This window comes from Flavobacterium sp. NPDC079362 (genome assembly GCF_050267765.1).
GTDB lineage: Bacteria > Bacteroidota > Bacteroidia > Flavobacteriales > Flavobacteriaceae > Flavobacterium > Flavobacterium azizsancarii.
Map to the genome: position 1 here is coordinate 57,672 of NZ_JBNNFM010000012.1, position 57,671 is coordinate 115,342.

Annotated in this window: 39 protein-coding genes (2 of these 39 cut by a window edge); 15 read left to right on the forward strand and 24 right to left on the reverse strand. The window is 35.2% G+C overall.

Annotated elements, in window-relative coordinates; translation table 11 throughout:
• The 7 genes from ACQKCJ_RS12435 to ACQKCJ_RS12465 all read right to left on the reverse strand — a co-directional run.
• Nucleotides 1-222: the beginning of a histidine kinase gene (locus tag ACQKCJ_RS12435; protein ID WP_271335353.1), read on the reverse strand. It extends 2,523 nt beyond the left edge of the window; only the first 222 of its 2,745 coding nucleotides appear in the window; the start codon lies at nt 220-222; the stop codon falls past the left edge of the window.
• A 100-nt stretch (nt 223-322) separates the two neighbouring features.
• The gene (locus ACQKCJ_RS12440) at nt 323-745 is read right to left on the reverse strand and encodes a DUF3995 domain-containing protein (protein ID WP_271335352.1); all 423 of its coding nucleotides are present in this window, start codon (nt 743-745) and stop codon (nt 323-325) included.
• A 28-nt stretch (nt 746-773) separates the two neighbouring features.
• Nucleotides 774-1,958, reverse strand: a complete 1,185-nt coding sequence (locus tag ACQKCJ_RS12445) for an acetate/propionate family kinase (RefSeq protein ID WP_271335351.1) — start codon at nt 1,956-1,958, stop codon at nt 774-776.
• Between the two features lie 172 nt (nt 1,959-2,130).
• Nucleotides 2,131-4,224: a phosphate acetyltransferase gene (gene pta, locus ACQKCJ_RS12450; protein WP_271335350.1), complete on the reverse strand. Its 2,094-nt coding sequence runs from the start codon at nt 4,222-4,224 to the stop codon at nt 2,131-2,133.
• Nucleotides 4,225-4,271: 47 nt separating this feature from the next.
• Entirely contained in the window at nt 4,272-5,342 is a 1,071-nt protein-coding gene (gene corA, locus ACQKCJ_RS12455; RefSeq protein ID WP_271335349.1) for a magnesium/cobalt transporter CorA, read from the reverse strand.
• A gap of 147 nt (nt 5,343-5,489) precedes the next feature.
• Nucleotides 5,490-5,705 carry a DUF6252 family protein gene (locus ACQKCJ_RS12460; protein WP_271335348.1) on the reverse strand — a complete coding sequence of 72 codons (216 nt, stop codon included), beginning with the start codon at nt 5,703-5,705 and terminating at the stop codon, nt 5,490-5,492.
• Complete coding sequence (locus tag ACQKCJ_RS12465) at nt 5,702-6,208, reverse strand: hypothetical protein (protein WP_271335347.1); 507 nt, start codon at nt 6,206-6,208, stop codon at nt 5,702-5,704. Before ACQKCJ_RS12465 ends, ACQKCJ_RS12460 begins: the two co-directional genes overlap by 4 nt.
• 8 nt (nt 6,209-6,216) lie before the next feature.
• Between ACQKCJ_RS12465 and ACQKCJ_RS12470 the strand changes: the two genes are divergently transcribed.
• The 3 genes from ACQKCJ_RS12470 to ACQKCJ_RS12480 all read left to right on the forward strand — a co-directional run bounded on the left by ACQKCJ_RS12470 (nt 6,217) and on the right by ACQKCJ_RS12480 (nt 8,719).
• Nucleotides 6,217-6,510, forward strand: coding sequence for a hypothetical protein (locus ACQKCJ_RS12470; RefSeq protein ID WP_271335346.1), 294 nt, complete (start codon nt 6,217-6,219; stop codon nt 6,508-6,510).
• A gap of 284 nt (nt 6,511-6,794) precedes the next feature.
• Complete coding sequence (locus tag ACQKCJ_RS12475; protein WP_271335345.1) at nt 6,795-8,312, forward strand: MauE/DoxX family redox-associated membrane protein; 1,518 nt, start codon at nt 6,795-6,797, stop codon at nt 8,310-8,312.
• 113 nt (nt 8,313-8,425) lie between these two features.
• Nucleotides 8,426-8,719, forward strand: a complete 294-nt coding sequence (locus ACQKCJ_RS12480) for a DUF6520 family protein (RefSeq protein ID WP_271335344.1) — start codon at nt 8,426-8,428, stop codon at nt 8,717-8,719.
• Nucleotides 8,720-8,786: 67 nt separating this feature from the next.
• Here ACQKCJ_RS12480 and ACQKCJ_RS12485 read toward each other — a convergent pair whose 3' ends face one another.
• Genes ACQKCJ_RS12485 through ACQKCJ_RS12495 form a run of 3 tightly spaced genes read right to left on the reverse strand, consistent with a single transcriptional unit; the run spans nt 8,787 to nt 15,882 of the window.
• Nucleotides 8,787-11,450, reverse strand: coding sequence for a S9 family peptidase (locus ACQKCJ_RS12485; protein ID WP_271335343.1), 2,664 nt, complete (start codon nt 11,448-11,450; stop codon nt 8,787-8,789).
• Nucleotides 11,451-11,465: 15 nt separating this feature from the next.
• Complete coding sequence (locus tag ACQKCJ_RS12490) at nt 11,466-12,848, reverse strand: RagB/SusD family nutrient uptake outer membrane protein (RefSeq protein ID WP_427402107.1); 1,383 nt, start codon at nt 12,846-12,848, stop codon at nt 11,466-11,468.
• 10 nt (nt 12,849-12,858) lie between these two features.
• Nucleotides 12,859-15,882, reverse strand: a complete 3,024-nt coding sequence (locus ACQKCJ_RS12495; RefSeq protein WP_427402108.1) for a SusC/RagA family TonB-linked outer membrane protein — start codon at nt 15,880-15,882, stop codon at nt 12,859-12,861.
• A 961-nt stretch (nt 15,883-16,843) separates the two neighbouring features.
• On the opposite strand from ACQKCJ_RS12495, the gene ACQKCJ_RS12500 reads away from it, so the two are divergent.
• Nucleotides 16,844-17,107: a helix-turn-helix domain-containing protein gene (locus ACQKCJ_RS12500; protein ID WP_271335340.1), complete on the forward strand. Its 264-nt coding sequence runs from the start codon at nt 16,844-16,846 to the stop codon at nt 17,105-17,107.
• Nucleotides 17,108-17,577: 470 nt separating this feature from the next.
• On the opposite strand, the gene ACQKCJ_RS12505 is transcribed toward ACQKCJ_RS12500, so the two are convergent.
• A complete protein-coding gene (locus ACQKCJ_RS12505; RefSeq protein ID WP_271335339.1) occupies nt 17,578-19,248 on the reverse strand; it encodes an AraC family transcriptional regulator in 1,671 nt (556 codons plus the stop codon).
• A gap of 346 nt (nt 19,249-19,594) precedes the next feature.
• On the opposite strand from ACQKCJ_RS12505, the gene ACQKCJ_RS12510 reads away from it, so the two are divergent.
• From ACQKCJ_RS12510 to ACQKCJ_RS12530, 5 genes are all read left to right on the forward strand, one after another.
• A complete protein-coding gene (locus tag ACQKCJ_RS12510) occupies nt 19,595-20,305 on the forward strand; it encodes a hypothetical protein (RefSeq protein ID WP_271335338.1) in 711 nt (236 codons plus the stop codon).
• Between the two features lie 284 nt (nt 20,306-20,589).
• Nucleotides 20,590-21,450: a helix-turn-helix domain-containing protein gene (locus ACQKCJ_RS12515; protein ID WP_271335337.1), complete on the forward strand. Its 861-nt coding sequence runs from the start codon at nt 20,590-20,592 to the stop codon at nt 21,448-21,450.
• A 540-nt stretch (nt 21,451-21,990) separates the two neighbouring features.
• The gene (locus ACQKCJ_RS12520) at nt 21,991-22,260 is read left to right on the forward strand and encodes a hypothetical protein (protein WP_271335336.1); all 270 of its coding nucleotides are present in this window, start codon (nt 21,991-21,993) and stop codon (nt 22,258-22,260) included.
• A 324-nt stretch (nt 22,261-22,584) separates the two neighbouring features.
• Nucleotides 22,585-22,749: a hypothetical protein gene (locus ACQKCJ_RS12525; RefSeq protein ID WP_271335335.1), complete on the forward strand. Its 165-nt coding sequence runs from the start codon at nt 22,585-22,587 to the stop codon at nt 22,747-22,749.
• A gap of 101 nt (nt 22,750-22,850) precedes the next feature.
• On the forward strand, nt 22,851-23,915 hold the full coding sequence (locus tag ACQKCJ_RS12530) for a PAS domain-containing protein (RefSeq protein WP_427402109.1): 1,065 nt from the start codon (nt 22,851-22,853) through the stop codon (nt 23,913-23,915).
• 106 nt (nt 23,916-24,021) lie between these two features.
• Here ACQKCJ_RS12530 and ACQKCJ_RS12535 read toward each other — a convergent pair whose 3' ends face one another.
• Together ACQKCJ_RS12535 and ACQKCJ_RS12540 are read right to left on the reverse strand one after the other, a co-directional pair.
• Nucleotides 24,022-24,345, reverse strand: a complete 324-nt coding sequence (locus tag ACQKCJ_RS12535; protein ID WP_427402116.1) for a response regulator — start codon at nt 24,343-24,345, stop codon at nt 24,022-24,024.
• 127 nt (nt 24,346-24,472) lie between these two features.
• Nucleotides 24,473-25,054 carry an RNA polymerase sigma factor gene (locus ACQKCJ_RS12540; RefSeq protein WP_271335333.1) on the reverse strand — a complete coding sequence of 194 codons (582 nt, stop codon included), beginning with the start codon at nt 25,052-25,054 and terminating at the stop codon, nt 24,473-24,475.
• A gap of 107 nt (nt 25,055-25,161) precedes the next feature.
• Between ACQKCJ_RS12540 and ACQKCJ_RS12545 the strand changes: the two genes are divergently transcribed.
• The 6 genes from ACQKCJ_RS12545 (at nt 25,162) to ACQKCJ_RS12570 (ending at nt 36,600) form a co-directional block, all read left to right on the forward strand.
• On the forward strand, nt 25,162-26,319 hold the full coding sequence (locus ACQKCJ_RS12545) for a FecR family protein (RefSeq protein WP_427402110.1): 1,158 nt from the start codon (nt 25,162-25,164) through the stop codon (nt 26,317-26,319).
• A 161-nt stretch (nt 26,320-26,480) separates the two neighbouring features.
• On the forward strand, nt 26,481-29,924 hold the full coding sequence (locus tag ACQKCJ_RS12550) for a TonB-dependent receptor (protein WP_427402111.1): 3,444 nt from the start codon (nt 26,481-26,483) through the stop codon (nt 29,922-29,924).
• Nucleotides 29,925-29,932: 8 nt separating this feature from the next.
• Nucleotides 29,933-31,354, forward strand: a complete 1,422-nt coding sequence (locus ACQKCJ_RS12555) for a RagB/SusD family nutrient uptake outer membrane protein (RefSeq protein WP_271335330.1) — start codon at nt 29,933-29,935, stop codon at nt 31,352-31,354.
• A gap of 111 nt (nt 31,355-31,465) precedes the next feature.
• Nucleotides 31,466-32,497 (forward strand): TlpA family protein disulfide reductase, encoded by a 1,032-nt coding sequence (locus tag ACQKCJ_RS12560; protein ID WP_271335329.1) that lies wholly within the window; start codon nt 31,466-31,468, stop codon nt 32,495-32,497.
• 215 nt (nt 32,498-32,712) lie between these two features.
• Nucleotides 32,713-35,520: a M16 family metallopeptidase gene (locus tag ACQKCJ_RS12565; protein ID WP_271335328.1), complete on the forward strand. Its 2,808-nt coding sequence runs from the start codon at nt 32,713-32,715 to the stop codon at nt 35,518-35,520.
• Between the two features lie 291 nt (nt 35,521-35,811).
• Complete coding sequence (locus tag ACQKCJ_RS12570; RefSeq protein ID WP_271335327.1) at nt 35,812-36,600, forward strand: transposase; 789 nt, start codon at nt 35,812-35,814, stop codon at nt 36,598-36,600.
• Nucleotides 36,601-36,904: 304 nt separating this feature from the next.
• On the opposite strand, the gene ACQKCJ_RS12575 is transcribed toward ACQKCJ_RS12570, so the two are convergent.
• The 11 genes from ACQKCJ_RS12575 to ACQKCJ_RS12625 form a co-directional block, all read right to left on the reverse strand.
• Nucleotides 36,905-37,480, reverse strand: a complete 576-nt coding sequence (locus ACQKCJ_RS12575) for an ATP-binding cassette domain-containing protein (protein WP_271335326.1) — start codon at nt 37,478-37,480, stop codon at nt 36,905-36,907.
• On the reverse strand, nt 37,468-38,259 hold the full coding sequence (locus ACQKCJ_RS12580) for an HlyD family secretion protein (protein WP_271335325.1): 792 nt from the start codon (nt 38,257-38,259) through the stop codon (nt 37,468-37,470). The genes ACQKCJ_RS12575 and ACQKCJ_RS12580 overlap by 13 nt, the downstream gene beginning before the upstream one ends.
• A gap of 211 nt (nt 38,260-38,470) precedes the next feature.
• Nucleotides 38,471-38,617, reverse strand: a complete 147-nt coding sequence (locus ACQKCJ_RS12585) for a hypothetical protein (protein WP_271335324.1) — start codon at nt 38,615-38,617, stop codon at nt 38,471-38,473.
• 1,254 nt (nt 38,618-39,871) lie between these two features.
• The gene (locus tag ACQKCJ_RS12590; protein ID WP_271335323.1) at nt 39,872-40,684 is read right to left on the reverse strand and encodes a hypothetical protein; all 813 of its coding nucleotides are present in this window, start codon (nt 40,682-40,684) and stop codon (nt 39,872-39,874) included.
• A 212-nt stretch (nt 40,685-40,896) separates the two neighbouring features.
• Nucleotides 40,897-41,541, reverse strand: coding sequence for a hypothetical protein (locus tag ACQKCJ_RS12595; RefSeq protein WP_271335322.1), 645 nt, complete (start codon nt 41,539-41,541; stop codon nt 40,897-40,899).
• 73 nt (nt 41,542-41,614) lie between these two features.
• Nucleotides 41,615-42,190, reverse strand: coding sequence for a hypothetical protein (locus tag ACQKCJ_RS12600; protein ID WP_271335321.1), 576 nt, complete (start codon nt 42,188-42,190; stop codon nt 41,615-41,617).
• 2 nt (nt 42,191-42,192) lie between these two features.
• On the reverse strand, nt 42,193-52,098 hold the full coding sequence (locus ACQKCJ_RS12605; RefSeq protein ID WP_271335320.1) for a SpvB/TcaC N-terminal domain-containing protein: 9,906 nt from the start codon (nt 52,096-52,098) through the stop codon (nt 42,193-42,195).
• Nucleotides 52,099-52,173: 75 nt separating this feature from the next.
• The gene (locus ACQKCJ_RS12610; protein ID WP_271335319.1) at nt 52,174-54,138 is read right to left on the reverse strand and encodes a T9SS type A sorting domain-containing protein; all 1,965 of its coding nucleotides are present in this window, start codon (nt 54,136-54,138) and stop codon (nt 52,174-52,176) included.
• Between the two features lie 31 nt (nt 54,139-54,169).
• Nucleotides 54,170-54,901 carry an outer membrane beta-barrel protein gene (locus tag ACQKCJ_RS12615; RefSeq protein WP_271335318.1) on the reverse strand — a complete coding sequence of 244 codons (732 nt, stop codon included), beginning with the start codon at nt 54,899-54,901 and terminating at the stop codon, nt 54,170-54,172.
• Between the two features lie 14 nt (nt 54,902-54,915).
• Nucleotides 54,916-55,617, reverse strand: coding sequence for an outer membrane beta-barrel protein (locus ACQKCJ_RS12620; RefSeq protein WP_427402112.1), 702 nt, complete (start codon nt 55,615-55,617; stop codon nt 54,916-54,918).
• A gap of 720 nt (nt 55,618-56,337) precedes the next feature.
• Nucleotides 56,338-57,671 carry the 3' portion of a phospholipase D-like domain-containing protein gene (locus ACQKCJ_RS12625; RefSeq protein WP_271335316.1) on the reverse strand. It continues 334 nt past the right edge of the window, so the window shows 1,334 of its 1,668 coding nt (coding positions 335-1,668); its start codon lies beyond the right edge, outside the window; it ends in the stop codon at nt 56,338-56,340.

Consider the following 57,671-nt stretch of genomic DNA (forward strand, 5'->3'; position numbering starts at 1 on the left):
AGGCAAAGTATATTTTTCCCACATTACGCCATCATATCGCAATAAATAATGGTTATTGGCAAAATACATGGCATTATCTTTTCCCTGAGCAACATTCCAGATTTGATTGTCGCCCTGGTAATCTGATTTATTATAGTTTTCTACAAAAGGAAGTAATTCTTGTGCCTGGATTTGTGAAGCAATTAAAAACAAGAAAAACAGTTTTAGAAGTGTCGATTTCAAAATATTCGGATTTATATTCAAAGATACTGACAAATATTTAAAAACATAAAAAAGCTCCTCGATTGAGGAGCTTTTTTATAGCTATAAACTACTTAAATATTTAATTAGAAAACACTAGTATTAATGTTAATACCCCAATTAGCAAACACAAAGGAGAATAATACTTGGTATCATTTAAGGCAAAATCTGAACTTTTATGTTTTTTGAAGAAGCCAACATAATTAAAATCTCCGATAGCTCTGAGGATAAATATAAAAGTGATGATCCAAAATCCATACCTATCGAGCCATATTGGCAAACTCACAGTTATACAACCATATTTTATCAAATAAAAAACACCAAAACCCAATAAACCAATAGCAACAATAAAAGTTGAAATTGTTCTGGGAATAAAAACTGGCGATCCATCGTCTTTAGTTGGTACGACCGAGTAACTCCCCCATTTACCTCCAAAACCCCAATAAAAATGAAGCATTGAAATCGCTGCAAAAACTAAAAACAGTATTATTGTAATGATAATCATTTGAAGTAATGTAAAGTCGTAAAATCAATTAATTCTGCAGCAATTGGTATACCTGATTTGCGATTTCATATTCTTCGTCTGTTGGTATTACTAAAACTTTTGTTTTTGAATTTGGCTTACTAATTTCTCTAATTTCCTTAGAACGAATCTGATTTTTCTCATCCTCTATTTCAATTCCAAAATAATCCATATCAGTACAAACCAATTTTCGCATATAGGATGAATTTTCGCCAATTCCAGCTGTAAAGATAATAGCATCCAGGCCATTTAAAGCAGCAGCATAAGAACCTATATATTTTCTGATACGGTAAGCGTTCATCAATAAAGCTAACTCACATTCCTTATTTCCTTTTGCCGCTTCTGATTCGATATCACGTAAATCGCTATATCCGGTAAGTCCTAACATTCCGCTTTGTTTCAGCAAAATCGAATTTACATCATCTGCAGAATACCCGAGATTCTTAACCATATAAAAAATAACTGACTGATCAATATCTCCTGTTCTGGTTCCCATTATTAAACCATTTGCCGGTGAAAATCCCATCGTATGATCAATGCTTTTTCCATCTTTTATTGCGGTCATACTACAACCGTTTCCTAAGTGAATGGTAATTATTTTAGAACTCTTCTCTAAATGCTCAATTGCCTTTTCTGAAACATATTTGTGGCTGGTTCCATGAAAACCATAAACCCTTACTTTATTCTCTGTTAAAAGATAATTAGGAATGGCATATTTGTACGCTTCAACTGGAATTGTCTGATGAAAAGCAGTGTCAAAAACTGCCACTTGTTTTGCGGCTGAAAAAATTTCTTCGGCAACATTTATTCCCACAAGATGTGCCGGATTATGCAATGGAGCCAGTTCTGAAAGTTCTTTTATTTTATCTTTAACTTCTTCAGTAATGATTGTGGTATCAGAGAAATAACTTCCTCCATGTACCACGCGATGACCAACTGCACCAATCTCTGATGTTGATTTTATAACTCCTTTTTCAGGATGTAAAAGCATATCAGCCACTTTTTGTAAACCTACTTTATGATTCGGAATTGGCAGCAATTCTTCTAGTGAGTCAGAAGAAGTTTTGAAGGTTACATTCGAAGTTTCTAAACCAATTCTGTCAATCATACCCGAACAAATTACTTCGTTTGTAGGCATAATCATTAATTGATATTTTATTGAAGAACTTCCTGAGTTTATTATTAATATTTTCATTGTTTATTATTTTTAGCCGCTAAGGCACTAAGTCGCTAATTTTTTGTATTTCCAAATTTTTGACGCTGATAAAACGGATTCGCTATCGCGAAGACACGGATCAAAACGGATTTTTTTAAGTATTATTTCAGAACGTAAAACTGATAATTTTTAATTCTTAATTTTTAATTGCTTACAATCCTTGCGCCTGAATCGCTGTAATTACTACTGTGTTTATAATATCATCAACCGTACAGCCACGGCTTAAATCGTTTACCGGCTTGTTTAAGCCTTGCAGCATTGGTCCGATAGCTAATGCTCCTGTTTCTCTTTGTACGGCTTTATACGTGTTATTTCCAGTATTTAAATCAGGAAAAATAAGTACACTCGCCTGCCCCGCTACTTCAGAATTCGGCATTTTGCTTTTTCCTACTTCACGATCCACTGCGGCATCGTACTGAATTGGGCCTTCAATTTTTAGATCCGGTCGTTTTTGTTTTACAATTTCAGTCGCCGTTCTCACTTTATCAACTTCATCTCCTTTTCCTGATGATCCTGATGAATAAGAAAGCATGGCTATTTTTGGTTCGATTCCGAAAGCTAAACTTGATTCAGCAGATGAAATAGCAATTTCGGCCAATTGTTCTGCTGTTGGATTTGGATTAATTGCACAATCACCAAAAACAGATACCCTGTCTTCTAAACACATAAAAAACACGGATGAAACTACGGATGAATTTGGTTTTGTTTTAATAAATTGCAGCGCCGGCAAAATGGTATGTTGTGTAGTATGTGCTGCTCCGGAAACCATTCCGTCAGCATGCCCTTTGTACACCATCATAGTTCCAAAATAAGACACATCTTCCATTAAATCCCTTGCCATGGTAATACTTACATTTTTAGCTTTTCGAAGCTCGTAATACGTATTTGCATAGTCCTCATAAAGCTCAGATTCTTTTGGATTGATAATATTGACTTTCGAAAAATCAAAGGTAATTCCAAGTTCTGCAACTTTATTTTCGATGTGTTTTTTATCACCAATTATAGAAATATCAACTACGTCCATATCTAATAATCTTGAAGCGGCAGTGATAATTCGGTCATCAGTTCCTTCAGGCAAAACAATATGTTTGCGATGTTGTTTGGCTCTTTTTACCATATTGTACTGGAACATCTTTGGTGTCATTCCTTCCGGCACAAAAGTGATCAATCGTTCAGATAAAGCGTCTACTGCTACATATTTTTCGAAAGTACTAATCGATGTTTCAATTTTATGGGTGTTGTTGGCGTAAATCTCTGATTTGATTGAACCAATTTTATTGGTAATACTGTACGTTCCGCCATCGACGGCAATAATAGGAACAATGGCAGAAAGCCCTTCGATTAGTTTTAAAATACTTTCTTCGGGAACTATATTTCCGGTTAGAATAATTCCTGAAATGGTTGGATAATTAGCCGATTCATTGGCTTGCAAAGCCCCTAAAATAATATCTGAACGGTCTCCGGGAGTAATTACCAAAGCATTATCATGCAAATGAACCAGGTAATTGTGCAATTGCATCGCACCAACGCTAAAATGCCCAATTTCGTTGTTTAAATAAGCACTGCCAAACAATACTTTTGCATCAAGCTGATTGACAATTTCCTGCATTGTTGGATTATTTAAACTAGAAATCAACGGAATTGTATTGATCAAGACGTTCCCTGGCAAACTTTTCTGTAACCCTTGTGTTACCAATTCTATATTCTCTAATTGAACTTTATTGGCGATAACGGATAAAACCTCAACATCTTTTATTTTAAAAGAATCGTAAATCAAATAAAGACTGTCTACCAATTCTTCTAATGTCTTTCCAACTCCAGAACCTATAATGATAGTTGGAATTCCAAGGTTTTTCGCAATCAAAACATTCAGATCTAATTCTATCGAAGTTCCTTCGCCTGTAAAGCTTGTTCCTTCTACCAAAACAAAGTCAAAACGTTCTTCAAGCTTTTTATACTTTTCGATAATCAGATCTAAAACCTCTCCTATTTTACCTTTGTTTTTCTTCTTGATCAATTTGCTTTTTGTAATTGCATACGCATCTTCAAATTTGATATCGAGATTAAAATAAGACAAAACTGTTTCGATATGATTATCCAGTTCTCCATCGACAAAATCCTCTACAATGGGTCTAAAATATCCTACTTTAGCCGTTTTACCAATCAAAATACTCATTAAACCGAGTGTAATAATCGATTTACCGCTATTATGATCGCTTGTGGCTATATATATTGCTTTACTCATAACTTATATATTGAAACTTAACAAATTTTGTAATTGTATAATAAACGCTAAAACCAGCGTCTTTTTTTGAAATAGATAATCAAAGCGACAACTAATAAAAGCATACCGCCCATGACAATAAAATAGCCATTTTTTGCACGTAATTCCGGCATATATTCAAAATTCATTCCATACACACCAACAATAAAAGTGAGCGGAATAAAAATAGCCGAAATTATCGTAAGGGTTTTCATGATCTCATTCATTTTTCGGCTTTGTTCCGAGAAATAAAAATTAGAAGCGCTTTCTAATGAGCTCATATCAGAATCGATTTGCTCTAAAAGCTCCAGACTTTTTTGATGCAATCTGATAAAGAAACTAAAAGTCTCTTTCTGAATTCCGTTATAAGTATCATCGTCTTTAATTGTTTTTAAATAATACAAAGAATCTCGAAGCGGAATTATAGAACGTTTTAAAAAATTAAAATTATCACGGTGATTCTCAATCTTTTCCAGAATAATAGGATCCGCGCCTTTTTTAGTCAAATTGATTAATTCCTCAATCTTATCTTCTTCGTCTTCAATTGTAATGTAAAAATTCTCCATTACGGCATCTAATAATAAATAAAGCAAATAATCTACTTTTTTAGTTCTCACAATTCCTGCATGAGTGCGAAGGCGTTCTCGAATGTGAGTAAAAAAATCGCTTCGTTTTTCCTGAAATGAAATTAAAATTCCGTCCTTCAAAATAAAACTTATCTGCTCAACACTAATATTATCCGAATATTCAGAAGGCAAAAGTGATTTTATATTAAAAAACAATATATCTTTTTGTTCTTCTAATTTGGTTCTTTTTGAAGTATTTAAAATATCTGCTAATAAAAAATCATCCAGTTTAAAATGTGCACCAACTGTTTTAAGCAAATTAATATCATTTAATCCATGAATATTGAGCCAGTTATTTTTAGTATAATCAATGCAGGTATTTAATGCTAAAACGGTAAATTTCTCATATTCAACGACATCTGCATCATCGTATACAAAAAGTTGCATTTCTGTTTCATGCTCTTTTTCAACACCTGTGTACTCTAAAGTGATATGCTGAAGCTTGCGTCCCTTCTTGTATTTAATCTTTCTCATTCAAAAATATTTACATAGTAATATTACGAAAAAGAATCTGAACGGGAAATGACAATTGTCATTTTGATAGGAAATACCTAAAATTTAAGACGTAAAAAAAACCGAGCCATTTCTGACCCGGTTTATTAATATTTAATTACTCAATACTTATGGCGTAGTCAATACTTTATAAGGCACGTTTGTAAATACTCCGTTTTTTACTTCAACAACATCAGGTGTAACTACTTTAGTTTGTAATACGCCCACTTTTTCAGCAGTAAAACTAAAAGTTCCGGACACTGTTTTTTTATCAGAATTCATTGAAGTAATGGTTATTGTTCCGGTTTTAGCAAAATGTTCTGTATAAGTATTCCCTTCAATCAAATAAGTATTGACAAATAAGGCGTCAATAATATCATTACAAAAAAGGGTTTTGTTAAAGCATGCATTGGTTCAGCTTCTCCCTTTTCAACTTTACGTTTCTTATTTTTATTTGGTCGAAAAAATGGCTCTAAACCACTCCGAGTATAGTTATCTGGACAATGAGGATCAACGGGAGTTGCATAGCAAAGAGTAGCTTTTATTTTCACCATTCCGACAATTGCTCCAGGTGGCAAAGGAATCGGTGCTCGTAGATATTTTGCAGCACTAATTTTCCCCTGATATACCACCCTCATTACATGGTCTTCACACACCACTATGCTTTCTAAATCTCTAGCAACTCGCCCCCATCCAACTTCAAATTTCGGAAGTTCAGAAGCTTCAGAACTATGAATAAGCAAGGTTCTAATTGCCAATGCATTTAAAGAACTGCCAAAATGAGCTTTAATTCCTGATGCAAGTCTTAATGTACTGGGAGCTGCAAAACTAGTCCCACCCGTCTGCAATAGATTTTATGATGACAACAAATGATGTAGCAAAGGTTTTCGATACTATATTTAGTATCCCAGGCATGAATGAAGTAGTGAAAATTGATTTGAAAATTTCACGCAAAAATGTGCTTTTATTAAACCATGTAATTGAGCGCGGGCTCACCGCAAAAGGTGATGATAAATCATCCCTCTTTTTGACCAGTATTCCTCAGGAAAATCTCCAGGAACTAAAACAATTTGGAGATGAATTTCTTCAAAAAGCGGGACTCATAGAATTCAGTGAAAAACTTAGTTCATTGAGTGATATCGGAAAGTAAATGAAATAAGAAAATTAATTGATGCCAATAAACATAAAATTGTTTATTGGCATCTTCTTTTTATGCAGCAAGGCAATCTTTATTTTTAACTAACATTTGAATGCTATTGAATAATCTGCGCCTGTTTTTGATAACAGACAGTATAATAGGTTTTTGTAGATTTGTTTTAGCTGTAATCAACAGAATACATTAACCTATTTGAATGCTGTTTTAAGATTTACAAAGAGAGTTTACTTAGAATATTAAGTCTTAAAATTGATCAAATAATCACTTTAAATGAAATCATGAATGTAAACAAAAATATAAAGACTGTCTCCCTAAAAATAATCTATCTTTTGTGTGTTACGCTTTTTATATATGCAGCTACCAGCAAAATATTAGACTTTGAAAATTTTCAGGTTCACCTTGGACAGTCGCCCTTACTAAGTATATATGCATCATGGATTTCCTGGCTGGTAATTGTAATTGAAGTACTGGTTGCTGCATTACTTGTTGTTCCAAAATCACGAACATTGGGTCTTTATCTGGCATTGAGTTTAATGACTATGTTTTCTGCCTATATCTTTATACTTCTTCATTTCGGTTCTTTTGTTCCGTGTTCCTGTGGTGGAATTCTGGAAAAAATGAGCTGGAATGCCCATCTTATATTCAATCTTGTTTTTGTCATACTGGCAATTTTGGCAATAGGTTTAAATAGACAAGAGAAAAAACCTGAACCTTTTAATTACATCTTTCTAAGTTCTTTTAAACCTATAGCTGCGACACTTGTGACTAGCATTTTGGCAATAGTGCTTCTCTTTGTATTTTCCGAAGAAGTCATGCACCACCGCAATCCATTTTTAAGACGTTATCCGCAACATCCAGCAGAATATTCAGCCTCGTTTAAATTAAAGCATAATTCCTATTATATAGTGGGTTTGCGCGGAAACCGAATAATTCTGGGCAACTATGAATTTCCTTCCTACCTTATGTCATTTGACTCTGATCTAAAAGATCAAAAAATCCAAATGATTTCGTTCTCACCGGGAAAGATCCCTTTTAAAAATATTTATATTACACTGCAGGAGCCACACTTCTACCTTTATGATGGAAGCGTTCCAGTGTTGTTCCGGGGAGACGCTAAAAACTGGAGCATCACTAAAGAATTTGAAGGAATGCCCTATTTTACAAAGCTAGTACCAATCGATGGAGCTTCGGTCGCTTTCCGATCAAATAATTCAGTAAAACTTGCCAATGTGCTGGGTGTTTTTAAAATAGACTCAATCCCTAAAATTAACTATAAAAGAGACCTCTTACAAAAACAGATCGACGGTATCTTCGATACCGACGGTATACTTTTATACAGCAATGGAATAAAGAAAATCGTGTATTTATACTACTATCGAAATGAATTCATTGTGGCAGATCAAAACGGTACTCTTCAATACAGGGGCCATACTATCGACACCATTTCAAAAGCAAGGTTAAAAGTATCAACGCTCAAGGGAGGAAAACAGTACGCCCTGTCTTCTCCATCGGATGTGGTGAATTCAAAAGCTGCCGTATATAAAAATCTGCTATTCGTCCATTCACTTGTCAGAGGCCAATATGAGGATGAAACACTGTGGCAGAAATCTTTTATTATCGATGTTTACGATCTGACCAAAGGAAGTTATCTGATGAGTTTTCCGATATATCACACCTCATCCAGCACCCTGAATTCTTTTGCAGTCACCCAAGATTACCTCTCTGTGATAATAGGAGAAGATCTTGTTGTTTACAAGTTGAAGAATGTCTTAAAAAAAGAAATTACAAAGAAATAAATATCGGCTTCAGCCTGGCTGCATCCGATAATAATATACCGGCCGGTATCAGGAATCAGATCGAACACCTGTAGAAAAAAGTAGATCAGACTTATAATTTCAAATTTAATATTATGAAAACTTTAATTTTAAAAAACGTACTGCCGGCAGCTGTTGTAGCCTTGGCAGTTTCAGGAGCTTTTGCTACAACTTCCATGCAGAAGGCACCTGAAAAAAATGATGTTGCATTGAAATGGGGCTATTTTGCTAATCCCAACGGAACCTGTTCTCCTAACAGAACTCAGTGCAGTGACATACAGAAAGAAGAGCTGTGTCGTATGGGCGATACCTCCGGACCAATTGCATATGAAAAAAATGCAGAGAATAATTGTGTACAGCCATTATACCGCGTTGTAAATGGACAATAAAAAATGCTTCTTTAATTGACAATGCAGTTCCTACGGAACTGCATTGTTTTTTTATTTATAAGGATACCTATTTCATTGCATCGGCAATCCAAGAGTAGGAATGATTGTCTTTCAAATGATAATCAAACCATTCTAAAGTACGAACCGTAGCATCCTTCTGCTGGTCAGGTTTCATCAGGACATGACCAGCTTTGGGATAAATGAGCATAACACTTTTTTTCCGCAGCTGTCTTAGTGCAAGATAAAATTCATAACTTTGACGAGGATCTACCTGAGGGTCATTTTCACCTGTCCATAAAAGTACCGGAACATCTATTTTAGGCACATGAATTATAGGGGAATTGGCAGCATACATTTCTGGGATTTCATAGGGAGATTTGCCCATATTATATTGTTCTGTAGTATATCTCCATATTTCAGGAATTCCTGCACGAGGACCTAGGCTATGGTAGTCGCTGAACAGATCTGTAATAGCTCCGCTTGTTATCACTGTGGCAAACAGATCGGTATGCGATATGATAAAGGCACTCTCAAAGCCGCCAAAGGAGTGTCCCCTAAGTCCAATCTTATCCTGCTTTACAATTCCTTTCTCGATTACTTTTTTGACTCCTGAAATAACACAGTCCGCTGCAGATAGTCCGGGGTTTTGATATTCAAGATGTATGTCTGGTAAAAAAACAAAATATCCAGCTGCTGTTGCCAGAGTGATATTGAAACCTGCTCCGTTATAATAAGTTGGATTTTCATAAATATGCAGTTCACGTGACTGGCTTTCATAAATACTCACAATCATTGGATACTTTATTTTCGGGTCATATTCTGCTGGATAAAACAGAACACCTTTTAAGTTTCTACCTTTAGCATTCTCAAACTCTATCAGTTCCGACCTACCCCAGAAATAATTTTTATGATGAGAATTGCTTTTATAAAAACTTTTTTTGTCTCCCGAAACTGAGCTGCTCAATAGCTGTGGCGGACTGTCAAATTTCTGTTCCCTGAAAAAAAAAGTTCTTTTTTTTGGGCTGTAATTTAGATCATCGGTATAGTAGTCGCCGTATGTAAGAGCTTTTTGCCGCGAACCGCTCATCCACTTAAAATAACCTGTCTTGCCATCACTTCCGCTACCACGCAGCAGCAACTCTTCACTAAGATCAAAACTCTCAGACACAAGACCATCGAAAAGAAATTTCAGCCCTTTCCCATTGGACGCCTTGGCGACACGCAGCTTAATACCGGACTCCCTGCCTTTTGTAATCCTACTAGAAGTTTTTCCGTCCGGGCTGACCGCCCAAATATCAAATTGATCATAAAGAAGAATTTCCTTGTCATTCAGGCTCCATCCAGGATTCCCGTAAGCAGATTCAGGGACAAGTTCCTGAGCCTTACCGGTAAATTTCACACCAATTTTTTCTGATACGTTTTTATGAGTTCCTAATACAAAATCGTAAACCCACCAGCTGTTTTCCTTAAAATACGAAAAATATTTCCCCGAAGGAGAAATATTTAGCTCCAAAGGCACATATACATATTTTTCCAAAACCATTTTCTTTTCAAATGTGGAGAGATCCATAACATAGATATCTCTGATTTCTTCCACTTTGAATTGTGGCTCATGTTGATCGGGATCTGATAAAACAGCGTATTTCATATCTCCGCTGAGCATCAGTAATGGAAGCTCGTTTGACGTAATGAGGTTGACGTGATTGCTGTTCGGATTCCACAGCGCTACTTTAGGTTTTGCGTCAAAACGGCCTGCATATTTTTCCTGTGCACGGACCCGTTTATCATTTGAATTCCAAATTTCGACCTTTTGCGGGGACCCGTCCTCTGAAGAACTTGTTTCGTTTTTTATGGCAAAAAAAACACGCTTCAGATCACTCGAGATTACTATGGGCGTGAACGCATCAAAATATATTGAGGACTTCTGTGGAAAATCAGAACATGAGTTTGGATCTAGTTCATACGACTTTTCCGCCGACAGAACATACAATCCCAATGCATTTATATTCTGATCTGCCGATTGGCGTAAAAAAGCCAATGCTTTGCCATTATCCTCCCAAGTCAAGCCGATGAACTGCTCTGAGCTATCTGCGATCCATTTAACATTATTCAACTGTTCTAGATTTAGAACTGCGATAGCATGTCCTGAATGGGTCGAAGCGGTAAACGCTATTTTACCTCCTATGGGACTTAGGGCAAGCTGAGACACACCTTTAAAATTAACTACGCCTGCTTTTCCCAACGGTTTAACCAGAAGTGTACCATTTTCCTGGGCATCGCCTATAAAAATTACGAGCTTATCAGTCTTCTTGTCATATAGAAACTGTTTTACTTTAGGAATAGTTTCTGTTTTTAGGGTCTTCAGATTCAGAATATTCAGATTTGTTGTGTTATTATAGATGAAAAAATTGCCACTTGTGAAGAGTGTTTTTTCTGCACCAATAACAGATAACTTTCGCCCAGTTACAATATTTTGTATGAAGAGAGTATCCTGCGAATTTTCATAGGTATTCCTGTAACTTGTCCATTTTTCATCATAAGAAATTTTATCTAAATGCACTTCTCCCCACAGAGAATATTCTGACGGCGAAAGGCATTTTTTTTGCACCACCTGCCCCATGAGAGGACAGGCTACTAATGGCAAAATAAAAAATAAAAATAAAAATTCTAAAATAGGCACCAAAGTAAAATGAGGGAAGCCCCAACTTTTGGTAAATATTACTTTTAACATAATAAATGTTTTGTTTTAATATCCGGGATTTTGAGGTCTCAAATTAGGATTCGTACTAAGTTCGTTCTGCGGTAAGGGAAAAAGGCTGTCCGATGAGTCCCAACCCTTTTTCATGCCACCCAGTTCGGCATCAAGCCTGCCAGTTCGTTTAAGGTCAAAAAAGCGATGCCCGGTTTCGGTGAACAATTCAAGTTTTCTTTCCAAGAAGACTGCATCCAAAATCTCCTTTTGTGTTAGCGCAGGAGTGTCAGTGAGCGCTGCGCGGTGCCTTATTTTGTTCAGATCTTCTTTGGCTCCGATAAGGTCTCCTTGCCACGCCCTTGCTTCCGCCCTGATCAGATACTGTTCTGATAGCCTCAGTACAATGGAGTATTCTTTAGATTCTGCTGTTGGGTTATTTTCCTTGTACTTGTAAGGATGGTACCATATTGTGGTACCATCAGACACACCTTTGATCCAAGATGATTTTCTCAAATCGCCTGGGGAGAAAGAAGACACTAAGGAATTACTCAGCGACACATAAGGTGGAGGTGCGGATGTAAAGATAAAATAGTCTCCTTCTGCAGTATTTTGCCCCGAGCCACCGGATTCGAGCTGCCAGATTGTTTCTCTGGAAGCACGCAAAAACACCTTCTCAGGCTGCTCAAGACTATAGGTCTGCACTTGATTTAAAACAGCGGATGCCTCATTGGCAGCTTCGGGATAGGCATTGATATAAAGGAGTGTTCTGGCAAGCAACGCTTTGGCTACTATCGCGTCAGGACGCACCCTATTTCGGTCAGTATCACTCGTCCGAAGAAGTACTGAAGCTTCCCGCAGGTCAGCAATAATTTTTTCATAGACCTGCGCGGTTGGAATTCTTTTGACAGTCCTATTAATCTTAAAGTCTGTCTGGTCTACAAAAGGGATATCTCCAAAAAGATTAACCAGATAAAAATGAATAAGCCCTCTTATGAACAAGGCCTCTCCACGCAGTTGTTTTTTCTGCAAAGCGGTCAGGCTGCTCTTCTCTGCTCCTTCAATCACAGCATTCGCCGCATAGATTTGATGGTAGCCAAAATTCCAGTATCCTGTCACATAATTATTGGAAGGCAGCAGTGAATTTGTATAAAAAGAAATACTAGGATTGGAAGGATTTTCACTACTGACCATTTCATCGGCATAATTGGCAAGCTGGTTTGAGATCCCTGTCCCATCCCCACAAAGAATTCCTGAATCGCGCAGATTGGAATAGATATCGGTAAGTGCGGCCTCCGCTGTATGATAGTCCTGAAAAACTACCACGGCCGTGAGCTGCGTTTTTGGAAGTTCCACTTCCAAAAAAGAATCGCAGGAAATGAATAGTGTTATAGCACTAAGCCATAACCACCGGAGTACTAAAAGGTTAATCGTTTTCATAGTAATCGAATTAAAAGGTTAGCTGTATTCCAGCAGTCAATATTTTCAATGGAGGCAGAAAGCCATAGGAGGTAAATTCCGGATCCCCATCTACGTATTTTGTAAATGTTAGAAGATTCTGCCCCTGCAAGATGACTCTGCATTGAGTCTGCTTTAAATCAAGTGGCAGGTCATAGGAAATAGAAATATTCTTCAAGCGGATAAAAGAAGCATCCGTGACTGAAGCAGTACTCTCATTATAGGAATAAGTTGCCATAACAGCAGGAAAGTCATAGCCTGTGCTGAACATTTGATAATCCGCGTTGTCTCCGGGAGCTGACCAGCTGTCGGTTTTCCTTTGCTGCTGATTAGCCATCATCCCTGCTGTACCCATGGGATAAGTTCTATTTTTCTGCTTGATAAACTGGAAAAGAAAATCAAGAGTGATTCCTTTATAGGAGAACTGGTTTTGAAGCCCGCCGTAATATTGGGGATTGAGATTAACTGCGACCTGACGATCTTCAGGAAAGGTTACTGCACCATCCCCGTTAAGATCTTCAAAAGTGTACAATCCGGTCTGTGGATCGACCCCTTTGAAACTGTATAAGAGTTTTATGTTCAAAGGTTCTCCGATACGGTACTGCTGGTTGTAGGCAGAGCTTTCAAGGCCAGGAAACTTTAAGAGCTTATTCTCTGCAAATGTAAGATTAAGGTTTGTGGTCCAAGTAAAGCCGTGCCCTTTAAAATTAACGGTGCGAAGCGTAAATTCAAGTCCGCTATTCTGAACTACCGCATCAAGATTTGCCTGGTAGGAAGTAAAGCCTGTTGAACCTGGAAGGGGAACACCTGCAAGCTGGTTGGATGATCTATTCTGATACCAGGCAACAGTTGTAAAAATTCTGTCTCCAAAAAAACCTAGTTCCAAAGCTGCTTCCAGCTTTTTATTGGTTTCCCATCCAAAATCCGCATTAAAAAGCCTGCTCGGGGCTAGTCCTGGTATACCGTTATAGAGTATACCTGTATTGGAATAAGTATCCAAAAACTGGTAATCTCCTATCTGGTCGTTTCCTGTTGTTCCGTAACTTGTCCTTATTTTTCCAAAACTCAGCCATTTGTTCTGCATAAAAAATGATTCATTTGAAAAAAGCCATGCCAGCCCCGCCGCTCCAAAATTAGCGAACTGCTTTCCGGGACCGAAACGGCTAGATCCATCACGACGGGCAGTCAGATTAAGGATATAGCACTGTTTATATTTATAGTTAACTCTTGCAAAAAATGCCTGATATTTATAAAGGGTTTCATCACTAAGTAGCACCTTGGTCACTTTAGCCGCAGCCAGATCATAAATAAGACTATTGGATGTAAATCCGGTACCGGACTGCTGCAGGCGTGTGGAACGCTGGCTTTGAAATGTTGCCCCTGCCAGAATATCAATCGTTGAAGTTCCCAGCTCTTTTTTCCAGTTGATCTGCGGCTCAGCTATCCAAGAATCCCTTTTTACATCATTGAGAAAAATGGCCGACCTTTCACTACTAACTTCGTATGCAGGATCATAAATGGTGGATGGTACTATACGTGTTTCGCTATTATTCAGATTCGTATATCCCAAATTGGCCTTTACAATCAGTTCGGGAATTATTTCATAGGACACAGCGGTACCGGCTGTTAGGTCATTTGTTTTAGATTCAAATTCCGTATTAAGGTTTCCAAGGGGATTTGTCCATGTACTATTCTCCCAATTCAATGAGCCGTCTGGATTATAAAGTCTTGGTGCATTAGGGGCAAGGCTGCGTGCATCATAGGAAAAATCGAAAGAAGGCTGGTCGTTATTCTGAAGTGTAACTCCAGCGGAGAAGTTAAGCCTGAATTTCCGATTATCAGATGCATGATTTAAATTGAACTGGCTGCCGCCTTTTTTATACATAAAAGTACCTGGAAAAACGGTAGACTGACTATGGTAGGAACCGCTTAGCATGAACTGGGTATTTTCAGACCCTCCGGAAAGCGTTCCTTGAAGATCTGTAATCTGAGCTGTTCTACCGAGAAGTTCTTTCTGCCAATCCGTATAGCGGTTCTGGTCCCAAGTTCCGTTGACATCGTAATCCCAAGGAGAATACTCAGTAAGTCCGTCATTTTTAAATGCCTGCTTGCGCATTGCGAGATACTGGCTGGTACTCATGAGGTCCATAAATTTAGTAACTGTACCGCCCCCTGTGGAGCTGGTCAGCGTAAATTTCGTCTTACCGACTTTTCCTTTTTTGGTGGTGATCAGAACCACGCCATTCGAGCCACGCGATCCATAGATAGAGGTCGCATCGGCATCCTTTAAAACTTCAATACTTTCAATAAAGTTCGGATTTATGCTGTTCAAAGGACTTGAAAGAGTTGGAAAAGTAAGATTTGTTATCCCTGAACCGATTGGATCTGAAGCATACGGAACGCCGTCAATAATGTAGAGCGGGGAGTTCGCACCTGACCGAAGGCTGTTCTGTCCACGGATCTTGATATCAAATCCACCTCCTGGAACCCCCGTGGTCTGAGTAATGCTCACTCCTGCCATTCGTCCCTGCATGGTTGCAAGCACATTGGTGACAGGCTGGTTTTCAATGTCTTTAGAAGTTATTCGTGCAATGCTTCCTGTGCGCTCGCTCTCTTTAACGGAATAATATCCTGCATTAACGCGTACTTCCTGAAGCGTTGTTGTATCGTACTGAAGATCGATATCTACTTTGACCCGCCCTGCAACGGGAATAAGTTTAGTTTTAAAGCCTATAAAAGAAACGGCAAGAGTATCATTAATACCGGCGGAAATTGAATAATGCCCCGTATAATCAGTTATGGAGTTGACATCTGCTCTGCCTCTGACTGAAATAGTTACACCAGGCAGCGGAGCATTGCCATCGGTAATAACACCCTGAACTTGATGCTGTTGAAAAATAAAACTGAAACTCCGATTTGAGTTTCGCGCTGAAGAAGATGAGAAAGATAATATGAACCCTATAAAAAACAGGCAATAAAGAGCTTTCCCACCCTTGTAAAATGAAAAATAATTCATAATATTGGGATTGGTTAGTTAAATATGATTTGATTAGCTATGGTCCTCTAGTCAACCGCCAAGAAGAGTTAGAGGACCTTTTTATTTTATATTGAAGTGAAGTTGAACTTTCAATTTTGGCTTCAAGTAGTTTATTACATACGCATTTAAGTTTAAAGGTTAATCATTGCAAGCCACACCGCCGTTTCCTTGTAGCAGCCTAGTATGGAGTGTTTATTTTCCATCTAATTCAAATTAACCCATCAGAATTTATCTTATAGTTAGCTAATCTAATCAAACGGTTTCCCTGTAAAAATTTTAGAAAACATTTTAAACTTTCAGTTGTGAAATAGAAATAAAGGATATACTTTTAAAGTGCGAGTTTAAAGATTTTTATCTGGTCATTCTAAGTGTAAATGAGAGAGTGGTTAAAGGGGTAATTATATGGCTATTTATAGTTTTCTATAGGATAGCTATTGTTAAGATGGCTTACAAAAATTGTTCTCGTACGAGAGCAAGCTAATATGATGTACATCCTCACTGTTTATTTTACTGGGAAAACAAAAAAGTTGACCTTTATTAAGGGGGTCTTACAATAAGGGGTTTTAAGTTATTCGTTCTCATCAATTATTTATTTTATGATAGTTGAACGATGTCTTTCAAAAAAGTAATGAAGAGAAACAATAAGGCGAACTTCAAAACTTTGAAAGTGGTACCGCTAAGAACCCTACAATCGAAATTGTAGTCCACAAAGATTTACATGAAGTCCGCCCTATTAGATATTGTACAAAAATAGTAAAATCTAATAGATAGTGGCGAACTCATATCTTCTCATGTGGAATTTTAGCGGTTTTCTTTCATGAGAGACATCATCAATCAAGTCGTATTAGACTTAATTAAAATTTTATGTCGCAAAATTATAAATACAAATATATAAAAGTTTTACGTTAAACGCAAAACTTTTAAAGATAAATTTTTAAAAATGAAATTAAATAGATTAAAAAAAGTCTTTGACGATCAGAAAATTAAGAACCGAGTAATTGCTATATATTTAGGAAAATCAGAATCTACTATATCTTTATGGCGTAACAATAAAAGGCAACCAAACCTTGAGGAGTTTTATCAAATAGCGAAACTTCTACGTATAAACATACATAGTTTGATAGAACCTACTGATTGGAAAAATGAAACGTCAGAAACTTATGAAGAGTTTACTAAGAAGTATATAGGTAAAAAAAATAATTAGTCAAGATATATATTTTTTCTGTAAATCCACCTGCAAGATTAGACCAATTATAAATTTAATAGCTATTAAGATTGTAATTGAATATTTTTATAAAACAGGCTATAGATTTAGCAATTGTATTAATAGAAAGTTATTTTGTTTCAGATGATTTATCTATCAAAAGGAGTTTGAAAACATTAATAGCTGCTTGCAAAATATTCAGGATGAATTACATCTTAATAGTTTTAATTTATTTAATAAAGCTCAGCTCAACTATCCATATTTTTAAATACTTTTAAAAAAGCTGAATACATTTTTCTAGCCCCGATTGAAACGGAAATCCTTTTCTGCCGGGGTTCGGCATAAAAGATTGCAGTGCAAAGCGGGAGAGGCTGCCTGCTGAAGAAACCTCATGATTCTGCTTCAAATTCACTTCAGTTTATCAAATCACAGGCTTAAAACAGCATGCCTCATTACTAAAATCAACATTCCTAAACCGGCATCTTATTAATTTCCTTAATAAAAAAAGAGGGCGGGCATCCGGTTTTGGCATGAAAAGCCTGCGCGAATTTCTGGGTAGTACTGAATCCCGCTTCATCAGCGAGCGCCTTATTTGAATATTTTCTTGCTTTTTTATCTTCCTTTAGTAAAGTAATAATATAATCGATCTTAAGATCACTGATATAGGTTACAAACTTTTTCCCTTTATGGTTCCTTATTACACTGGATAAATATTTCGGATTAGAACTCGTAATTGCCGCAAGTCTGCCGGCATTTAAGGCTTTTAAAAGAAATTTTTTATCGTTTTCAAATTTATCGAGTTTTCTGAGTATCTGCGCTACTGTTTCTTTACTGATATCATCAATGACTTTTCCTCCGTTCCTGCTCTGCACCCGAGGCTGCAAGGAATTTTTTTCATTCATTGCCTGTTCTAATCTTGATTTGTACATTTTTTTACTCCTGAAATGTGTTACGGCAAAATACAGCAGCCCTGAAAACAGCAAAATGGCAACACCGCTGAAGATAAGGTCATTGTGCTTTCTTTTATTAAATAAATACTCAATTTTATTTTTATCGGCTATCAGTACTTTTGTATCATAGACTTTACGTATTCTGCCCGAGAGATAAACATATCGGCTGCTGAGCACACTGTCGGCTTTGAGTAGTTTTTTGATGTAAAAAAGTTCTTTACTCATATCCTGTCTGCCTTTGTAGTATTTTATCAGCAGTTCATAATTCTCTCTAAGGTCCGGGCGGATGTAATTTTTACTTTCAAAAATCCCATCTACTTTCATAAAGTAAGGCAGTGCCTTTTCGGGTTTGTGAAGAGCCCAGTAACTTTTCCCAAGGTAGAACCAGCCCACAGATTCATTTGCAAAATCTTTGTTTTTAATTATCTGAGGAATTGACGCATTGATATTTTTTAAGGCATCAGCATAATTATTTTTAAAATACTGATTGATCCCTTCAGAATGTATAAAATACATTTTCATATCCTCATTGGAGAGCCTCCTCCCCTCCTCGATCCCTTTCTCATTTATCTCAGAGCAGAGGCCATAATTTCCCATCCTGTTATAACAGAGACCAAGGCAGTGTAAGGAATTGAGATACCCTCTGGCATTATGCGCGTGGAAATACTCAATGCACTGCTTAAATAAAGGAGCAGCTTCATCATAAAACCCTAAGTAATATTTAATTTGGGCTATATTGTACTTTACTTTATAAATTAGGTAATCATCATTTGTTTTGGAAATAAAATTATCGGCTATAAGATAATGGTCTAAAGCCTGCTTATATTCTTTAAAGGAATAAAAGACAATTCCCTTTGAGAGATACCCCGAACCGATCAGCGCATCATTTCCAGACTTTCTGGCCGTATAGATCATACTGTCGGCATAAACCAGTTTTAATTTATCAGCGGAATAATGAAGGTAGTTTTTATAACCGTTTATGATTTCCTGCTCATTTTTTTCCCTTTTGGCTTTTCCAAGGAAATATGCAAGATAAACTGGCTGGCTGCTGCCTTCAGATTCTTCAATCCTGTCAAATAAATAATCATAGGATTTACCATAAAGCGTATCAGGTGATCTCAGTGGGTTCCAGTCGGCCGAAACCTGCTGGGCCAGACACAAAAAAAGAAGTCCGAATTGTATTTTAAGCATAGATTGATAATTAAAAAATGGTACAATATTTATCAAAAAATGCTTTTCCTTAATACAATTTTCAGATCTCAGATCATAGGTAAAGCATTCTGTAAAAAAAGAGCTTCAAATATAACGTAATATATTGATAACAAAGACTTAACTTAAAAAAACAGGGTATGGATTTTCGGAAAATCCATAGGTGAAATTCCGAAAATCCACAGATGAGAGTTTGCAGGGCTGAGTGGATGATGATAGATTTGCGGTGAATTCAAAAGCAAAAAAAACGGCATCGTGCTGTTTTAAAGTTCTGCTTACTCGGGTGATGAACTGACTGAAAAGTCATTCCATTTAACACACTTTAATCATGAAAAACTTTTTAATCAGCATGCTGGCGGTACTGGCCCTTTCATGCACCAACGACTATGCTCGCGAAGACTCAGAATCTAATTTCAAAAAAAAGGATGCCAATTCAAAAAAGAATGCAGGGCTGAATCCTGAAAATACCGCCAATGCGTATGACATCGCCGGGAAAATTCACAATGACTTACTGGATGCCTATCTTTCGGGTAATTTTTCGGATCAAACCATAAGTGCTATTAGCAGTAAAATTGATTCTATTTCACTTCTGAACAGCGATCTTCAAAACCTGCCTTCTTATTATCCGATCAATTTCCAAGAAATACAAGGCATTGTCGACTCGCCTGAAATGCAACTGGAGCAGATTATTGCCAATTCCTGGATGTCCACGGGTTCAAAAAACTGCCTGTCAGAATTTATGTCCTTGGCTGCACTCTGGCAGAACAGCGGCTATGATGCCGCTTATCAATCCATCATCTCTTTTGAGGCTGCTGTTGCAAATAACCAGCAATTTTCAGCTGAAGAGAAAAGAATAATCCTTACCTCATCGGCCATTACAAGGTATTCGCTTTATTATGCATCAGAGAGAAAAGACAAAGACTGGGAAACCTCGGTTGGAAACAGGGTCGGCGCCGTTCAGGGAGCCTTAAGCAATTCTGCCACTGCAGTTACCAGATCACTACTCGCGGGGATTCTCAGCAGCAACACTACAGAATAGAAACTATGGACTGGATTTTACTTTTTGAAAAACAGATAGTATACAGTTATTATGCTTTTCTGATACTATTCAATTTGGCAACCATATACCTGATCCTATCCATACTATTTAATGATCATTTAAAAGGTATCTCTCTTGCAGAGACCCTTAAAATGGATTCCGTCAGGAAATTAGTATATCTCTTATTTATAAATGGGATGTCAAATATGCTGTTTATCTGTGTTTCGCTAATCGCAAAACTATACAGTTAGAAAAATGAGGCCTTTAATCTTAAAAAAAATACTTTGGAATTTAGAAAATCAAACTATAAAACTGAGGGAATTCAATTGTGCATTTTGGAAAGTATAACCTCCAAGCGCGCATTAAAGAATTTGATTCCGGAAGATTATTCTACTGTGCTACTTGTAAATAAAGGCGCTGCAGCGATGCGCATCAACAGCAGGAAAGTACACTTATTTATTAACGAATCAGCAGTTATTCCAAAAAAGTCAGACTGCGAAATTCTGCTGATGAGCAGGGAATTGTGCATTTCGATTGTATCTTTTACACCAGAATTTGCATTGGAGAACAGTATTAGATGGCCCCATATCGGATATTTTAATTTCTTCACTGCCCGGTATGCCTCTAAAATTTTCATAAAGAAAAAGGAGATCAAGAGCCTGATGGATTTGCTGGAAATAGTGAACTCCACGCTGTTAATGCCTAATTCAAGGGTTTTTAAAAAAGAGCTGATCCTGCTGAGTTTTAACCTGTTTCTCTATGAACTTGCCAGCCATTATTATAAAGCTTCCTGGCATGAAAGGATAAAATATTCCACCACGGAAAAAACAGCAGTCCATTTTTTCAGATTACTGGAAATTCACTGCAGAGAACAGCATAGTGTCAAGTTTTACGCGGATGCCCTGAATATATCCTCAGGGCATCTCACTAAAACAATTAAACAAATTACAGAGATAACGGCCAAGCAGTGCATTGAGAATGCACTAATTCTGGAAGCTAAGATTCTGCTTCAAAATAGTGATTTAACCATTCTTAAAATCTCTGACCAACTAAAATTTGCAAACACTTCTTTCTTTAGTAATTTTTTTAAAAAGCATAATTCTTTATCTCCATCTGAATACCGAAAAAGGCTGAACCATCACTAAATAATTCCACCTGGGTTTGAAATGTGTACAGACATTGATTTGGAGTATTTTCAATACAATATTGAAATAATATTTACTTAAAAGTGAAGCAACATGAATCAAACCTATCTTTTAGAATGGCTGGACTCCGTTGTGACGCTGAATTTAAATCCAAAAAAAAGCGCCATAAGCAACCTTACCTCCTTTGAGTCTCAAGCCATAATCAATAAAGCTGTACAGCAAACACAATTCATCCAAAAATAGTTTACTATCCGCGTTTTTTCACTCAGCAAAGAAAAGCATATTAAGGTACTGGTAAAAAATTATCATTCCGCCCTGATCAGTCTTTGGGATCAGCCGATTGTTATCAATAAAAGCCCCCATACGGAAAGAAAGGATCTGTGGGAAGTCACTACTGCCCTTCTTAGCGCTTTGGATGAACTCCTAAATTTTCTGGAGTCTAGATTTGCCCGTTTTATAAGTTTAGATTCCAAAATACCTGTTTCCTATCTCAGTGTTTCCTATGAGAAAATAAAACTCAGAATCGATAAACTCAGAACCATGATGCATTTTGATCCGGATGAAAAGATGCTTGCAGAGATTGTTTTTAATAACCTTTACTGCTTTGCTGCTTCTAAAGAAAATAAAAAAGTCACCTTTAGGGAAATGCTCTATTCTAAAGAGCTGCTTGGGGAACTTGAATCGCTGAAGATAAATAAAACAGAAGACCTGATTCATACCGATTTAATGCAGGCGCCTATTTATATGAATTTCAACAGCAAACTTTTTATCAACTTTTATACCCGGGCCGTATCTATGAAAATCAGCTGATTTGAACTGGCTTCCGATAGAATTGGATGGCTGCTGCTGTATGCTAAAGAGCTTAACCAAATTGCAGGCAATGCGGCCTCGGCCCTTCATCCTGACCATCAAAATGTAAAGAAAGTACTGCTGGACTGGTTTAAACAGGAAATTAATTTTCTTAAAAAAAAGGAAGATCTTAAAACTGCTCTCTGCATTCCTTCTGAAAATAAAAAACTTTCACAGCAAAATCCTGTAAGCAGAGAAGAAAAAATACTGTGCCAGTTATCAACCGACCAGACCGCACTGATACTTCAGGCCTGCCACGAACTTGAAATCCTTGTTTCAAAATCAATGAACCAGGTTTTTAAAACCATTGTGCCGTTTCTCTCAACACCTTTTAAAAAGAACCTCTCCTTTGATTCTATGCGCAGTAAAGCGTATATCGCAGAAGAAAGGGATAAGGAAATTGCCGTGGAAACCCTGCAGCGCATCATTAAACAAATACGGGAATATTAATATTAAAGAGCAGAAAACACAGGTTTTCTGCTCTTTATTTTTTACTGCGCATTTCAAATTACAGCTCTCAGCAGCATATTCAAGCCCGCATTATAACTCCGGTGGCCATCTGCGTTTTGGATGCCCAGACACTTAAAGTGGAAATTGTAAATGACAGCTTTATAGCCGTGGCCGGAAAACCGCGCAAGAAAATCCTCGGAAATTTTTACTGGGATACTTTCCCTGAAGCACGCTCCTACTATGAGAGCGCACTAGCGGGTGCTATTTCTGACGGGAACCCTTACACTGCCCGTGAAGCCGAACGTAAGGTGATTAGGAACGGTAGGCAGGAAACTGTTTATATGACTTTAGTTTATGCCCCGCTGAAGGATACTGCCGGGAAGGTAAAAAAAGTAGCCGTATGGGTTATGGACAATACCCTGCAGGTCAGCCAAAGGCAAAAGGTTGAAGAAAGTGAAAAATTTGCGCGTACCGTCTTTTACAACTCCCCTGTGGCCAAACTGGTGTATACGGGACCTGAAATGTTCCTGCACCAGGCCAATGAGAAAATGCTGGAAATATTCGGCAAAGGAGATTCCATTATCGGCATGCCCATCATGGAAGCAGCACCCGAGCTTAAGGAGACACATTTGTTCGGGGCCTATACTAAAGTTTTAAGTACGGGAGAAATCCATACCCAAACGGCTGCACGTATCATGTTTATAAAGAATGGTTTGCCCTATTACGGCTATTACGATTACACCTACAAGCCACTCTACAATGCAAAAGGCAGAATCTATGGTGTTATCTGTACAGAAGAAGTAATTGCTCGAAACAAGCTGCAGGAAGCCGAACAAAACATGAGAGGCGCCGTAGAGCTTGCCCAGCTTGGCACATGGAGCATTGATGTGGCGTCAAATGGACTAATCTATTCCGAGCGCCTGATCGAATGGTTTGGGTATGACCCTGCCGCCCAACCCTACAATGAAGTTATACCGATCCTGCTAGAAGAAGACCAGCAAAGGGTCGCAAAGGCTGTAGCATGGGGACTGAACCCAGAGTCAGGTGGTATCTATGATGAAATATATACTGTAATTCATCCCAAAACAGGAAAGAAAAGAATTCTGCTGCTTGAGAAAATCGAAAAATGGCTCAGGGATTACCACAAGGACAAAATAGACCCTTAGGCCCGTATATCTAATCTTCGTCTTTCATTCTTACTGCCGCTGAAGGTCTCAGACCGGTATTTTTATCTACAAATCACTTTTTGCCATTTAGCAATGGCGCTTCTGCCTAAAGTAAAAGAAACTTTTTCTTTTCTTCAACAGTCCAGGCAAGATCCATAGCAAGGATTTCTTTAAGTATTGACTTTAGTTTCTCGAACGAACTGGGCTTCACAGCGTAAAATGAAGCGCCCAATTCCATTGCCCTGTGAATATTTTGCGGATCATTGCTGGAGGAGAGCATAATAATGTTTACTTCTTTTAGCCCCCCCTCACAGCTTCTTATCTCCTCGAGACATTCAAGCCCTGATTTGCCGGGCATATTGATATCCAGAAAAACAAATTCGGGAAGCTCTGAGCCGGAAAGTGACCGGCCCAGTCTACAATGGTGTATGCGAGCAAAGGTTTATTGTCAAATAAGTAAATAAACAAGTAACTTAGTAAAGCAGAAGAAGGACAGTCAATAACAAGGGTCTTGCTTATTTTTCTTGTAATACCGCAAAGTAATAATTTTAGGATTTTCAACGACTGAATATCAGAAAAAAGAACGCCCTGTTCTTTTCCTCCAAAGCAGAACTAAGCACTGAGAATGCTTTTGTAATTTGTGCTTCAACTGCTTTCACAGTAATCTTCAAATAGTCGGCAATTTCGTTATTTGTCAGCCCTTCTTTTTTACTTAAAATGAAGATTTCTTTACACTTTGGCGGAAGTTTTTCAATTTCTTTATTTATAACAAAAAGCATTTGTTCAAAGTTGTCGGAATTGTCCTCCCAAACAAATGCATTTAAAGTTTCAAAATATCTTTTCTCCAGTGTCGTAAGCAACTGATTTTTTCTATACTGATCTATAAATTCATTATAAACCGACTTGTACAAAAAACTTTTGAAAGATTGATCAATTTTTAGATTTTCACGCTGTATCCACAATCTAAGAAATACATTTTGAACAATATCCTCGGCAGCAAAAATATTTCGGATCAAACTGTCGGCATATAAACATAGTTTGTGGTAATAAACATCCATAAGATAGCTATAAGCTTTTTCATTACCTTCTTTTAAGGATTGAAGTAAGATAGTATTATCGCTATAAAGATCACTTTTCATAAAAGCAAATTAAAGTAATATTAATTAAAATAATACTATTAATAAAAAAATATTCTAAAAATGGTAGGGTATTATTGTTTTTGTTCGTCATAGGCTAAATAATCCAAATGACACAATTTAAAATGGAAGTATTAATCTTGAAATTTATAAATAATGAGGCTTCACCAGAAGATATAATTGCTATTTCAAACTGGCTTGATCAAGATGTAAATCACCAAAAGGTGTTCAATGATTTGATAAAGACTAACTACACGGTTAATTGTAGCCAAAAAACGTTTAACACTGATGCTGCAAAAAAACAATTTCTACAAAAAATTAAAGAAGAAAAAAGCGTCTTTTTTAAAGCGAGAATTCGCTCTTATTTTAAATATGCTGCAATTTTTATAGTATTCTTAAGTGCTTTTTATTTGTTTAAGATTAATATTTTTTTTAAGGCCACCGATACCCAAGCAATTCTGAGAGAAGAGTCGATTACGTTACAATCGGAAAATGGAAGTATACAAATTATTAATCCTATAAATACACAAATAATCACAGATAACCAGGGTAAAGTAATTGGAAGTCAACACAAAAATAAAATCGTTTATGCTGGAGAACTGAATTTGGAAAAACTGGTTTACAACACGATCAGCGTACCCAATGGAAAACGATTCGAATTGATTTTATCCGATGGCACTAGCATACAATTAAACTCGGGAACGTCTTTAAAATTTCCCGTAAACTTCGTCAAAGGAGAGATTCGTCAGGTATTTCTAAATGGTGAAGCTTATTTTGATGTAACAAAGGATCCGCGACATCCATTTTTGGTAAGTTCAAGTGATATGAATGTAAAAGTTTTGGGAACTAAATTTAATGTGACTTCTTATAAAAACGATGCCAAAACATATACGGTTTTAGTTGAAGGCAAAGTGGCTGCATCGGATCATTTAAATCACGAAGAAGTAATCTTAAAACCATCTGAGCGAGTTTATTTTGAGGGCAAACAATTAAAAGTAGAACCAGTAAACGTTCGAAAATATATTGCCTGGATTTCTGGAGAACTAATGTTTATAGATGATTCTTTTGCTGTTATTACCAATAAACTAGAGCGAAAATACAATGTTCAGATTATAAACAATTACGAAGACTTGAATAGCATTATTATCACTGCCACTTTTAAAAACGAAAATATTGACCAAGTTCTAAAAACTTTTCAAACTTATAAAGCTTTTAATTACACCATAAACAATAGAGTAATAACCATAACCGAACCAAAAAAAATGTAGTAATCAAACCCCAAAAAAAAAGGAAGGTGCGTCAACACCCTCCTCGTCAATTTAAAATGCTGATTTAATCTAAAACTAAAAATTAAACCAAGTGTAAACTTATGAAAAAACAACGAACAAAAAGTGCGTTGAAGCACATTTTCAGTACCCATAATTTAAAAATGAAATTAACTTTCTTGTTTTTATTTACCAGTCTATTACAGGTCAATGCATCGAGCTGTTATGGACAAAAAGACTTAGTTACCATGGATGTAAAAATGGTAGGTTTGACTACTGTTCTTCAGCTTATTGAAGAACAAACTGACTATCATTTTTTCTACAACCGAACTGAATTAAACATCAACCAAAAAATTGTTCTGAATGTTAAGCAAGAGCAGTTAAGCTCAGTTTTATCAAAATTATTCAACAACAGTACGATTGCGTATCAAATTTTGGGCAATCAAATTATTCTTAAAAAAATAAATAATTCCGAAAAAAAGACAGAAAATAACGTAGCTGTTCAGCAAAAACACTTAGAAGGAATTGTTACAGATAAAGCTGGGCTTCCGTTAGTAGGTGTTTCTGTAATGATAGAAGGAACGAATTACGAAGCAACTACCGACTTTGACGGAAAATTCAAATTTGTTTCTGACTACAATGCCAAATTTTTGATTTTCTCTCAAGTAGGTTTCGAACCTAGACGCGTAGCAGTTGATGGTAGGACTGCTTTTAAAATTGTTCTTTCACCAGAACTAAATGAACTCGAAGAAGTTGTACTTGTTGGTTATGGTAAGCAAAAACGTAACGAATTCTCTGGTGCCGTATCTACTTTAGATGCCAAAGATATCGTGCAGGCAGCAACAGGAACAATAGGTTTTGACAGAGCATTGGGTGGTTTAGCAGCAGGCGTTCAAGTATCTCAAAATACTGGGCGTCCAGGTGCGCCGGTTCGTATAAATATTAGAGGAATTACTTCGCCATTCTCTTCAGTAGGAGGCGGATTAAATCAGCCTTTATTTGTAATTGATGGTGTGCCGTTTAATATTGATGCTTTGCAAGGCGCCAATCCCCTATCCACATTAAATCCTAACGATATAGAAAGTTTTGATGTTTTAAAAGATGCCGGAGCTACTGCAATTTATGGCTCTCGTGGAGCTAATGGAGTTATTATTATTAAAACCAAAAGAGGCAAAAAAAATCAAGCTCCAAAATTAAACTTTTCTTATGCAACGACATTTGCTCAGCCTATCAATAAAGTCGGCGCTTTAAATTCAAGTCAATATAAAAGTTTCTACAATTTATTGGTTAACAATAGCGTCGATGCGATGAACAGTGGTCAACTAGATCCTTTTTTATCTTACGATTTAGCAAATATTGCCAAAGTAGATTTAGATTTCGATACTTTCCAAGTAAGCAATGGCGGTATCAACGATAATTATTTTGGAAATGCTAATACAGACTGGAACAAAGAAGTTTTTAGGAGTATGGCTGTAACAAAACAAGCTCATTTGAGTTTGAGCGGTGGCAGCGAAAAAACAGATTATAATTTTAGCACTTCATTTATAGACCAAGAGGGTTTAACTATAAATGATAAAATGAAACAATATAATTTAGGAATTTCCTTTGATACTGATATAAGCAATCACGTAAAAATGGGAAGCTCTGTAAATGTTGGTCATACAGAGGTTAATTCTGGAGAAAACGATGTTTTAAATCAGTTTACAATCAATACTTCAATTGCTCGCGCTCGTCCGGATTTACCCGTTAGAGATGAAAATGGTAAATTGTTAGGTCAGCCGGATTATCAATATGGGTTTATGACTTTAGAGCCAAATCCTTTAATGCGATTGAGTAACAAAACCAATAACAAAGCCTATAATTTTATCGGCAATACTTATATTGAAGCGGAGCCATTAAAAGATTTAAAGTTAAAAGCAGACGTAAATGCTTCTGTCTTTTACAATAAAAACAGTTCGTTTATTCCTAAAATTACAGAAACTGATTTTATATATTATCCTAATGATTCTTATTTAAATGAAGAAGATGGCTTAGTGTCTAATATCACAACGAATTTGACTGCTAATTACAACTTTAAAATTTCAGAGCATAAATTCGGTGCATTAGCAGGAGCTGCCTGGGATAAAACAAACTTTAATAATTCAAGTCATTTATACAGCGGTTTTCCTGATGACGAGGTTTTAATCAATGCAACATCAGCGCGAACTGTAATTGGATATGCCAGCAATCGTGTAGAAACAGGATTGTATTCGTTGTTCTCTCGTTTGAATTATGGTTACAAAGATTTGTATAATGCTACTGTAAATTTTAGAACTGATACTTCTTCAAAATTTGGTCCAGATAATAAAAGAGCGTACTTCCCGTCTTTGTCTGCAAGTTGGAATATTAATAATGAAAGTTTTTTAGCTGATGTAAGCAACATCAACATTTTAAAACTAAGAGCGAGTGTTGGAAAAGTGGGTTCTACTAACGTTTCCGATTTTGCTTTCTTACAGTTTTTTCAAAACACAGCATCTAACATCTATAACGGAAGTTCGGCCATTGTACCAGAAAACAACTTCCCAAATCCAAACATTGGATGGGAAACTACCAAAGAGGTTAATTTAGGTTTAGATTTCGGTTTCTTCCACAATCGCATAAAAGGAAGTTTTGATATTTACGATAGAAAAACAACCGGTGCTTTAGTAAAAACACCAATTCCTTTTGAACTTGGACCTAACTCTTATTTCTCTAATTTCATGGATGTTTCAAATAAGGGAATTGAAATCACTTTAGGCGGCGATATCATCAGAAGTCAGGATTTTGTTTGGTCAACTAGTTTTAACTGGTCTTTAAACAGAAACAAACTCGAAAAATTAAACGGTGCCAGTATCAATTCGTACCAATTAGATTATTACATCGAAGGAGAACCCGTAGGTACGATTATGGGATATAAAGTAGCTAAAATTTTCCAATCGCAAGACGAAGTTGATGCTTTAAATGCAGCTTCACCATCAGGAATTTATGATAAAGCCTCAACTACTGTTGGTGACTTTATGATGGAAGACGTTAACGATGATGGTCAGATTAATGCTAATGACAGAGCGATAATAGGAAATATTCAACCGGACTTTTTTGGCGGAATATCAAATACATTCGCTTACAAGAATTTTAGTCTAAATGCATTGTTTCAATATTCTGTAGGAGCGAAATCAATTTGGAGTGCAATTCCAACAGGTATTTATAACACATTGGGAGAAAATAAATATACTGAATACGCCCTAAATACCTGGACACCTGAAAATACTAATGCTCGTTATGCAAAAGCAGTATATACAGATCCATCATCTAATGGAAGAATTTCAGATAGATACATTTATGACACGTCTTATTTACGTCTAAAAAGCATCCAGTTAAGTTATAATTTCGACCAAAAACTAATCAACAGAATTGGTATAGAAAGCGCAAAACTGACATTAACGGGCACAAATTTAGTGACTTGGACAAAATGGCCTGGAATTGATCCTGAAACTTTCTCTGAAAGAGGCACTATCACAGATCAAATCAACAATGAAGATCCGTATCCATTAGCTAAGTCGTACTCTTTAGGAGTTCAAGTTCAATTTTAAATTCAAAAATGATGAAACAACATTTTATAAAGATCAATACGATTTTACTTCTTTCAATAGCATTAACCACTGCAAGCTGTAATATTGACGATATACAACCCAATAATAAATTAACAACAGATAATACTGTACGCGATGAGGCTTCGGCTCAATTAGTTCTGAATGGTGTTTATGATTTAGGAAAAGAGTTTGATGTAAGCTTTTTTCCCTTGCATTTAGCAGCTTATGGCAACGAAGGATTGATCTCGGGTTTTATGAGTGGCAGTAAAGGATTTAACACTAACGAAGTCCCGGTAGATAATATCTTTTTGACGAATTTATATAGCGGTCATTACAAAATTATTAATTCTGCTAATTTCCTAATTCAGGAATTAGAAGCAGGAAAAGCCATTGGTATTTCTGAAGAAAAAAAAGGAGCAATGATTGCTCAGGCAAAGTTCCAACGAGCTTTTACTTATTTTAATTTGTTGCGTTACTTTGGAGAATTCTACGATTTAAATTCTTCTTACGGAGTAGTTTTAAGAACTAATTTCTCGACTGTACTCGAGGCAAAACCTAGAAATACAGTAGCAGAGGTATACAAACAGATAGAAGATGATTTACTATACGCATCACTTTTGGGGCCAGTAAACATAGACCATTTTTATTCTGGAAGTCTTGCTGCCAAAGCCCTGTTGTCAAAAGTTTATTTGTACGAAAGAAAATTTACAGAAGCCGCCACTCTAGCAGATGAAGTAATAAACAATGCCGAAGGCTACATGTTGGAAGCACAATATTCAGATATCTTTAAAAATAGTTTCAAGTCATCTGAAGTTATTTTCGCTCCAATAACAGGCCCGGATAATGAAGGAAAAACAGCCATGTATCAGGTAAACACCACAACATACAGTCAAACCTTAAAAAGTTTAGCCGATGCTCAGGTAGGAACTTTTAATGACGGTAGTTTGTCAGGTACAGGTTCAGGATACGATCCACGTTTTGCGTTTGCCTACTCAAACATCACAAAAAAGTCAAATGGAAACGGTAAATATCCATTTTTAAACACAATTGCATCTCAAGGAAATACCCTGTATCATTTGCGTCTTGCTGAAATATACTTAATTAAAGCTGAAGCAGAAACTCGTAAGACAGGTGGAGATCTAACTTTAGCATTAGAAAGTCTAAACGAAATAAGAAATCGCGCAGGAGTAGCCGAAAAAGAACTTACTGATAAAACAACTCTACTAGAAGATATTCGCAACGAAAAATTACTAGAACTATTTTTTGAAAATGGCGAAGGGTGGTTTGATATCGTACGATATGTAAATCTTGGAAATCTTAAAGCATCATCAGTCAAAGCTACTTTGGTATCTCCTAATCAATTTGTTCTGCCAATACCATTACAAATAATAGCAGGAAATAAAACAGTCACACAAAACAAAGGCTACTAGCCTTTTCACTATTCTAAAAGCAGAGTGTACCTATTTCGAAAAAGATAAATCTATAATCAAATTATCGATACACGCTCATTTCTTAAACTTAAATTTAATAAATCTAAAAAAATGAAAAAATTACAAGCATTGGCATTACTAGTTGTAATGCTTTCTTGCCAAAAAATAATAGCGCAAAAAGAGTATGCAATAGTACACGGAAAAATAGAAAATCCAATCGAAGGATTAGGAGTACGATTATTTGATCCCATTAGTTCAAAAAGCGTTACAATAAAAGTAGCTGCTGACGGAACATATAGAGATACCTTAAAATTGGATAAACCCATATTATTTAATACTTTTTATGATAAGTTCTTCAATGTATATCTTATAAATGATATGAATTTAGAAATTAATTTTGATGCAAAAAACATTTATAAAAGCATCACAATCAGCGGAAAAGGAGAAAAAGAAAACAACTTTTTAAGAACCAAATCTAAACTGGAAGCAGATTTATATGGGAGTGATTATATGGAGTTTTTAAACTTAGAAAAAACAGTTTTTGATGCTAAAATAAATAAATTTTCAGCTGATTTCACGTCACTACTAAAGCAAAAAAAATCAGATCTTGATCCTAATTTTGTAACCATCCAATTAAAAATGTTTGAAAACTTGACAAAAGGTCTTCTTCAGCAATATACAGATGAACAAAGAAATAAAAGTGAATTAGGTATAGGAATGCCTTCACCAGAGTTTAAAAATTATATTAATTACAAAGAAGGAAAATCCTCTCTTAAAGATTTCAGAGGAAGCTTTGTTTTTATTGACGTTTGGGCAACATGGTGCGGACCATGCAAATACGAAATGCCATTTATTGCAAAAGTAGAAAAACAATTTCACGGTAAGAACATAAAATTTGTTAGCATATCTGTAGACCGTTTAAAAGATGAAATAAAATGGCGCAACATGATTAAAGCACAAGGTTTGACCGGAATTCAGCTTTTGGCAGACAAAGAGATAGCATCATCATTTATAGCGGCTTACTATATTCAGGCTATTCCACGTTTTATTATTTTAGATAAAGAAGGAAAAATTGTCAATTCCGATGCTCCAAGACCATCAGAGCCAGAATTAGTCGAGATCTTAAAATCTCTTAATATTTAAATAACTTTTTAAAAACTAGCTTTAATAATCAGAGAAAAGGTCTTTCTGGTTATTAAATTCAATTCATTTTTGTTTCCATTTTTTAAACATTAATCTCTGTAGAAAATAGTTTATTATTAAAAGGTTAATATGCTTATCTCGAAAAAATGTATAAATAATATCCCTTTTAAAATTTACGTTAAATCAGGGCAGGAAACGTAATTATATAAAAAAACATGAAAAATTTATTAACTGTATTTTTTATTTTAGTAACAGCGCATACTGTTACAGCACAAGAACTAAAATTAAACGATCCGCTTCCGGTAAATACCCGAATTAAAAAAGGAGTTTTAAAAAATGGTATGACGTATTATATCTATAAAACAGATGTAATTAAAAATGTTGCGAGTTATTACATTATTCAAAATGTGGGTTCTATTTTAGAGAATGATGACCAGCAAGGACTTGCACATTTTCTAGAACACATGGCTTTTAATGGAACTAAAAATTTTCCGGGAAAAGGCATTTTGAATACACTTCAAAAACATGGAGCAGTTTTCGCAAAAGACATTAATGCTTATACAGCTTTTGACGAAACGGTTTATAACATGGACAATATCCCCACAAACGTACCCGGATTAGTAGATAGTTCTTTATTGATTTTACATGATTGGGCAGATGGTTTATCTCTTACAGAGTCAGAAATAGATTCAGAACGTGGCGTAATTAAAGAAGAGTGGCGAACAAGACAAAATGGGTATATGCGTCTTTTCAAGAAATCATTGCCTACGATGTTTAATAAGACCAAATATGCTGATCGTATGCCAATTGGTTCAATGACTGTAATTGATAATTTTAAGTACAAAGCGTTACGAGATTTTTACCACGATTGGTACAGAACAGATTTGCAAGCCATTGCAATAGTTGGTGATATTGATGTAGCAGAAATAGAACAAAAAATAGAAAAGTTATTTGGTCCAATCCCCGGGATAAAAAATCCGGCACAAAGAATAATTACAGAAATTCCGGATAATGAAAATATGCTTTATAATTTAGGAACCGATCAAGAAGTCGCTACCTCAACGATTTCTTTTACAATCAATCAGCCCAAATCCTTAAAAGACGAAACAGTAGCCGATTTAAAAGAATCGCTTTTTAATGGAATGCTTTTAAGAATGTTAAATTCAAGACTTAGAGAGATTTCTCAAAAACCAGAGGCTCCATTTGTTTCAGCAAGTTGCAGTTATTCCAGTTTAGCGAGAGCAAATAATAGCTTTGGTTTACTAATCTCTCCAAAACCAAATCAGCAACAAGAAGCATTTAAAGCTGCATTGACAGAATTAAATCGTATCGTAAAATTTGCTTTTACGCAAGAAGAAATTGGTAGAACTAAAGCTTATTATACTAATCTTTATCAAACTAAAATTAGTAAAATTGACCAGACTCCTCACGCAGAAATAGTCAACACAATTCAGAAGAACTATCTGGAAAATGAGGCTATTACTGACATTATAAAGGAATTTGATATCATTAAAATTATTTTTAATGAAATGACTCCTCAGGATTTAAATGATCATGTTAAAATATTATACACTGCAAAAAACAGAGTCTTAGATGTTACAGGAGTCGAAAATGAAAATAATCTTTCGCTGGATGAAGCTTTAAAAATTATTAACCAAGTTGAAAACGACGTTAGTATAATAGCTTATAAAGATGAATTTGTTGGCAAAACATTGATTTCAGGTACTCAGATTAAATCAGGTAAAATTGTATCTGAAAAAAATAACAAGGAATTAGGTTCAACTCGTTTTGTATTAAGCAACGGCGTAGTTGTAGATTACAAATTTACAGACATTGAAAAAAACAACGTACTACTTGAAGCAGTAAGCTTTGGAGGTAACTCTGTGATCAAAGATTCCGACCTTCCTTCTGCAGCAATGATGGGTACTTTAGCAAGAATGTCTGGTTTAGGAGATTATAACGCTACAGATATATCTAAAATTCTGGCGGGAAAAAATGCTAATACAAGAGTAGAAATTACAGCATTAGAAGAAAATATTTCGGGAATGACTACTACTAAAGATGTCGAAACTATGCTTCAATTAGTGCATTTGCAATTTGTAAAACCCCGTTTTGACGAAAGCAGTTTTAAGGTTTTACAAAACAATTTACAAAATAGCTTAACTCAAAGAAAAAATGATATCGCTTATAAAATGCAAGATAGTATCACGACGTCTTTATATGGATTCAACAATACAAAAATGCGTCTTTTTGATGAGCAATATATAAAAGAGGTTTCGTTCGAAAAAATTAAATCCATATACAAAGAACGTTTTAAAAACCCTGCCGATTTTACTTTTTCGATAGTAGGTGATCTTTCAAAAAAAGACCTTAAACCTCTATTAGAGAAGTACATTGCTAGTTTACCCACCACAAATAAAAAAGAAAAATGGCAAGATAATTCAGTTGCTTGGTTGAAAGACACTAATAAAAAAGAAATATTCATTGCAATGGAAGACCCAAAAGCAACGGTTCGTATTTCGTTTAAAAAGCCATTGGGTTACAGCTTAAAAAACACGTACCTATTAAAAGCTTTTCAAGACATTCTGGAACTTAGATTAATGGAGACCCTAAGAGAGCAAGAAGGTGGCACATATGGAGCAAGTGTATACAGCTCTTTGTCTAAAAGGCCAAAAGAAATAGCTAATTTTTATGTGTATTTTGATTGTGATCCTGATAAAGTCGATAAACTAGTTGCCATCGTTTATAAAGAAATTCAAAAAATTGAAAATAATGAAATTGATAATAACGATTTAAAAAAAGTAGTCACAAGTTACCTTAAAGAACTAAAAGAAGAAAAGGAATACACAGGTTACGAGTTGAATGTACTGTATGATTTCAATGTAGAAGGATACAATAAAAACGACCCGAAAAATAATCTTGACTTAATAAATTCAATAACTACGCAAGACATCCAAAAGTTTGCACAAGTTCTGATGAAAGATACTCAAAGTTTTGAATTTATTTTTAAACCTAAAAAATAGTATTAAAAACACCTTTCGTTACTACTTAGTTTTTAAGTATCTGAATTAGTTATCAATAAACGAAAGTATGTATAGGGTTATTATGTAAATAGCCCTATTATTTATAATCCTTTAAATACTATTCTATTTAAAAAACAGAAGTATTAGTCAGTCATGGTCGGAAGATCATTCTTCCGACTTTTTTTTGCTTTATATTTTTAAAATATTGGTTTTTATTTGTATTATTTAATGAGAATTTTCTTGTTTAAGTTATTGATTTTATGTATATTTATTACTGTAAATTAGTAGTTTATGGCCAATTTTAAAGACCACAAAGTATCCGTTAATGAGTTGTTAGGTTTTATTCCTGAAGTACTCCTGTCACATCTTTCTACTAGCACGAAAGTAGACCACTATTCTAAAGTACTTCATGGTAAAAAAGTTTTCTACCTACTTCTATATGCTATTCTAGACAATGAAAAACTCAGTCAGCGGACATTAGAAGACACTTTTAACTATTCAGGTTTTAAAACCCTTTTTAATTTGGACGAATCAGAAACCGTTAGAAGAAGCTCTATTTCTGAGAGGCTATCTAAGATTGACTCTAGTTATTTTAAAGAAATTTTTGAATATATGTATGATCAGTTTTCTGAAAGTTATAATCAGTCAGAAAGAGATAAATACAATCTAATGAGTATAGATAGTACAATTGTTTCTGAAGCAGCTGGAAGACTCAAAGAAGGAATAGATATGAAGACGGGCAAGAAAAATATAAAATTCAGTATTTCATTTGATGGAATTCTTCCTGCTGGCGTTGAAATATTTAACACTAAGAATTATGCTTCTGAGGAAAACGCCCTTCCTGAAGCTATTTTAAAGCAAGTAAAAAAAGATGTTGATCATCGTAATATTTACATTATTGACAGAGGGCTTCAATCAACTCGGGTGATGAAAGATTTTTCTCAAAAGAATATCAAATTTGTTATCCGTTCTAAAGAAAATCGAAAATACCAGGAGATTGAATCTCTTATTAAAGAAGGTCAGGATTTAGATATTGGAGATAATTTATTAATAAAAGATAGCATTGTTGCAAATTTATAAAGGTATCTTATGAGCTGAAAAAACCGCATGGGTGGAGATTTTTTGGCAAGACCTGAAAGGCCCGGCCTTGCTTTGGCTTATCGACACGGACTACCTTTGCTCCTGAAATAAAACAAAAGCATACAGGGTCTCGGGTAAAAGAAAAAGGGTAGCAATTGGGTGCGTATGGATAAACATCATTCACAATCAACATTGACTTTGCCCGGAATGGACTGTTCACTTTACTCCGGAATGAACTGTTCAGTTTGCTCCGGAATACCCATTGACCATACATTGATAACAATTGGTAAATTTTGTTTTCCACTTAAACTAAACTTTGTTTCTTCCATAAATCATAATATTTTCCTTTTTTCTCTAATAAAATATGATGATTACCCGATTCAATGATTTTTCCATTTTCCATAACTAATATTTCATCAGCATTTGCAACTGTACTAAGCCGGTGAGCAATAATAATTATAGTTTTACCTTGCTTTTTGAAATCATCAATAACTTTTTTTACTATCAATTCAGAATTTGTATCTAATCCAGAGGTAGCTTCGTCCATTAATAAAATTTCAGGATCTTTATATAATGCCCTGGCAATAGCAATTCTTTGTTTTTGCCCACCGGATAGCATTGTTCCATTCTTACCAATCTGCGTTTCAAAACCGTTAGGTAGTTTTTCTACAAATTCGGTAATACCTAATTGTCGCGATAAATCTAGTATTCTGTTAATGTTTGGAAAAGAATCTCCTAAAGCAATATTTTCAATTATATTTCCCGAAAACAAATTAAGCTGTTGTGGTATAACTCCAACTAATTGTCTTAGGCTTTTATAATGTATAAATTGAGTATCATAGCCTCCAATATAAATTTTACCCTCATTTATTGGATACAAATTTTTGCGATAGATTGTGATGCATTAATGAAAGAACCTGTCTGAATGCCTGAAAAATTCTCTATAGTTCCAGAAATAGGAGCCAAAATCATATAATTGTTCGATTCAATATTTATTTTAGAAACCATTCCGTTCAAATTTTTCAAACGTTCTTCTAAATCTCTTTTCTGATTTTCCCAAGTCAATTTCTGCTGACTTATATAACTTTGCAATGCTTGTTTATTGAAATGCAATTCAGATTCGATTTTTTCGAAATCAGCTTTTGCAATAATATCCTTATCATACAAGATTCTATTACGGTCATGATTTATTTTTGCCTGTGAAATTTTGCTTTGCAATTCACTTTTTCCTGATTTAAATTTGAATAAATCTTCTCGCGCTGAAGATGTTAGCAAATGATTCGTTTTATTTTGTAGAAGGTTTGAAACATCATTTAGCAATGCTGAAACAGAACCTGATAATGAATCCTGAGTTCTTTTATCACTTTCTAGATTCTCTTTAGAAACTTTTAAAAGTGTATCGCCTTTTTGTACAAAAACATTGTTTTTCAATAAAGTCAATTTAACACGGCCACTTACAATTGCCATAACAGGCACATTATCCGTTTTACTACGAATAATACCGCGACTCTGACTACTAATATCTACTTTGATTACAGGAAGAAGAGACAAGAAAACAATAAGAATTAATAAGATTAAAAGGTAAATAGAAAAGTTTTTGGTTTTATTTTTGGCAATAAGATTTTCAAGGGTGTTTACTGGATCTGAACTAAAGTTCATATAATTTTAATGTTTTAATGTTAATTTAAATAAAGTACATAACATCATTTTTGTAATCAAAATTCACTAAAAAAGTACGGATTGTTCAAAAAACAATCCGCAATAATTCTCCAAAGAATAGTTGCTAACTATTAAGTAGAAATTCTCTAAGCAGAATAACAGACTTAAAGAATAACTTCAAGTTTTAACTCTTTTTATCTTCTAAATACATCTAGTTTAATAAATAATATAATGCCTTACCAGCAAATTTCCCTGAAAAATATATTAAAAAAACAGAAATCAATACAGCATAAAATATAGCTGCAAATTTTTTATCTTTTGTTCCTAAATAAGTTTTGTTAAATAAATTATTTTTCATTTTAAATATATTTTAGTTTACGTATCAAATTTTATAATAGAACAAACCTACCAAAATAGCAGGTTTGTTCTTTTATCATTAATTAAGCATATGGTGTAGAGCTTGCCCTACAGCATATCCTGCACCATAAATAGCTCCTGCAGCTCCCTTTGCAATTGAAAAAACCTCAAAACCTCCTTCAATGTTGCTTACTTTTTCTTTCTACAACTCAACGACCTGACAATCAATAGTTTCCATATAAGTTTATTTTAGTATTAATTAACTGAGTTATATCCATTATACACTCCAAGTGCAAAAAGGGCCGCTGCATAGAATAATGGACCAAATCCACCATCAATTTCCTTTACTTCCTGAGCATTATCTCATCATCCATTTCCATTTTTTGATTATTACCTGTTACTCAAATGATGCAAAAAACTGGTTTATTCCTCCGGTACAAATGTGGTACAAATATATGATAAAAAATGATTAAAAAACAGCAGAATCAAAAAAGACATCAAAAGAAAAAGCGCTGTAAACATTAAGTTTACAGCGCTTTAGCATTTATTGTTAACTGATGTTAATCAGTACTTATTTGACATATCGGTAAATAATTTAAGTGAGACTATTACTTTGATTAGCACTATAAATAATAATTTCTGATGGCAAACTTTAAATAAAAAAAATGGAGTGTTAATATTTTCTACGATATTAATCTAAAACTGGGGTAAAAAAAACAAATCAAACAAATTAAAACAATTAAAAAAGTTGCGTAGATAGTAAACATAGTACGTTTATGGCTATGATTAATTTCAGCTAATTTTAAATTTAATTTGGCTTTTTCCCGGTCGATTATATCTTGATATCTATCATTCATTGTTTCAAATATATTAAACTTTCCAAAAATATTATTACGGATTTCCGTAACACACGTTTTATTTATAATAAATTGATAGTATTCTATTCCCCTTCATTTACAGTCATTTAAGAAGTTAAGCCTAAATAATCTGGATGGAAATAAAAAACATCATTCTCTGGCAAACAATTAAAGTAAAACCTTCGCCTGATTTTAAAGTTGTAAGTTCGACAGGTGAACCAAATTGTACTGGTTGTTCTGGTACACTCGCCTGCGCATTAAACGCTTGATTTCTTGGCCAACCTTAAGGTGGTTTGGGTTTTTAATAATTTACTTTGGATTAGTCTGCCGTAAATTCCGGAATATCGATTGAGTCTAAGGGTATGTATGATACTAAAAATATCATTTTTGGATTTTTACTATTCAAATAAATTCATTTTAAGTAAACTATTTATATAGTCATTGGTTGTCTTGCTTAACATGTCAAAATAATAAAATGCGTGTTTTTTTAAGTCCTCTCCAAATATTTCTGAATTATATAATCTAATCATCCCATTTCCTATAAATTCTTTATCTGTTCCTCGATCAATGACCCATTCCATAGGCGAAACTCGATTAACTGTTTTTATAGCAAAGTAACCTCCAAAATTATACGTTGGTTGATGAAAGTAAGGATGTCCAAATATGCCCAAATTACTTTTTTCTTTTAATTTAAATTTTTCGTTAACTTTAAATACAATCAAATTAAAAGGGGGTGTCTCCCAATCACCATGCTTCATTTCTTTAATCGTTTTGCTATAATTAACCTCAAAACCTATGAAATAGTCTTTTTGAAAATGCTTGTATCTTATTTGAGTTTTTCCATTCTGTAATATCTTGTCGAAACTTTCGAATTTTGTTTCCAATAAATGATTATAATAATTTATCCAACCTTCTATATTGTAAAATGGATCATTTATATATACTTTATAATAATCTTCTTCTTTTACAATTTTGTCCTCAAAACAATTAAAATTAGAAATTTCTTTATACGAACTTTCCTCTGCAGACGTCCAGAACTTTTCTTTAGATGAATTCTCAATTTCAATTTCGGCCTCCGTTAATTTTTCCAATATTTCAGGCTCTCCATTTGTACCATCAGTTGGAGTGTAATTATAAGACAGATTGTTATCATTATAAAAAATATCTAAATAATCTAATCGCTTTAATATATCGTCATTAATATTATTCATATTAACTGGACTTAGAAGATATGAATATAACGCTCTCTCTAAGTAAGTATTTTGTATTTTTTAATTAATTTTAAAGTGTCTTCTTTTAAAATATCTGCATTGTAATTCATCTTTTTATAGCACTCATTCTTTTGGTCAACTTCGGTATTTCTATTACGATTTAACTACTTATAAAGTATAAATCAGCAACCTTTTTGTTGTAAATTATAAATTTACTTGCATTTTATTTTCTCAAAAATAGCCTTTAATTGATCCATGACAGATCCCGATTTAAAATCTTCTTTCGAAATTGCATCAACAAGTTTTGGGCAATCTGCAAAAGCCTCTCTTGACATTTTTCTAATTAATGAATTTGTTCCTATCGCTAAACCATTTGATGCTGTAGTAGCATAGCCAAATACTAATTCTTCACTGTCTTTTTTACCAAAAAAATAGGCTGTATTGGCAATAGTAACTACAGTACTTGTACCACCTGCATTTGGCCGACTTCCACCTTCCGATGCAATACCACCTATTTTTACATTTTTATCATAAACAATGTAAAACCACAGTTTTTTCTTAGATCTCGAAAATTTGCCTGTTAAAATATTAGCTGTTGTGGCATATAATCGTTCCGCTATATACTTTTTACTTTCTCCATTTGTATATTCAATTTTTTTGACATTGACACTTTCAATTTTTTCTTTTTTTGCTTCTTCATCATTTTTGAAATAGACCTTAGAATCATCACTTTCAACCATTTCGGCAAGACCTTTTTTTGTTGATCCGTCTTCCATAAATAAAACAGCTTTGATAAATTTAGCGTGTCCAGTTGTAGCAAATAATATCGTAACAGTAAGTAATATTATTTTTTTCATATTTAAATAATTTAAAAGTAATTATATAATATAACGACAATTTCAATGCTAATCAAATTTGGAAACATTAGTCTTATTTGACTACGTTACCTTCTTTGTCCGTTATATATGGTTTATGTAATTCATGCCATCTTTTTTCAAAAGAGTCAATATTGGCCATATCTTTTTTTATCAAATCGCTTAATTTACTGACTTCTTTGTCGAAACTACTTTGACTATTGATTTTCCCCAGTTTATATTCTGGTAGAAATAACATATAAAACAAAGGAGGACCTTTATAATCGTCGCTTCTTAATCGCATCTTAGTTGAATCATTAGGCGGAAGATGAAAGTTTATTCCCTCGCTATCTTTCAATTCATCAACCGAATTTAATTTTTCGTTGAGTTCAAAAATATTTAAGGTGATTTTTATGCGTTTCTCGCCTTTGAGCATACTAGCACTAATAAAATGCAACTTATTTTGATCTGTCAACTTGCATAATTCATAAGAGTAACCGCGAATATTTGAATCGTACTGTCCAAACCAAGAAGTTTTAAATGGCGACTTTATGTAACCGTTCTTTTCCAGCTCGGGGATCCCATAATTTTTAAAAATAGTATTCCTTGCGTCTAGAAGTTCTTTATCTGAGATTTTAAAATTATCGTTCATATTTAATTTTTTGTGTTTCTTTGTGCAGCAACTCCACCACCTGCGCCAACGGTTGCTGTTTTTGCAGCATTTCCAAGACCCTGGCTTGTAGTTCTGTCTATTATAACATTTGTACCTCTATTAATTGCAGTGCTTTGATTTCTTGTTAATCCAGATGTATTAAACTTACTTTCGACTATTAGTTTTCGTCCTGTAAATATATTTTTCATATCATGGTCAAATAATGCTTTAGCTTGTCTGCCAGTCGGAGTTCTGCCCCCAGTCAAAACTTCAGCTTTACCTTGACTAACATAACCCCTACCTTTGTATTTTATTTCGGAAATCGCTTCTCCCAATTTTCCTTTAGCACTTCTGGACAAATTGTTTGTTGAATTTTTAACAGCATTACCAACTAATTTACCTCCGGCACCTAAAACAGCACCAACAGTACCATCAACAACTACATCTCTAATTGTGGTTTTTTGTCCTTGAATAGCTCTGCTTGCAGCGCCTCCAACAGCATTAGCCCCTCCTGAAACACCAGCTGTTACGAGTAAACTTGCACCTCCGGTAAATCCGGCAGCACCTCCTACTACAGCACCTTGTACAGCAGCACCACCAACTGCTCTCCAATTATCTACTTTTCCATTTTTGTATAATTGAGTTCCTGCTTCTATGGCTCCGCCTATAATTCCTCCTATCAATGCTCCTGCGGCAGCGGTTGCACAATTAGGGCATTCTCCATCCGGATCTATGTATTTTACAGGATTATTGTATGAGAACGTATAAGACGCTAAGTTAAATGAATTAAATGCACCTCCGTTTGTAGATTCAGGCTCATCAAAAAAGTCTTCTTTCATCATTAATGGATCGACATTCAGCCATAAACTAGCCTTCATATCCAAATATCTCGCTCCATAATAGCTGAGATTCGTTTCTCTATCTAATTCCTTCCCATTAAACAAATAAGGGCTAGAAAACGAACTTGAATGCTCCTCAAACAATACCTCTCCAAAAGCGATGTACTCCACATGCTGTGAAATAGAACCGTTTTTGGCTGTAATATAAGAAGTACTTCCTAAATGATCGGCGTGAAAATAAAAAATATCATTCTCAGGCAGTCCGATTCCTGTAAAACCTTCTCCGGCTTTTACAGTTGTTGGCTCTATTGGCGGACCAAATTGCACAGGCGGTCCAGGAACATCTCCCGGCGCATTAAAAATAGGATTTCTTGGCCATCCTTCCGGAGGCTCCTGATTTTCCTCAACAGGCTTAAGCACCTCACTAGGATATGGATTTCCGGTAAATTCCGGCGTAGCATAAATTCCTTGCTGTGTTGGAGGTCCCGGCGGTAATCCAAGACTTCTCACATATGCATCTAGAACTTTTTGCTGTTCAGCAGTAAGATTAGTGTAATTAACTCCTCCTGCAGTTAAACCTAAAGGTTGTGCAAAAGTTCCGTTACCAAGTTTACTAACAATACGCCCGCTTCCTTCAAAATAATGTTTTGTAAATTTACCTTTTGTTATAACAAAATAAGGACTTACATAGCCCGTATAATCGTCAGTATGTATAATTGTGGCGGCATTTTCACCATTGATTGCCACGTTCTGAGAGTCGCCTGAACTTTTAATTACACGTTCTCCGTTACTATCATAAGAATATTGGTAAATTCTTCCATTATCATTAATACCCATCAAACGGTTTTCTTCGTCCCATGTCATTTTCCTGAAACTTTGGGTTTCAGTATAACTGGTTGGATTTCCGTTTCCATCGTATACATATTCACGCGGATCTTGTTTTGCAGCTTCTGCAATTTTATTGGGCGCATGCGGATGCAGTTCGTTATCATACTTGTAATCCAAAACATAACCTTTTTGCTCGTTATTTACAGTATGTAGCAAATCTTTTTTCGTAATACTATGTATTTTATTATACGTCATATTAAGCTCATAATTCGCTTTTGTAAATTCACCTTGATAAGTTCCTTTTGCAGATTTTAATCTATAAAAATCATCATACTGGTATTCTTGTGAAGATGTTCCTCCTAAGGTATTGTTTATTATTGGAGCTGTATTTTTAATATTCAATACGTTTCCAACCAAATCATAGCCATATGAATTGTTTATGACTACCCTGACACCGCTTTTTACCTGAAGCTGTTGTAATCTTCTCATTACAGCATCATAGGTATAATTGGTTTCGGTATCGTTACCGTACTTTAGATATTTACGTTGTTCGAATTCATCATAACTCAATTGTTTGACATAATCGTAGGTATGACTTTCTTTTTTACCTTGCATGCTGTGCAGATTTCCTGCACGGTTATAAGTATATTCTACAACCTCTCCATCTGGATAAGTCATTTTTTGAATTCGATTCCAAGTATCATATTCAAATTGCGAAATGTAAGTCTGCACATCAGTAGCTGTAATGCGAAGAGTACGTATTTCTTTCTCTATCTCGCCCAGTTTTCCAAAGAAAAATTCCTGACCGCCTGTTGCATCCTGAACAAACCATAGCCTGCCGCGTCGAGATGGAGTTCCGTCGGCTTTGCCATAATTATACTGTACATTATTCTGAGGGTTTTTAGGATATTTTATTGTTTCCAGGCGGTTATAATTATAAACGTATTCTATTGCACCGCCATTTGGAACTGTGTTTTTTAAATCTTGGGTTATACGTTTGGTTAAGTTACCTGCCAAGTCATATTCCATGGTTGTTGTTCCCGCATCAGGATGTGTAAAGTCAATTCGTTTTCCTATCCAGTCGTAACTAATTTTGGTAGTATGATCCATAGCGTCAGTTACCTTAATTGTTTCTCCTAACGCATTAGTTTCGATCTTTGTAATTAAATCATTTTGTATAACCGCAACATTTTGGCCCGTAGCATCTGCATAAGTCTGGCTTGTTCTGTTTAAAGCATCTGTTTGCGTGGTGCTTAATACAGGCAGTCCGTCATAATTTAAAATAGCATAAACAGTTGTACTAGTACTTCCGTCTGGCAATGTCACTTTTATAGGCCTCCCTACTTCATCATAATCAGTTTTAGTTGGAGCTATATTTGACAGCGCTGTACTAAAGTTGTTATCTATTGTAATAGTCGTTGTTGGATAATAGGTCGCTATTGGTCTTTCCAATCCATCATAAACTATTTTTCCTGAAACTACATGCGCTTCCTGATCCGGACTGCCTGGCTGTGTAAATAAACTTGCGGTTTTTTTAACTTGCAAAGGTCTTCCTAATCCATCTGTATAAGTATATGTTTCAATGTCTTTGCCTAGTTCAGGATCATAATTTCTAGTTTTGGCATAAGGAACTTTTGCTTCTGGAAAATATTCGTAAGCAATTGTATAGGCTCTCCCAGAAGCAATTTCGTAAGGTGCTTTAATAGTCGATGTTCGTCCTTTTGCATCAATCGTATAAATAGTACTTTGATCATTACGATCTGTCGTTTTAAGCGGTGTGCCAAAACGATAATCAAATTCTACTTTATTTTGGTAGCCAAACGCATCTTTAATTTCAGTCATGTATTGATGATTTTCTGCATCATGTACATACTCTAATGTCATACGCTGACCCTTGTGGTTTACAGGTCCGGTGATTTTTTCGAGGTTACCGTAAGTATCATAGGCGATGTCAGTAACGGCAATTTTATCTGCTGCACTATAATTTTTAATTTGCGTTACTTCTGCTGTTGTGGTATTGATTGTTGTGGCTCTTTTACGACGTAAACCTTCGGTAGTAAAAACTTCTAATTGTTTTGCTATACCACCATAATAAGGTGTTGTACTTTCATAATAACTTATTTTTGCTGTCACCTTATCAGCAGCAGAACCGTTTCCTAGATCTTCGTACTGAATAATATTTCCATTAGCATCATAGGTATTAAACGTATTTGTTTCTAAATATTCACTTCCTCCTTCGTATATTTTTTGATTGGCATGAATTAATCCGACAAAAATACGTTTGTCATCACACGAAGGCAAATTCAATTCTGAAACCGGGATATTTGCCTGCGTCGTCACATCAATTAAACTGTACTCGTTTTCAGACTCTTTACGCATTTTTCCGTTCTTGTCTACAATATAACTACGTTTTAAAAGATTCTTTCTGAAATAGTCCTGATTGTAAAATTCCTGAACGGTTGTTGAGAAAAGTGAATTATCAGCAGCATCAATTTCCTCTTCAATTACTTTTTCAAAACCATAAAATTCTCTTTCACGACGGTCCTGATACCCATTTTCATATCTAAATTTACTGATCGAATGATCGATACCATCACCAACATGTCCGTCAAAAACGTCAACAGATTGTAAAACCCATTTTGCCGAAGGATTTTCATAACTTGGCTTTAATAATTCATAATCTACAACATAACTATTCCCTGCACCGTTTGTAACACTTTTTAATTTGTTGGTTCTTTTGATATTTGATAATTGTGCAGTTAAGTGACCATCATCTTTTGAAACGACATAATCCAAATTTCCATCACCATCAATATCCGTAAAAGTACCTTCAGAACGGTTTGTACTCCATCCCTTACTTGCTCCAACAGTTGGAGTAATACGAAGTAGCCAAACGATAATATCAAATGAAAAATTTGCATTCATTCCGTAGCTTACTCCTTTATTTTGGTTCATTTCGGCAAATCTTGGGTAAACAATTGGCGCATCAAAAGAACTCCCTAAGTTTAACGAAACCAACATGGTATTGCCCACATATCTTATTTTATCGGCGAGCCCGTCCCCATTAATATCCATAAAAGATTCATCACTATCTGATTGAGATCGGGCATAATTAGCCCCTCCGGAAATCGATCCCTGTTTAATACTAAAACCTAAACCGGCGCTCCAATCCGTTGAATTACCTTTATTTAAAGTATTAAAATTCCAATTTTCGACTGGTAAAAAACCATATCCTGTATTTAAAAAAACATCTCCGGAGTCTAATATTTTATCGGGTAATCCGTCGCCATTAATATCACTGTGTAGCATTGTCGAGCGGTCTTCACCTTTCCCTTGAGAAGCACTTACAGAAATACTGTTTCCTCCTTTTTCAGCTTCTTTTGAAGCTGTACCTTCTGCTGAATCTTTTTTAACGCTTGCTTTTCCAATAGTTACACTCAATGAATTGGATGGTGCACCATGGCTATAACTTCCGCCAAAATTAGGTCCTTCAGAACTTGTTTTAGAATGACTGAAATTGTCTCCTAAATTAATTACTTCATCAGAAACAGTTCCAACAGGTATTGTCAACTGGACATTTTCTCCTCGTATATAATCTGGGAATCGGTCACCATTAAAGTCGCTCATGGTCTGGGTTACATACGAATCGCCATCAATAGATTTACTGTAACCTAAATTACCCGGACCTACGGAAACCCCTGCTGAGATACTTTTACTTTTGCTTTCGCTGATCATATCAAGAGCCGAGGTGCTTCCGCCCGCCAAAGTTGGCAAAGAAAAGTCCGTATAATCTGAAATATCATCTTCTCCTAATCTTGAAGTTCCAATCATTGGTCCTTTTATAAATATAGACTCTTCCAATCCTTCCAATTTCGTTTTTGCATACGAAGGATTTAAAGAAACAAAATAGCTATCGGCAATTTCGTATCCTTTTCCATCATAATTTTCAGGATCTGTATTATTTAAATCAGGTTCTGTATTATAAGCGTCTGATTGTTTTAGTTTATTCTGGTCTATTGTATTTGTAGCAAGATTTCCGTTTATAACAAATCCTCCCCAATTGCGTTGATATAGACCTAGTGTTCGTTCATCAGGATTTAAAAGGCTGTATATCGCAAAATCGTTTGTAGCAGCATTCCACACCACATCATCCGTCAGATTTGCTATATCTTTTAAATCAATAACCTGAACCTGAAGATTAAGGGCATTTATTTTTGGATAATTTCTAAGAATATTTACACAAAGCGGATTTGAAACTGTGGTTTCTAACTGAATTGGAATTCCTGCCACCGCATCAGGGTAAACCACTGCATTATCAAAAGTATTGATTACTTCTGTCAATGTTCCCGTGGTGAGCTGGTAGCGTTTACGCGCTAACAGCACATTATTTTGTTTGGCCGAAATAATTACTTCTCCATTATAATTATTAACGGTTCCGGGAGGAAAAGGAGATGCCAGCACTAAATCCTGTGGTAATATATTTAGTTTAACTTTTCCGTTAACCGTTGAACTAACCCCTGGAATGTTATAATTTCCTTCTCTTTTGTTATACAGCAAATGAGAAACTTCCATTGGAACTTCCTCCGCAACTCCACCCGGAATGGCTGGTACTGTAACGCTTGGAGCAAAAGAAATGCTTTGCCAATTGATATTGGTTTGCGTTTCTAATGCCATGGTCACCTGTGTTTGAGCTTCAAAGGCAGGCAGATTTATAGATGCTAAATTAAAAGCAGCAACTTCATTTGCTAGAAAAGTCTTTTCAAATAAAATTACCGAAGGGCTGGTTTGTTCCAAATAATTTTTAGTTATCACAAACCTAATATGATCTGACGTAACGGGCTTATTTAATATTCCTTTAAACAAAACATTTCCTGCTACCGGAATAGCTTTTCCTGCGATAGAACTGCTGAAAAAATCAGAACTCGCCTTATATGTTGCTAGTGAATATAAATTGGCATCTTTTAGCGCTACAGGAACTGCAAAATCGGCATTAACTAAATTTCCATTTATATCCCTGTCGAATTGCTTAACCGTCGAATAAGTAATAATCGGGTCCCAAATAACCGCATCAAAATTTCCGTCTCGTACAGCACTTACCCTAAAATACAAACGCTCTCCTTTTTCGACAGAAACTGCAGTATTTTGCTTGGTTTTGATATTATAATCTGTTGCACCAATGGCTTCGTTCCAAAGTAATTGTGTTCCTTTTTGAAAGTATAAATGAACACCGTCTGCTTTATCTTCACCGGCATTGTTGACATATTCTGCCCGAGCTTTTATTCTTTCGGGCGTTGATTCCTGCACTAATTGATATTGATGCGAAATAGAAATAATTCCTTTTACAGGAGCTTCCCACATACGCACAACATCATGCAGCGGATTTTGTTTTTCTATTTCTTCAATCGGAATTGTACTTACACCCGGAATAGTTACATTTCCACCTCCAAAAACAGGTGACGGAGTACCAGTACTAGTAGTTTTAAAGGTCGGGATTCCGTTTTCTAATCGGTTATAATATACCTGTCCGTTTCGCACGAAATCTATTAGTCCGTCTCCATTAAAATCCATGAAATAAGCCTTGGTTTTATTGGTCGAACGCTGCTGGTCGTAACCAATATTTCCAAATTTTAAATTTAAATCGACACCCCAATTGAATGAAGTGGACTTAGAAAATCCAACATCACTAATATTAATTTCCTGCAATTCTCCAAAAGCCAACTGTCCTGAGCCTGCAAGATTTTTTCTGTAGTAAACTCCATTTTTATTTTTGAATACTTTATCCGGTAGTCCGTCACCGTCTAAATCTTCTAATGTAACAGTAGTATCAGATGTTCCCCAACTATTTCCTCCGTGCCCTCCAACAGTAAATCCTTTAAGGCTTCCTGCATTGGTTGCTAAACCTATTCCAAGTCTGTAGCTGATACCTGTCGTTGAGCCCTCGGTACTACTTACTAATGAGTGTTTTCCAGAAAACAATGCATCACTGAATGATGGAATTGAACTATTTTTCAAATTATCGTTTGGTACACTCCAAGTCTGTTCCGGTCCAAATGGATTATATTTTCCTGAAGCATCTCGAATATCATCAAAATAATCTAATTTATTGGTATAAAATAAGTTTGACTCCGAATCATATTCTGAAATTGATTCTAGTAAAGTCTTTTTAAAAGCACCTTCTTTATACTGCAATTCATAACTGCGAATCATTTCATTTTTAAATCGTACTTCTATTTTTCGTAGTAATTGATTGTATAACTGTTTGAAACCCAATCGCGCTGAAACCTGAACGTCAGGGCGATTTGCTTCTCCTAAATCCCCATTTTTTACAAACGTGACACTGTAATTTCCTTTTTGAGAACCAAACCCTGTATAATAGACTTTTTTAAGATACATCCCCCCATCGCGTTTGTCATACTCGTATTCTACAGTATTTCCATTTAAATCAACCTGAAGACAAAGTGCCCAATATCCGACATTCCCGTTTGCATCCTGCAAAATACCATTTGTTGCAAGTCCTGAAGTTGTACCTCCATAATAGCTAGCAGTACCACTTTTATCTTTTACTATCCAATAATAGTTTTTAGGTGAAGATCCTTTACGGATGATCTGATGAAAAGCGCTTTCACGTCTTGGATAAAATTGTTTGTCAGTAGTTCTTCCAGTCCATTCTGCTCTGTGTGAATTCGGAATCAAGGCTTCACCGGCAATCGAATATGTTTCTGTTTCTTTAGCGGCATCATATCTTGGTGCTCCCCAGCGGGTTTCGATACTTACTGCCGGAGCCGAAATATCCCAGCCCATACCTGTCCAGCTGTGCCCGCCGTCACTATCATATTGCAGATTTAATGATGGATGCATTCCGCCTCTTCCGCTTGGAATTACAATAGAAAAAGCTGTACTTGCTGTTCCTCTTCCATTTGCAGAAGGCGTCTCTATAGACTGAATCCCAACGAGCGGACTTGCCGCTTTTAGATCTTTGATGCTCGTTGAAGTATAACCCGAAGTTTCTGGAGATTCAGGCATTTTTACAATACCAGCAATAAAATCGGTAAAATGTGTTGTTTTAGCCTTAATTATTCCCTGTTTAATATCCAATGAATCTTTTGCAATTTCTTGCCAAAGACGTTTGTTGTCATCAAAATAAAAAACATTAATATCTTTCTCTGTATATCCTTCCGGAATTATTTTCTTATCATACGGTATTGATAAGGTTACGGCTTTTTCAAAAATAGTTCCATGTGGCAATAATCTAAAACCTGCATTTATTCCGGTAACATTCACCATTGAAGAGTTAAGCGGTGCAATGTCTATTTTTCTTAAACCGCTAACAGATACAGTTATATTGTTTTTAAGAGCTCCAACAGGAAAAATAGCTAAAAAATTCTTATACAAAAGTGTATTATTAGTTTGAAAATCAATAGTTTTAAAAATGCGTTCTTTTGCATTTTCAATAGGTCTGAAACGATCCACCTTGGAAAAATGCTTTAATTCTAATTTTTCTTTAACGATAACTCCCGTAATTGTTTCCTTAGTAACCACAATTGATTTTCCTATTGTTGCTGCATCAAAAATTAATTCAAATTCCGGTTGATTAAGATCAATATCAATTCCGCCAATACTAATTTTTTTTATCTGAGAAGGTATATTGGTTCCTTTGATGTATAGCATATTCTCGAATCTTAATAATGTAAAATCACTTGAAGGAAGTACTGTTTTATAAACAATGTGTGCATTCCTGATTTTATATGAATTTGAAACACCTTCAGGAGCTGTAAATAGCAAAACGTTATCTCCGGCACGTAATAATTTTTCAGAAAGTAATTCCGATTGTTTTGTCCAGTTTTTATTTTGAGATAAAAATTGACCTCCAATACTGGGCTGATTGTTTAAACTTCTTGAAATCGAAGCTGCCTGATCGTATCCGTATAATTCGTATTCTAAATAAGCACTCTCTCCATTTGCAGGTAAAGCATCTACTTTAAAATGAAAAACGTTATCATAAGCATCATCCGCAGCGGATGCGTCGGCGACACCGATGATTCCTTCTGTAATATCTGCCGAAAATGATTTTACAGTTTTATTTTCAGTCTTAAGAATTGCTGTTGAATCTGTTTTTGAAACCGCTGATTCTTTTTCAGAAGCATTTTTAGTAAAAAAGGAAGCTATCTTATAAGGTCCAAAATTTGCTGCGAACAAAAACGAACCAATTAAAAATACAAGTATTATAATTTTATTTTTCATAAAGAAGATAATCAATTTACCCAAACGTTTATTTAAATCATTTCTACAAAGTTTATTTTGCCAAAATGGAATGAATTATTTCACAATAACTTTAAAGGTTTTTGTGCCAAATTCTGAACTAACAGACACCAGATACATTCCCGATGAACTATTGATAGTATCATCATACAAATAAGTTTCTATTTGAGTAAGGTGTTTTTGTTTTATAATAGATCCTGTCAGAGAGTAAATACTAATATTTACATCTGTCTTGTGTGGATATTGCATAGCCATAGAAAAATGACCATCTGTAGTTGGATTAGGATATAAAATAATTACACTCGAATCGGTAATTTCTTTTCCATCTGTAGCGATAGCAATCTTGGTCGCCGTTTTACATTCCTGACCATTTAATAGTCGTAGTTCGTAATTACCCGGCTGATCGACTAGAATTTTAGGATTATTGTCTATAAAATCGCCTTCATAAAACCATTGGTATTCATAATTTCCTGCTGGTAAACCTGCACTTGCATCAAGGGTTATGGCATTTCCACCCGTCAATAAATAATCTGATTTTAAATTGGGGAATGTTCCTTGCTTATCAGCCACAAAAACGGTTTCCGAGTATAAATTTCCTTTTGCGTCACGAACAATATAATCATAAGTTCCAGAGGAAAGTTGTAATCCTGTAATGCTTTTTGCAGCCTGATTCCATTGCTTTACAACCACATCGCTTCCGTCTTCTTTAACGGTAACGGAAAAGGGAGCTTCGCCACCTTCAATGCTATAATTTAACTGACCGGATCCTGATATGCCACAAGTAGCTTCCGTTATCCAGACCCTGCTAAACATTTCCGGCGCGACCTTTAGCGTAAATTTTGCTTTACCTGATTTTTGTTTGTCCCAGTTAAAATCTTTTAGAACCAATTTTTCTGTACTTGACGTGCTTGCCAAACGAACATATTCTGAATCTTTTTCGTCATAGGTTCCTTTACCGGAATAATCAACCAACAACCAGTAATAGGTATCTTTGGGTAAAGTGCCTTTTACAAAAGCAGGGTTAAAAGACCAGTCAAGACTAAGGTCTCTTGGATTTGTAAAATCCAATTGCCATTGTCTTGTAATACCAATTGGCTCTCCTTGTTCCTGTTTTTTAACCAAGAGATTTTTTCCGTTATCACTCCAAAAAGCAAAGTAGTTATTGGGTATTGTGCCCGATTTACTTTTAAGTTCTATTGTCAAAAGCCCTTCTTCGATCATGTTGCTGCTCTTTAGCTGCAGTAATCCGCTGGCATCATCTCTTCCAACTCCGGTAATTGAGGAATTAAAATTTTTATGATGGTCGATATCCCAAATAGTTTCTCCCTGACTGTTGAGGTAGTTTTTATTTTCAAATTGCGAAAGCGAAATACCATATTTAATTCCGAGGTAACTGGCTACTTTCTGGGTTTCTTTACCCGATAAAACTCTGTTGTAAACTAGAATTTCACTGATATTTCCTTTAAACTCTTCAGGAGGTAATTTCTCAAATTTAGATTTTTGCCCAATCGTTAATGACGATAGCTTTGCAACACTATCCGTTACATTCTGTTGAAAAAAGTGAATGTTGGCTTTATGAGGTTTTATCTTTTCCGGGTACGATTGATAGGAGTATTTTTTTAGATCAACCAAACGTTTATTGGTCGCAACTGAGAGTGTTTTTTGCGGATCATTTATCGCCCATAAAAATTGTTCTTTCAAACTGTCTTTTACTTTGTAAACGATAAATAATGTCTGACGTCTTTTACTTTCTATGCCCAAAGGTAAGATCAGGGAATCCTGAGCCGTGTCAAAAACTATACTTGGGTTGAAATTAAAAGCTGCTCCGGTCTGCTTTTTTTCGGATATTTTCCCTTCTTTTTTCGTCAGGCTTTCCCAATAATAAGCATCTGCGTTGTTTCGGGTTTTAATCCAAAAAGACGGATCAATGACTGCTCCGGGCAATGCTTTTTGCTGAGAAAAAACCAGATTGCTTGCCGATAGAGTTATAAAAACCAATGCTGAAAAAATCTTTCTATACATAATTCTGTATGTTTTAAAATGAAATCTACCCTTAGAAATTGGCCAGATCATCAAAGTCAAAAGAGTACCCAATAATGAGTGAAATACTATTGATTTTGTTTTTGTTTTCACTGTAACGATGCCCGTTTTCTTCAGTTGTCAAAGCATCAGTAAGTCCTAAAGTATATCGGGCTCCAATAGATAATTTAGAACTGAATTCATATCCGGCAGACAACATTCCATAGAAATAATTTTTACCGGTAAGTGATTCTTTTAGTACTTTTTGCACATTGGCATCCGGTTCAAAATAAGTGCCCGAATCACCAAATATTTCTTGGGCATTCGAGGTGTATTTAATATTGTCACTGGCAATATTAAATCCAACATAAGGTCCTGCACCTATATAAAACCCTTCAACCGGATAATATTTAAACTGTGCACCAACGTTGATATAGCTGTAACCAAAAGTCATTTTATATTTTAAGCCTTTAATATCTTCATAATTTAAATCGGTACTTTGACCTGAATAGGATATTTCAGTCTGAATACTTACTTTGGCATAAGGATACTTCCAATTGATTACCAGACCTGCCGTACCTCCAAATTTGCCTTCTTCTTTTAAAGTATATCCTTCATAAATTCCTTTTGGTACTATCACATCTGGAAGATTTGACATTTTTGAATAAATACCGCCACCAAAAAGACCATACGTAATTTCTCTGTCACCTTGTGCAAATAGAGATTTTGTGCTCACTACTAGTAGTAGCAAAATAATTTTTTTCATGTTTTTTATTGAAATTACCATTGATGAAAACTGTAGCCTAAAGAAAAACTAAATACTCCGCTTTTGTTTTGATTTTCGATAAACTGAAAAGAAGATGCATTACTTTTCACCATATCTTTTACTCCTAGATAATACCGTAAATCGAAGTGAATACTTTGGTGCAATTCATAACCCAATGCAAAGCACAATGAAAAATCGTCTGCGCCGTCAAGACCATCCTGATAGAACTGTCTGGTGGCAACATCGTACATTCCGCCAGCTTCGTTAGATTTATAAGTAATATTGTTAGGAGATAAAATGATGCCGTAGAAAGCACCAAATCCTAGATTTAAACCTTCGTAGGGATATACTTTATATAAAGCTCCAATCTGCAAATAGGAATAATTTAATCCTAATTCAAATTCCTTGCCTGTAGTATCGTGATAATTGACAGTTTGAGAAGACTGTCTGAATAAAAGTTCCGGCTGAATGGCAACACGTGTATCGTAAAGTTTACAGTTTAAAAAGAAACCTCCTTCGATTCCGTAGCCACCTTTGCTTTCCATAACACTATTATCAAAAGTGTTATCTCTGCCTTTAATACTTTCGGGTAGATTACTGATTTTAGAATAAATTCCTCCGAGTTTTAATCCGTAGGTAATATTAGTCTCATTTTGCGCGCAAAGATTAGTGTTAAAAAAAGAACAAAATATTAATAGGTGTAATAGTACTTTCATTAATAAAAATTTTTGCGAATATATGTATTAATTTCTGATTTTTATCTCTAATAAATCGATAAAACTAATTAAAATCTTACGTTAAAACTTTACCTATATTTAAAACTCCGGTAAGGACTACAGTAAAGTATTTAATGGGTTTTTTAAATTTTTAAACTAAAGAACATTTCACAGTTATTGTTATCTAAAATTTATTATCTTGTATGCAGTGCATTTTAAAAATGTTTTTAAAAAAAAAAATGTTAAATACTTAATGTATTTATCTAAGCGACATCCCAGGAATTAGTTTCTATTCCCTTTTTCTATGTAAGATGAAAAAGCTTAAAATATTTTCCTTATGAAGCACTAAATTTAACGAATCAAATCCTAGTTCCAAGCTATCAACACGCTCTAAAATGGGAATAAGGCACTCGATTGTAACGACATCATCTCAACTAAGTATTTTTTAATAACAATTAGCATTTCAAACACTAATAATAAATTGCTCATATAAAAGCTACGAAAATGAGGCGCTATGAAGCATTTCTTCTGATAGGAATGCTCAATAACTTTTCTAAATCTTCTAAAAAAAAGTTCGACATTTGTTCGGGCGGGGCTAAAAAATAGTACTTTTCTCCTTACATGAAATTAATGATTCTGTTTTATTACAAAACAAGATAAATACATTAAAACAAAAATGGTGCAGAGCGGAACAAACACTCTAAATGTTAAACGTAAGACTTACGAGGTAACCTGAGCTACATATTTTCTTTTTGCTGAATTTGGAGTATTTCCAAAACTGGATTGCCACCAGTCATCCGTGCGCAATGGTTTGGGTGCTTCATCAATATTTCGCCACTCTAAAGACTCCCTGAAGGAAAAATGCGAGAACAAACGCATGAATTCTCCAAAATAAATATCAGCTATTCTTGTATTTCCTCTTACCAAGAGCATATTTTCGTCATTTTTAAGCGTAGAGTTATCACTGAAATTTGCAGAACCTCCAATAACAATAGGATCGTCACTTAATGGGTCAATGAGCATAAATTTATTGTGGATATAATTAACATTACTGTTTAATCCCGTGAGCCGTTCTTTCATCCACCCATCAAATTTATTTGTCCTGATAAAATTCCCAACTGCAAAAACATTTTCAGGCATATTCCTAAGTTCCTGTATTTGACTCTCATCAATTATTTTTTTTTCTTCCTCGGTTTTCCTATATGGACGCGTCTTTTTTTCCATAAGTGCTAAACGAAAGCCGGCTGAGGAGTTCCTATATACATCTTTAAATATATCGTTCATGCCAAATGCAAAAGTCATAAAAAGAGCATCCTTGGCCCTTGATGCCAAATTTCCGTAATATTTTAAAATGTCAAGGTTTTTTCTGGGACTGAAAACCACGGATATACCTGACGGAAGATCTGAGGGAGGTACTGAAGTCATTCCTTCTACTGATGATATCAGGTCCACAAGCCCGTAATCATTTTCAAGAGCAGTCCAATATTTAAAAAACAAGTCTGCAACAGCGCCATCTTTTACAACGTGCGCCACATTCGAATGACCAAAAATTCCTCCGTCAGAAAAATTAGTTCCACCTGTCCATACCTCTACTGGTATGTCATTCTCAAGTTTTACAATAAATTTGTTATGGGAAATACCAGAAGGATATGTCGTTCTAGGCGTGCTGACCTGATCTAAATGATGAGAAGCAATTAAACTTTTATTTACATCGCCGGGATACACTTGTTTTGCATCATAAACGATTTTTATGTCGACACCATTTCCATTATTATAAGTATCTTCAATCACTTTTAATAATGGCTCATAATTTAGTTCATAGGCCGCAATTCTTAATTTATGTTTACCTGGATCGCAGGCAGTGATAAATTCAGTGAGCGCCTCGTAAACTCCCCTTGACAGCCAGTCAAAAGCTCGATTATTTGGAACCTTATCAGGTACAAGGTCTCCAAATCTTCGCATATATTCCTGCGAAGCGGCCGTACCTCTGTTAAAATACACAATCTGGTTTTCCACTTTAGGGTCTTCGGTAGTAACTTCAACAGAGCATTCAG

Coding starts and splice junctions, on each gene's coding strand:
- ACQKCJ_RS12585 (WP_271335324.1), bottom strand. CDS start 38,617: ATGAAAAATAATTTATTTAACAAAACTTATTTAGGAACAAAAGATAAA.
- ACQKCJ_RS12615 (WP_271335318.1), bottom strand. CDS start 54,901: ATGAAAAAAATTATTTTGCTACTACTAGTAGTGAGCACAAAATCTCTA.
- ACQKCJ_RS12445 (WP_271335351.1), bottom strand. CDS start 1,958: ATGAAAATATTAATAATAAACTCAGGAAGTTCTTCAATAAAATATCAA.
- ACQKCJ_RS12545 (WP_427402110.1), top strand. CDS start 25,162: ATGACACAATTTAAAATGGAAGTATTAATCTTGAAATTTATAAATAAT.
- ACQKCJ_RS12470 (WP_271335346.1), top strand. CDS start 6,217: ATGATGACAACAAATGATGTAGCAAAGGTTTTCGATACTATATTTAGT.
- ACQKCJ_RS12485 (WP_271335343.1), bottom strand. CDS start 11,450: ATGTTAAAAGTAATATTTACCAAAAGTTGGGGCTTCCCTCATTTTACT.
- ACQKCJ_RS12620 (WP_427402112.1), bottom strand. CDS start 55,617: ATGAAAGTACTATTACACCTATTAATATTTTGTTCTTTTTTTAACACT.
- ACQKCJ_RS12595 (WP_271335322.1), bottom strand. CDS start 41,541: ATGAAAAAAATAATATTACTTACTGTTACGATATTATTTGCTACAACT.
- ACQKCJ_RS12565 (WP_271335328.1), top strand. CDS start 32,713: ATGAAAAATTTATTAACTGTATTTTTTATTTTAGTAACAGCGCATACT.
- ACQKCJ_RS12600 (WP_271335321.1), bottom strand. CDS start 42,190: ATGAACGATAATTTTAAAATCTCAGATAAAGAACTTCTAGACGCAAGG.
- corA (WP_271335349.1), bottom strand. CDS start 5,342: ATGAGAAAGATTAAATACAAGAAGGGACGCAAGCTTCAGCATATCACT.
- ACQKCJ_RS12605 (WP_271335320.1), bottom strand. CDS start 52,098: ATGAAAAATAAAATTATAATACTTGTATTTTTAATTGGTTCGTTTTTG.
- ACQKCJ_RS12490 (WP_427402107.1), bottom strand. CDS start 12,848: ATGAAAACGATTAACCTTTTAGTACTCCGGTGGTTATGGCTTAGTGCT.
- ACQKCJ_RS12560 (WP_271335329.1), top strand. CDS start 31,466: ATGAAAAAATTACAAGCATTGGCATTACTAGTTGTAATGCTTTCTTGC.
- ACQKCJ_RS12475 (WP_271335345.1), top strand. CDS start 6,795: ATGAATGTAAACAAAAATATAAAGACTGTCTCCCTAAAAATAATCTAT.
- ACQKCJ_RS12540 (WP_271335333.1), bottom strand. CDS start 25,054: ATGAAAAGTGATCTTTATAGCGATAATACTATCTTACTTCAATCCTTA.
- ACQKCJ_RS12510 (WP_271335338.1), top strand. CDS start 19,595: ATGAAAAACTTTTTAATCAGCATGCTGGCGGTACTGGCCCTTTCATGC.
- ACQKCJ_RS12610 (WP_271335319.1), bottom strand. CDS start 54,138: ATGTATAGAAAGATTTTTTCAGCATTGGTTTTTATAACTCTATCGGCA.
- ACQKCJ_RS12555 (WP_271335330.1), top strand. CDS start 29,933: ATGATGAAACAACATTTTATAAAGATCAATACGATTTTACTTCTTTCA.
- ACQKCJ_RS12495 (WP_427402108.1), bottom strand. CDS start 15,882: ATGAATTATTTTTCATTTTACAAGGGTGGGAAAGCTCTTTATTGCCTG.
- ACQKCJ_RS12580 (WP_271335325.1), bottom strand. CDS start 38,259: ATGAACTTTAGTTCAGATCCAGTAAACACCCTTGAAAATCTTATTGCC.
- pta (WP_271335350.1), bottom strand. CDS start 4,224: ATGAGTAAAGCAATATATATAGCCACAAGCGATCATAATAGCGGTAAA.
- ACQKCJ_RS12500 (WP_271335340.1), top strand. CDS start 16,844: ATGAAATTAAATAGATTAAAAAAAGTCTTTGACGATCAGAAAATTAAG.
- ACQKCJ_RS12525 (WP_271335335.1), top strand. CDS start 22,585: ATGAACCAGGTTTTTAAAACCATTGTGCCGTTTCTCTCAACACCTTTT.
- ACQKCJ_RS12440 (WP_271335352.1), bottom strand. CDS start 745: ATGATTATCATTACAATAATACTGTTTTTAGTTTTTGCAGCGATTTCA.
- ACQKCJ_RS12505 (WP_271335339.1), bottom strand. CDS start 19,248: ATGCTTAAAATACAATTCGGACTTCTTTTTTTGTGTCTGGCCCAGCAG.
- ACQKCJ_RS12590 (WP_271335323.1), bottom strand. CDS start 40,684: ATGAATAATATTAATGACGATATATTAAAGCGATTAGATTATTTAGAT.
- ACQKCJ_RS12520 (WP_271335336.1), top strand. CDS start 21,991: ATGATGCATTTTGATCCGGATGAAAAGATGCTTGCAGAGATTGTTTTT.
- ACQKCJ_RS12550 (WP_427402111.1), top strand. CDS start 26,481: ATGAAATTAACTTTCTTGTTTTTATTTACCAGTCTATTACAGGTCAAT.
- ACQKCJ_RS12570 (WP_271335327.1), top strand. CDS start 35,812: ATGGCCAATTTTAAAGACCACAAAGTATCCGTTAATGAGTTGTTAGGT.
- ACQKCJ_RS12480 (WP_271335344.1), top strand. CDS start 8,426: ATGAAAACTTTAATTTTAAAAAACGTACTGCCGGCAGCTGTTGTAGCC.